At 43.6% G+C, this 57,386-nt stretch carries 56 protein-coding genes, 9 tRNA genes and 1 pseudogene (1 of these 66 running past the window's edge); 62 read left to right on the forward strand and 4 right to left on the reverse strand.

Going from position 1 to position 57,386, the window contains the following annotated elements:
• Positions 1-85: 85 nt before the first annotated feature.
• The 26 genes from FKX92_RS04900 (at position 86) to purH (ending at position 19,715) form a co-directional block, all read left to right on the forward strand.
• A tRNA-Pro gene (locus FKX92_RS04900) sits at positions 86-159 on the forward strand.
• 5 nt (positions 160-164) lie between these two features.
• Positions 165-238, forward strand: a tRNA-Met gene (locus FKX92_RS04905).
• Between the two features lie 13 nt (positions 239-251).
• Positions 252-325, forward strand: a tRNA-Ile gene (locus tag FKX92_RS04910).
• A gap of 10 nt (positions 326-335) precedes the next feature.
• Positions 336-425: transfer RNA gene (locus FKX92_RS04915), tRNA-Ser, on the forward strand.
• A 19-nt stretch (positions 426-444) separates the two neighbouring features.
• Positions 445-518, forward strand: a tRNA-Met gene (locus FKX92_RS04920).
• A 5-nt stretch (positions 519-523) separates the two neighbouring features.
• Positions 524-596, forward strand: a tRNA-Phe gene (locus FKX92_RS04925).
• Positions 597-616: 20 nt separating this feature from the next.
• Positions 617-687: transfer RNA gene (locus tag FKX92_RS04930), tRNA-Gly, on the forward strand.
• Positions 688-720: 33 nt separating this feature from the next.
• Positions 721-794, forward strand: a tRNA-Ile gene (locus FKX92_RS04935).
• A 9-nt stretch (positions 795-803) separates the two neighbouring features.
• Positions 804-891, forward strand: a tRNA-Ser gene (locus FKX92_RS04940).
• A 72-nt stretch (positions 892-963) separates the two neighbouring features.
• Complete coding sequence (gene mreC, locus FKX92_RS04945) at positions 964-1,779, forward strand: rod shape-determining protein MreC (protein ID WP_149565696.1); 816 nt, start codon at positions 964-966, stop codon at positions 1,777-1,779.
• Between the two features lies 1 nt (position 1,780).
• Positions 1,781-2,281 (forward strand): rod shape-determining protein MreD, encoded by a 501-nt coding sequence (gene mreD, locus FKX92_RS04950; protein WP_149565697.1) that lies wholly within the window; start codon positions 1,781-1,783, stop codon positions 2,279-2,281.
• A 96-nt stretch (positions 2,282-2,377) separates the two neighbouring features.
• Positions 2,378-3,592, forward strand: a complete 1,215-nt coding sequence (gene pcsB / locus FKX92_RS04955) for a peptidoglycan hydrolase PcsB (RefSeq protein WP_009660204.1) — start codon at positions 2,378-2,380, stop codon at positions 3,590-3,592.
• 124 nt (positions 3,593-3,716) lie between these two features.
• Positions 3,717-4,682, forward strand: a complete 966-nt coding sequence (locus tag FKX92_RS04960) for a ribose-phosphate diphosphokinase (RefSeq protein ID WP_002894321.1) — start codon at positions 3,717-3,719, stop codon at positions 4,680-4,682.
• A gap of 314 nt (positions 4,683-4,996) precedes the next feature.
• Positions 4,997-5,566 (forward strand): LPKTxAVK-anchored surface protein, encoded by a 570-nt coding sequence (locus FKX92_RS04965; protein WP_002905703.1) that lies wholly within the window; start codon positions 4,997-4,999, stop codon positions 5,564-5,566.
• A gap of 94 nt (positions 5,567-5,660) precedes the next feature.
• On the forward strand, positions 5,661-6,503 hold the full coding sequence (gene srtB, locus FKX92_RS04970; protein ID WP_002922803.1) for a class B sortase, LPKTxAVK-specific: 843 nt from the start codon (positions 5,661-5,663) through the stop codon (positions 6,501-6,503).
• Positions 6,504-6,682: 179 nt separating this feature from the next.
• Positions 6,683-7,855 (forward strand): pyridoxal phosphate-dependent aminotransferase, encoded by a 1,173-nt coding sequence (locus FKX92_RS04975; protein WP_149565698.1) that lies wholly within the window; start codon positions 6,683-6,685, stop codon positions 7,853-7,855.
• Positions 7,848-8,621 (forward strand): DNA repair protein RecO, encoded by a 774-nt coding sequence (recO, locus tag FKX92_RS04980; protein ID WP_125383102.1) that lies wholly within the window; start codon positions 7,848-7,850, stop codon positions 8,619-8,621. The genes FKX92_RS04975 and recO overlap by 8 nt, the downstream gene beginning before the upstream one ends.
• A 5-nt stretch (positions 8,622-8,626) precedes the next feature.
• Entirely contained in the window at positions 8,627-9,625 is a 999-nt protein-coding gene (plsX, locus tag FKX92_RS04985; protein ID WP_149565699.1) for a phosphate acyltransferase PlsX, read from the forward strand.
• A gap of 2 nt (positions 9,626-9,627) precedes the next feature.
• The gene (locus FKX92_RS04990) at positions 9,628-9,876 is read left to right on the forward strand and encodes an acyl carrier protein (RefSeq protein ID WP_002898839.1); all 249 of its coding nucleotides are present in this window, start codon (positions 9,628-9,630) and stop codon (positions 9,874-9,876) included.
• A 151-nt stretch (positions 9,877-10,027) separates the two neighbouring features.
• A complete protein-coding gene (purC, locus tag FKX92_RS04995) occupies positions 10,028-10,735 on the forward strand; it encodes a phosphoribosylaminoimidazolesuccinocarboxamide synthase (protein WP_049540796.1) in 708 nt (235 codons plus the stop codon).
• Between the two features lie 19 nt (positions 10,736-10,754).
• Positions 10,755-14,489 carry a phosphoribosylformylglycinamidine synthase gene (locus tag FKX92_RS05000; RefSeq protein WP_149565700.1) on the forward strand — a complete coding sequence of 1,245 codons (3,735 nt, stop codon included), beginning with the start codon at positions 10,755-10,757 and terminating at the stop codon, positions 14,487-14,489.
• Between the two features lie 98 nt (positions 14,490-14,587).
• Positions 14,588-16,027, forward strand: a complete 1,440-nt coding sequence (purF, locus tag FKX92_RS05005; RefSeq protein WP_149565701.1) for an amidophosphoribosyltransferase — start codon at positions 14,588-14,590, stop codon at positions 16,025-16,027.
• Between the two features lie 59 nt (positions 16,028-16,086).
• Positions 16,087-17,109 (forward strand): phosphoribosylformylglycinamidine cyclo-ligase, encoded by a 1,023-nt coding sequence (purM, locus tag FKX92_RS05010; protein ID WP_149565702.1) that lies wholly within the window; start codon positions 16,087-16,089, stop codon positions 17,107-17,109.
• The gene (purN, locus tag FKX92_RS05015; protein WP_149565703.1) at positions 17,106-17,657 is read left to right on the forward strand and encodes a phosphoribosylglycinamide formyltransferase; all 552 of its coding nucleotides are present in this window, start codon (positions 17,106-17,108) and stop codon (positions 17,655-17,657) included. Before purM ends, purN begins: the two co-directional genes overlap by 4 nt.
• A 44-nt stretch (positions 17,658-17,701) precedes the next feature.
• On the forward strand, positions 17,702-18,166 hold the full coding sequence (locus FKX92_RS05020) for a GNAT family N-acetyltransferase (RefSeq protein WP_002916802.1): 465 nt from the start codon (positions 17,702-17,704) through the stop codon (positions 18,164-18,166).
• 1 nt (position 18,167) lies between these two features.
• Positions 18,168-19,715 (forward strand): bifunctional phosphoribosylaminoimidazolecarboxamide formyltransferase/IMP cyclohydrolase, encoded by a 1,548-nt coding sequence (gene purH / locus FKX92_RS05025; protein WP_149565704.1) that lies wholly within the window; start codon positions 18,168-18,170, stop codon positions 19,713-19,715.
• 123 nt (positions 19,716-19,838) lie between these two features.
• On the opposite strand, the gene FKX92_RS05030 is transcribed toward purH, so the two are convergent.
• Positions 19,839-21,794, reverse strand: coding sequence for a GBS Bsp-like repeat-containing protein (locus FKX92_RS05030; protein WP_149565705.1), 1,956 nt, complete (start codon positions 21,792-21,794; stop codon positions 19,839-19,841).
• A gap of 323 nt (positions 21,795-22,117) precedes the next feature.
• On the opposite strand from FKX92_RS05030, the gene purD reads away from it, so the two are divergent.
• The 12 genes and pseudogenes from purD (at position 22,118) to purB (ending at position 32,739) form a co-directional block, all read left to right on the forward strand.
• Positions 22,118-23,380 carry a phosphoribosylamine--glycine ligase gene (gene purD / locus FKX92_RS05040; protein WP_149565707.1) on the forward strand — a complete coding sequence of 421 codons (1,263 nt, stop codon included), beginning with the start codon at positions 22,118-22,120 and terminating at the stop codon, positions 23,378-23,380.
• A 183-nt stretch (positions 23,381-23,563) separates the two neighbouring features.
• Positions 23,564-24,052, forward strand: a complete 489-nt coding sequence (gene purE, locus FKX92_RS05045; RefSeq protein ID WP_149565708.1) for a 5-(carboxyamino)imidazole ribonucleotide mutase — start codon at positions 23,564-23,566, stop codon at positions 24,050-24,052.
• A complete protein-coding gene (gene purK, locus FKX92_RS05050) occupies positions 24,039-25,118 on the forward strand; it encodes a 5-(carboxyamino)imidazole ribonucleotide synthase (protein ID WP_149565709.1) in 1,080 nt (359 codons plus the stop codon). The genes purE and purK overlap by 14 nt, the downstream gene beginning before the upstream one ends.
• 133 nt (positions 25,119-25,251) lie before the next feature.
• Complete coding sequence (locus FKX92_RS05055; protein ID WP_149565710.1) at positions 25,252-26,730, forward strand: HAD family hydrolase; 1,479 nt, start codon at positions 25,252-25,254, stop codon at positions 26,728-26,730.
• 20 nt (positions 26,731-26,750) lie between these two features.
• The gene (locus tag FKX92_RS05060) at positions 26,751-27,803 is read left to right on the forward strand and encodes a DNA-processing protein DprA (RefSeq protein ID WP_149565711.1); all 1,053 of its coding nucleotides are present in this window, start codon (positions 26,751-26,753) and stop codon (positions 27,801-27,803) included.
• A 265-nt stretch (positions 27,804-28,068) separates the two neighbouring features.
• Positions 28,069-28,296, forward strand: a complete 228-nt coding sequence (locus tag FKX92_RS05065; RefSeq protein WP_002894363.1) for a hypothetical protein — start codon at positions 28,069-28,071, stop codon at positions 28,294-28,296.
• Positions 28,297-28,299: 3 nt separating this feature from the next.
• A complete protein-coding gene (locus FKX92_RS05070) occupies positions 28,300-28,992 on the forward strand; it encodes an aspartate/glutamate racemase family protein (RefSeq protein ID WP_149565712.1) in 693 nt (230 codons plus the stop codon).
• Between the two features lie 2 nt (positions 28,993-28,994).
• Positions 28,995-29,090, forward strand: a pseudogene (locus tag FKX92_RS05075) (phosphoribosylaminoimidazole carboxylase); the annotation flags it as partial.
• A gap of 1 nt (position 29,091) precedes the next feature.
• Positions 29,092-29,358, forward strand: a complete 267-nt coding sequence (locus tag FKX92_RS05080) for a hypothetical protein (protein ID WP_149565899.1) — start codon at positions 29,092-29,094, stop codon at positions 29,356-29,358.
• A 19-nt stretch (positions 29,359-29,377) separates the two neighbouring features.
• The gene (locus FKX92_RS05085) at positions 29,378-29,605 is read left to right on the forward strand and encodes a phosphoribosylaminoimidazole carboxylase (RefSeq protein WP_149565714.1); all 228 of its coding nucleotides are present in this window, start codon (positions 29,378-29,380) and stop codon (positions 29,603-29,605) included.
• A 24-nt stretch (positions 29,606-29,629) separates the two neighbouring features.
• Positions 29,630-31,447, forward strand: coding sequence for an AIPR family protein (locus FKX92_RS05090; protein WP_149565715.1), 1,818 nt, complete (start codon positions 29,630-29,632; stop codon positions 31,445-31,447).
• The gene (gene purB / locus FKX92_RS05095; RefSeq protein ID WP_149565716.1) at positions 31,444-32,739 is read left to right on the forward strand and encodes an adenylosuccinate lyase; all 1,296 of its coding nucleotides are present in this window, start codon (positions 31,444-31,446) and stop codon (positions 32,737-32,739) included. The genes FKX92_RS05090 and purB overlap by 4 nt, the downstream gene beginning before the upstream one ends.
• Positions 32,740-32,783: 44 nt before the next feature.
• Here purB and FKX92_RS05100 read toward each other — a convergent pair whose 3' ends face one another.
• Both FKX92_RS05100 and FKX92_RS05105 read right to left on the reverse strand, forming a co-directional pair.
• Complete coding sequence (locus tag FKX92_RS05100) at positions 32,784-33,350, reverse strand: NAD(P)H-dependent oxidoreductase (RefSeq protein ID WP_149565717.1); 567 nt, start codon at positions 33,348-33,350, stop codon at positions 32,784-32,786.
• A complete protein-coding gene (locus tag FKX92_RS05105) occupies positions 33,347-33,943 on the reverse strand; it encodes a TetR/AcrR family transcriptional regulator (RefSeq protein WP_149565718.1) in 597 nt (198 codons plus the stop codon). Before FKX92_RS05105 ends, FKX92_RS05100 begins: the two co-directional genes overlap by 4 nt.
• A 218-nt stretch (positions 33,944-34,161) precedes the next feature.
• Here FKX92_RS05105 and dhaK point away from each other — a divergent pair, with 218 nt between their 5' ends.
• From dhaK to dhaM, 3 genes are read left to right on the forward strand one after another with little or no spacing between them, the layout of a single operon-like run.
• Positions 34,162-35,151: a dihydroxyacetone kinase subunit DhaK gene (gene dhaK, locus FKX92_RS05110; protein ID WP_011836301.1), complete on the forward strand. Its 990-nt coding sequence runs from the start codon at positions 34,162-34,164 to the stop codon at positions 35,149-35,151.
• 10 nt (positions 35,152-35,161) lie between these two features.
• Positions 35,162-35,740, forward strand: a complete 579-nt coding sequence (dhaL, locus tag FKX92_RS05115; protein ID WP_149565719.1) for a dihydroxyacetone kinase subunit DhaL — start codon at positions 35,162-35,164, stop codon at positions 35,738-35,740.
• Positions 35,740-36,114, forward strand: coding sequence for a dihydroxyacetone kinase phosphoryl donor subunit DhaM (gene dhaM, locus FKX92_RS05120; RefSeq protein ID WP_149565720.1), 375 nt, complete (start codon positions 35,740-35,742; stop codon positions 36,112-36,114). Before dhaL ends, dhaM begins: the two co-directional genes overlap by 1 nt.
• A gap of 328 nt (positions 36,115-36,442) precedes the next feature.
• On the opposite strand, the gene FKX92_RS05125 is transcribed toward dhaM, so the two are convergent.
• A complete protein-coding gene (locus tag FKX92_RS05125) occupies positions 36,443-37,159 on the reverse strand; it encodes a GntR family transcriptional regulator (RefSeq protein ID WP_002901967.1) in 717 nt (238 codons plus the stop codon).
• 106 nt (positions 37,160-37,265) lie between these two features.
• On the opposite strand from FKX92_RS05125, the gene FKX92_RS05130 reads away from it, so the two are divergent.
• The 21 genes from FKX92_RS05130 to adhE form a co-directional block, all read left to right on the forward strand.
• Entirely contained in the window at positions 37,266-39,086 is a 1,821-nt protein-coding gene (locus tag FKX92_RS05130; protein ID WP_187759390.1) for a glycoside hydrolase family 35 protein, read from the forward strand.
• Positions 39,083-39,559, forward strand: a complete 477-nt coding sequence (locus tag FKX92_RS05135; RefSeq protein ID WP_002898809.1) for a PTS system mannose/fructose/N-acetylgalactosamine-transporter subunit IIB — start codon at positions 39,083-39,085, stop codon at positions 39,557-39,559. Before FKX92_RS05130 ends, FKX92_RS05135 begins: the two co-directional genes overlap by 4 nt.
• Before the next feature lie 25 nt (positions 39,560-39,584).
• A complete protein-coding gene (locus FKX92_RS05140; protein ID WP_149565722.1) occupies positions 39,585-40,490 on the forward strand; it encodes a PTS mannose/fructose/sorbose/N-acetylgalactosamine transporter subunit IIC in 906 nt (301 codons plus the stop codon).
• Positions 40,477-41,301 (forward strand): PTS system mannose/fructose/sorbose family transporter subunit IID, encoded by an 825-nt coding sequence (locus FKX92_RS05145; RefSeq protein WP_149565723.1) that lies wholly within the window; start codon positions 40,477-40,479, stop codon positions 41,299-41,301. Before FKX92_RS05140 ends, FKX92_RS05145 begins: the two co-directional genes overlap by 14 nt.
• A gap of 11 nt (positions 41,302-41,312) precedes the next feature.
• The gene (locus FKX92_RS05150) at positions 41,313-41,717 is read left to right on the forward strand and encodes a PTS sugar transporter subunit IIA (RefSeq protein ID WP_149565724.1); all 405 of its coding nucleotides are present in this window, start codon (positions 41,313-41,315) and stop codon (positions 41,715-41,717) included.
• A gap of 309 nt (positions 41,718-42,026) precedes the next feature.
• Positions 42,027-43,205: an SIS domain-containing protein gene (locus FKX92_RS05165; RefSeq protein WP_149565725.1), complete on the forward strand. Its 1,179-nt coding sequence runs from the start codon at positions 42,027-42,029 to the stop codon at positions 43,203-43,205.
• Positions 43,206-43,219: 14 nt separating this feature from the next.
• Positions 43,220-44,257, forward strand: a complete 1,038-nt coding sequence (lacD, locus tag FKX92_RS05170; RefSeq protein ID WP_149565726.1) for a tagatose-bisphosphate aldolase — start codon at positions 43,220-43,222, stop codon at positions 44,255-44,257.
• 24 nt (positions 44,258-44,281) lie between these two features.
• On the forward strand, positions 44,282-45,328 hold the full coding sequence (locus FKX92_RS05175) for an aldose epimerase family protein (RefSeq protein ID WP_149565727.1): 1,047 nt from the start codon (positions 44,282-44,284) through the stop codon (positions 45,326-45,328).
• A 560-nt stretch (positions 45,329-45,888) separates the two neighbouring features.
• Entirely contained in the window at positions 45,889-46,887 is a 999-nt protein-coding gene (ruvB, locus tag FKX92_RS05180; RefSeq protein WP_002898800.1) for a Holliday junction branch migration DNA helicase RuvB, read from the forward strand.
• Positions 46,884-47,453, forward strand: coding sequence for a nucleotidyltransferase family protein (locus FKX92_RS05185; RefSeq protein ID WP_149565728.1), 570 nt, complete (start codon positions 46,884-46,886; stop codon positions 47,451-47,453). The genes ruvB and FKX92_RS05185 overlap by 4 nt, the downstream gene beginning before the upstream one ends.
• A gap of 275 nt (positions 47,454-47,728) precedes the next feature.
• Positions 47,729-48,151, forward strand: coding sequence for a low molecular weight protein-tyrosine-phosphatase (locus tag FKX92_RS05190; RefSeq protein ID WP_125348045.1), 423 nt, complete (start codon positions 47,729-47,731; stop codon positions 48,149-48,151).
• Entirely contained in the window at positions 48,144-48,569 is a 426-nt protein-coding gene (locus FKX92_RS05195; protein WP_185756485.1) for an MORN repeat-containing protein, read from the forward strand. Before FKX92_RS05190 ends, FKX92_RS05195 begins: the two co-directional genes overlap by 8 nt.
• Positions 48,559-50,364: an acyltransferase family protein gene (locus FKX92_RS05200; protein WP_125348217.1), complete on the forward strand. Its 1,806-nt coding sequence runs from the start codon at positions 48,559-48,561 to the stop codon at positions 50,362-50,364. The genes FKX92_RS05195 and FKX92_RS05200 overlap by 11 nt, the downstream gene beginning before the upstream one ends.
• Positions 50,365-50,385: 21 nt before the next feature.
• Positions 50,386-50,658 carry a hypothetical protein gene (locus tag FKX92_RS05205; protein ID WP_002894417.1) on the forward strand — a complete coding sequence of 91 codons (273 nt, stop codon included), beginning with the start codon at positions 50,386-50,388 and terminating at the stop codon, positions 50,656-50,658.
• A gap of 1 nt (position 50,659) precedes the next feature.
• Positions 50,660-51,019 carry a hypothetical protein gene (locus tag FKX92_RS05210; protein ID WP_048773666.1) on the forward strand — a complete coding sequence of 120 codons (360 nt, stop codon included), beginning with the start codon at positions 50,660-50,662 and terminating at the stop codon, positions 51,017-51,019.
• Positions 51,010-52,617 (forward strand): virulence protein, encoded by a 1,608-nt coding sequence (locus tag FKX92_RS05215; RefSeq protein WP_125337548.1) that lies wholly within the window; start codon positions 51,010-51,012, stop codon positions 52,615-52,617. Before FKX92_RS05210 ends, FKX92_RS05215 begins: the two co-directional genes overlap by 10 nt.
• 14 nt (positions 52,618-52,631) lie before the next feature.
• The gene (locus tag FKX92_RS05220; RefSeq protein WP_125348051.1) at positions 52,632-53,261 is read left to right on the forward strand and encodes a hypothetical protein; all 630 of its coding nucleotides are present in this window, start codon (positions 52,632-52,634) and stop codon (positions 53,259-53,261) included.
• Positions 53,258-53,884 (forward strand): hypothetical protein, encoded by a 627-nt coding sequence (locus FKX92_RS05225; protein WP_125337550.1) that lies wholly within the window; start codon positions 53,258-53,260, stop codon positions 53,882-53,884. Before FKX92_RS05220 ends, FKX92_RS05225 begins: the two co-directional genes overlap by 4 nt.
• Positions 53,881-54,498 (forward strand): hypothetical protein, encoded by a 618-nt coding sequence (locus tag FKX92_RS05230; RefSeq protein WP_149565729.1) that lies wholly within the window; start codon positions 53,881-53,883, stop codon positions 54,496-54,498. The genes FKX92_RS05225 and FKX92_RS05230 overlap by 4 nt, the downstream gene beginning before the upstream one ends.
• Positions 54,495-55,115, forward strand: coding sequence for a hypothetical protein (locus FKX92_RS05235; protein WP_149565730.1), 621 nt, complete (start codon positions 54,495-54,497; stop codon positions 55,113-55,115). Before FKX92_RS05230 ends, FKX92_RS05235 begins: the two co-directional genes overlap by 4 nt.
• A 353-nt stretch (positions 55,116-55,468) precedes the next feature.
• Positions 55,469-57,386, forward strand: the 5' portion of a protein-coding gene (gene adhE, locus FKX92_RS05240; protein WP_149565731.1) for a bifunctional acetaldehyde-CoA/alcohol dehydrogenase. The gene runs 737 nt beyond the window's last position; only the first 1,918 of its 2,655 coding nucleotides appear in the window; it begins with the start codon at positions 55,469-55,471; its stop codon lies off the right edge, out of view.

Genomic DNA, 57,386 nt, shown 5'->3' on the forward strand with positions numbered 1-57,386 from the left:
GCTCAACTGGATAGAGTACCTGACTACGAATCAGGCGGTTAGAGGTTCGACTCCTCTAGGGTGCATTAAGTGAATAACTTAAGTTCGGGAAGTAGCTCAGCTTGGTAGAGTACTTGGTTTGGGACCAAGGTGTCGCAGGTTCGAATCCTGTCTTCCCGATAGATGGCGGTGTAGCTCAGCTGGCTAGAGCGTCCGGTTCATACCCGGGAGGTCGGGGGTTCGATCCCCTTCGCCGCTATAATGATCTTGTCGGACCTTTAGCTCAGCTGGTTAGAGCTCTCGGCTCATAACCGAGTGGTCGTAGGTTCAAGTCCTACAAGGTCCATAGTTATCTTGGAGGATTACCCAAGTCCGGCTGAAGGGAACGGTCTTGAAAACCGTCAGGCGTGTAAAAGCGTGCGTGGGTTCGAATCCCACATCCTCCTTAGGGACGAATAGTATTGACGCGGGATGGAGCAGCTAGGTAGCTCGTCGGGCTCATAACCCGAAGGTCGTAGGTTCAAATCCTGCTCCCGCAATAGTTGGCTCGGTAGCTCAGTTGGTAGAGCAATGGATTGAAGCTCCATGTGTCGGCGGTTCGATTCCGTCTCGCGCCATACATTATCATAGTGGTGATGCGGGTGTAGTTTAGTGGTAAAACTACAGCCTTCCAAGCTGTTGTCGCGAGTTCGATTCTCGTCACCCGCTTTGAACGAAAGTTCATACCAAGTTTTCGAACTTGGGCGCGTAGCTCAGGTGGTTAGAGCGCACGCCTGATAAGCGTGAGGTCGGTGGTTCGAGTCCACTCGTGCCCATTAAATATTGGAGAATTACTCAAGAGGCTGAAGAGGACGGTTTGCTAAATCGTTAGGTCGGGTAACCGGCGCGGGGGTTCGAATCCCCCATTCTCCGTATAATGAGGAGTTTAGCATTTGCTATCTCCTTTTCTTATACTTTCTCGTCCTGTTTAGTGAGGTTTTTCTGATGAATCGATTTAAAAAGTCTAAGTTTCTGATTTCTTTTTTTGTATTAGTTGTTGCAATGACGATACTTATCTTATCTACTTCTTCTAGTTGGTTTGTATCAACTACTTCAAATATTATTTCATTGGTAGATAGACTTGTTGGCTCTCCTTTTTCTTTTGTAGCTGATAAAAAAGAAGAAATGTCAGATTTGATGTCTACTTATAGAGAGAATCAGCAGCTCAAGAAAAATCTTTATGAGGTTGAGGAAAAGGCTGGGAAGGCAGATTCCTTAGAAGATGAGAATGAGCAGTTACGAAAACTTCTGGAATTTAAAGAGGCTGATAAAAATCAAATACAAATTGCCAGCGAAGTGATTGCCCGTACGCCAGCATCCTGGAAAAATGAGCTGACTATTGACAAGGGGACATCTGATAATGTGACAGATGCTATGCTAGTAGTCGCTAATGGTGGTCTGGTCGGAAGTGTTTCTGAAACTAGTAGTCAGTCTAGCTTGGTTTCTCTACTGACTAACGAGGAAAACTCAACTAAAATTTCTGTTAGAATTCAAACTAAGTCTGGTCTAGTTTATGGGATTATTACGGGTTATGATGCAAAAAACTCTGCTTATATCATCAGTCAGTTAAATAGTGCTGAAGATATAAAAGAGGGAGATGAGGTGGCAACCAGTGGCTTGGGTGCTTATAATGCAGAAAATATTCCTGTCGGTAAGGTACTTTCTGTGTCTGAGGCTAAGGATCAGTTAAACAAGATTGTCCTGGTTAAGCCGGCTGCGGATTTGTCGGATATCCGTGCTGTAATGTTGGTAGGGAACTGATATGAGAGATATTAAAGAACATCTTTTGACTCCTATTATTTTATTTTTTGTTTTACTGATTGATGGGCAGATTTCGACTTTTCTGGCTAATATTCTGCCTTTGCAATGGCACCTTGTCAGTCATTTTATCTTTATTTTCATGCTTTTTGTTTCCATCAACCTCTCTAAAAACTACAATATTCTCTTATTTTGCTGTTTGGGGTTAATTTATGATGTTTACTATTTTCATACCATCGGTATTGCTCTTATTCTTTTTCCTCTTTTAAGTCTCCTGGTTTGTCAGTCTAGTTCAACTATGCTTTTAAATAAATTTACTCGCTTTTTATCTGTTTTGATTCTTGTATTTTTATTTGAATTAATCAGTTTTGCTTTTGCAGTATTTTTGAATCTTTCTAGTCTGAATTTACAAGATTTTGTCCTTAGCAGTCTGGTACCGACTATCCTTCTCAATAGCCTGATATTCCTCATTTTTCAGCCTATTTTCGAAAAAATGTATTTATGATAAACAAGAAATAAAAATGTAATAAAGGCGTAACATATGATACAGCATTTTCTGGTATACTAGTTAATGTCTTATAAGAAGGAGTGTATTATTTTTATGAAGAAAAAACTACTCACATCAATTTTATTGAGTACGGTTATCCTTTCACAAGGAGCTGCACTTGTGAGCGTTAAAGCGGAGACAACTGATGAAAAGATTGCTGCACAAGACAGCAAGATTAATAGTTTGACAGAGCAACAACAATCAGCTCAGGCACAAGTTAACGAGATTCAAGGCCAAGTATCTGCTATTCAAAAGCAACAAGAAGAGCTTAAAGCAGAAAATGAAAAATTGTCTGCTGAATCTGCAAAACTTTCTGCAGAGATTGACGAACTGTCTAAAAATATTGTTGCTCGTAATGAGTCACTTGCAAATCAAGCACGCAGTACTCAAACAAATGGAACTGCTACTAGCTACATCAATACAGTTGTAAATTCTAGCTCTATCACAGAAGCTATCTCTCGTGTAGCAGCTATGAGCGAAATTGTTTCAGCAAATAATAAAATGTTGGAACAACAAAAGAAAGATAAAGAAGTAATTGCTGAAAAGCAAGTTGCGAATAATGAAGCTATCAATACTGTAATTGCTAACCAAGAGAAGTTAGCTGATGATGAGCAAGCTTTGGCAACAAAACAAGCTGAACTGAAAGCAGCTCAGGCAAGTCTTGCAGCTGAAAAAGCAACTGCTGAAAACGAAAAGAATTCTCTTCTTGAAGAAAAAGCAGCAGCTGAAAAAGCAGCAGCTGAAGCGGCAGCTCGTGAAGCAGCTTATAAAGCAGAGCAAGAATCAAAACGTCAAGCAATTGAAGCTTCAGGAAATACTACCCTGCAAGCTCAGGTTCAAGCAGTTGTTAATTCAGCTCCAGCAGCTGAAGCAGCGGCTCCAGCAGCACCTGCAGTAACTCAATCTGTTGCCCGTGCGAATAGACCAGTTTATAGCTCATCTGCATCTTCTTATCCAGTAGGTCAATGTACTTGGGGTGCTAAGACATTAGCTCCTTGGGCTGGCGATTACTGGGGTAATGGTGGACAATGGTCTGCAAGTGCAGCAGCAGCAGGCTTCCGTGTTGGTTCACAGCCAGAAGTTGGAGCGATCGCATGTTGGACTGACGGTGGATATGGACACGTTGCAGTAGTAACAGCTGTTCAATCTACTACAAGCATCCAAGTATCAGAAGCAAACTACCTTGGACAACAATCAATCGGTAACTACCGTGGATGGTTTAATCCAACAACTGCACAAGGTACAGTTTCATATATCTATCCGAACTAATCAGTAAAAAGCGCCTCTGGCGTTTTTTATTTTTAATTGAAAAATCAATTGAAAAAAGTTACAATGGTAGTTGGGAAAAGTTGTAATTGGACAATGAAAGACGATTTAGAATCTGGAGGGAATCATGTCTTTTTCTGATTTAAAACTCTTTGCTCTTTCTTCTAATCAAGAATTAGCGCAGCGTGTTGCTCAAGAGATTGGATTGCCACTTGGAAAATCAACTGTTCGTCAGTTCTCTGATGGAGAGATTCAAGTGAATATTGAAGAATCTATTCGCGGGAAACACGTCTTTATTTTGCAGTCTACCAGCTCGCCAGTCAATGATAATTTGATGGAAATCTTGATTATGGTAGATGCTTTGAAACGAGCTAGTGCTGAATCCATCAACGTTGTCATGCCTTACTATGGCTATGCTCGGCAGGATCGCAAGGCTAGAGCTCGTGAGCCAATTACATCTAAATTAGTTGCTAATATGTTGGAAATTGCTGGTGTGGATCGGATGCTGACTATTGACTTGCACGCAGCGCAAATCCAGGGCTTCTTTGATATTCCAGTGGATCACTTGATGGGTGCACCTTTGATTGCTGATTACTTTGAGCGCCGTAATATGACAGGAGGAGACTATGTGGTAGTCAGTCCTGACCATGGTGGTGTGAGTCGGGCTCGTAAGTTAGCAGAGTTTCTGAAAACCCCGATTGCCATTATTGATAAGCGCCGCAGTGTGGACAAGATGAATAGCAGTGAAGTCATGAACATCATTGGTAAGGTAGAAGGAAAAACTTGTATCCTAATTGATGATATGATTGATACAGCAGGAACTATTTGCCATGCAGCTGACGCTCTCGCTGAAGCAGGGGCTGTAGAAGTCTATGCTAGCTGTACTCATCCAGTCTTGTCTGGTCCTGCTATGGATAATATTCAAAAATCGGCGATTAAAAAATTGGTTGTGCTAGATACGATTTATCTGCCTCAAGAGCGCTTGATTGATAAGATTGAGCAGATTTCAATTGCGCATCTTTTAGGAGAAGCCATTGTCCGTATTCATGAAAAGCGGCCACTGTCACCCTTGTTTGAAATAGGCAAAAAATAATTTGAGATATATGGCTGGGATACTTGATTTCTGGCCTCTTTTTTATTTTATTCCTACTATCTTTTTTAAAAAAAGTCCAACATTCACTTTAAAAGAAAACTCAAATTACTTGATGTTTCAAATATAAATAAATGACCATTTAAATAGTTGGTAAATTGATAATTTGTCTCATCCCTTGGTATTATTTGGTTTTAAAAATTTTTATGTAGTAAAATTCTTGACTTTTTTAAGAGTTCGAACTATACTTAGTAGTAGGTAATATTAGGTAACGGGGAGTTACAATTATTTTTGAAAAGTAACGAGGAGATGAGATAATGAAAAAGGTTTTGCTTTCAAGTGCTGTGGCCCTTTCACTTTTCGCGGCTGCTGCACCAGTATTTGCTGAGGGTACAGCCAGTCTTTGGGTTAATGACATTGATAATAATGAAGTTCCCCAAGGCAGTACGGACTCAGAATCTAATAAAGTTATGGATGAACTGCAGGCCTATAGAGATGCACAATCAGCTCTGGATCAGCAAGTTGCTGAAGCTAAGAAAGCTCCGGTTGGCAAAAGTGCTGTGATGGAGGATCAAGCTGGTAACAAAGTTCTTGTTATTGGTGAGGGAGAGTCGGCTAATGCGGATCAGCCTTCAGTGGCACCATCTACTACAGATCCATCTACACCGGCTTATTCGGCAGCACCTTACTCCACAGCCTCTTCATCAGTTCCAACTTTTCCAGCACCGTCTCAATCTTCGGCGGCATCCTCTTCAACAGCAGGTAAAAAGAAGGCTAAAAAATCAGAAAATAAAGCAAAAAAAGCTCCGGAAGCAAAAGAAGAGAATAAGGAAAATGAGGAAAATTCTGAAGAAAAGTCACTTCCTAAGACAAGTGCAGTCAAATAATTTTGTCTTTAATTTGTGCTAACGCCTAAATATCACTGAGCCTTCGTTCGGTGATATTTTTTGTAAAAAATGAAAAATAAAGGATTTTTAGATTATGCAAGAAAAAGATAGGAGTCAAGCTTCGAATAAGAAACAGCTCCTTGTTGTTGGCATCTGCCTTCTGCTGATTGTTCTGGTTATTTTTTCTGTTCTTTATGCTTTCCGTTCATCAGCATCAGGCAGTAAGCTTCGAGTTTCGCCTCCCAGTAGGATTGAAACGTCAAGCTCATCTGCATCTTCAAGTCGGACAGAAAAGGAATATTTAGCAGAACGTTTTGCTAAACTGAAGGCTGTGAATTCAGAAACGATAGGTTATGTCTATGCTCCTGGTACACAGTTGGATGAGCCAGTGGTGCAAACGAAAGATAATGCGACTTATCTGCTGAAGACTTTTGAAGGCAATCATGAGCCTTATATGGGTGCGGTCTTCATGGATAAAGATAATCATAAAGATTTCAGTGATCGTCTGACTTGGCTTTTCGGGCATGCTCGGGGCAGCAAGGCAGGAGATCATCGCATGTTTAATGATGTCAACTACTATGATCGTCAGGATTATTTTGACAAACATAGATATGTCGTGATTGAGACTCCTGAGCGTAAGTATTATTATCAAGCTATGGGACTGGTTATCGTGCCGGAAGAGACTGCTTTTTATCGGACGGAGTTTAAGGATGACGAGGACTTTACAACTCAGCTTAGAAATATCTATGAAGCTGCTCGGACAAAGGATCCTAAGATACAGATTAAGGCGAGTGACCGGTATTTGGTTCTTTCAACCTGCCGTGAGGAAGACGACACGATTCGTTCTAACCTTTATTTGCGGCAGATTCCTGATTCGGAATTGGAAGATTTTCTGACCAAGCATGGCAAGGAATTGACTTATACTCCGACTCGTTGATTGGCCAGTCACGTGAGATGGAGCTATATCCATTATCTGCCAGAGAAGAATTTTAAGGTAAGGAAAAAAGGGACTGAGTGCAATCTTAGTCCTTTTTCTGCATGGGAAATCATGTAATAGCTTTTGCTATGCTTCTGCATTTATAGTATAATAGTTCTATTGAGCGGCTGGAGGTATGTATGGATTTAAGTAAGAAATTTAATAAAAATTTAGAAAAAATAGAAATTTCGCTGATTCGTCAGTTTGACCAATCGATTTCTGCTATTCCCGGAGTTCTTCGGCTGACCTTAGGGGAGCCGGATTTTACGACACCGGATCATATCAAAGAAGCGGCCAAGGCAGCGATTGATGCTAATCAAAGTCACTACACTGGTATGAGCGGTCTCTTGGAGCTGCGTCAGGCGGCCAGCAGCTTTGTGAAAGAAAAGTATAATCTGCACTATCGCCCAGAAGATGAGGTCTTAGTCACTATTGGGGCGACAGAGGCCTTGTCAGCTACGTTGACAGCCATTCTAGAAGAAGGTGACAAGGTCTTGCTGCCAGCTCCTGCTTATCCAGGCTATGAGCCCATTGTCAATCTAGTGGGGGCAGAGATTGTCGAGATTGATACAACGGCCAATAACTTTGTCCTCACTCCAGAGATGCTGGAAGCAGCTATTTTGGAGCAGGGTGAGCAGCTAAAAGCAGTCATTCTCAATTATCCAGCCAATCCAACCGGCGTGACTTATTCGCGGGAGCAGATAAAAGCTTTGGCGGATGTCCTAGGAAAATACCAAGTCTTTGTGGTCTGTGATGAGGTCTATTCTGAGTTGACCTATACGGAGCAGGGGCATGTCTCCATCGCGGAGTATCTGCCAGACCAAACTATCGTCATCAACGGCTTGTCTAAGTCTCATGCCATGACTGGCTGGCGGTTGGGCTTTATCTTTGCTCCAGCAGTTCTCACTGCTCAGCTGATTAAGAGCCACCAGTATCTCGTAACAGCGGCTAATACCATGGCTCAGTTTGCCGGTATTGAAGCCCTGACAGTTGGGAAAGATGATGCGGAGCCAATGAAGGCTGAATATATCCAGCGCCGCGATTATATCATAGGGAAAATGGCTGAGCTAGGCTTTAAGATTATCAAACCAGACGGGGCTTTTTATATTTTTGCTAAGATACCAGATGGTTATAATCAAGATTCATTTGCTTTTCTGCAGGATTTTGCAGAGAAGAAGGCTGTGGCCTTTATCCCGGGAGCGGCTTTTGGTCAATATGGGGAAGGCTATATCCGCCTGTCCTACGCGGCTAGTATGGAGACGATTCGAGAAGCTCTGAAACGCCTCAAGGACTACATGGAGGACTATGCTTAAATCTCTAACAAGTCAAGGTCTGGTTCTCTATAACCGCAATTTCCGTGAGGATGATAAACTAGTCAAAATCTTTACGGAACAGGCTGGCAAGCGTATGTTTTTTGTCAAGCATGCTGGGAAGTCTAAGCTAGCACCCGTCATTCAACCTTTGACTGCGGCGAACTTGCTGATGAAAATCAATGATGATGGCCTTAGCTATATCGAGGACTATCAGGATGTAGTCACCTACCATCGCATCAATGAGGATTTATTCATCATGGCCTATGCCAGCTATGTGGCAGCCTTGGCAGATGCCAGTCTTCAGGACAATCAGCCGGATCCGGCGCTCTTTGCTTTTCTGCAGAAAACTCTGGAGATGATGAATAATGGTCTGGACTATGAAGTGCTGACCAATATCTTTGAGATTCAGATTTTGTCACGTTTTGGAGTTTCGTTGAACTTCCATGAATGTGCCTTTTGTCATCGGACAGGTCTGCCTTTTGACTTTTCTTTCAAATATAGCGGAGTCCTTTGCCCTGATCATTACCATCAGGATGAACGGCGCTGTTATCTAAATCCTAATCTTCCTTTTCTGCTGGACCAATTTCAGGCGGTTCGCTTTAGCGAATTGGAGACCATTTCTTTGAAGCCAGATATAAAAAAGCAGCTACGGGATTTTATTGACCTGCTCTATGATGAATATGTCGGCATCCATCTCAAATCCAAAAAATTTATAGATTCTCTGGGGGACTGGGGAAGCATTTTAAAAGATAAGAACGAGGAATAAATCGAATGAAAAAAATAGCTGTTGATGCTATGGGAGGGGACAATGCCCCTCAGGCTTTGGTGGAAGGAGTCAATCGAGCGGTACAGGAGTTTTCGGATATTGAAATTTTCCTTTATGGCGATGAAGCGAAAATCAAGCCTTATCTGACTGCTGGTGAGCGGGTCCGCATCATCCACACGGAGGAGAAGATTGACTCGGACGACGAGCCGACCAAGGCCATCCGTCAGAAGAAAGAGGCTAGTATGGTGCTGGCAGCCAAGGCTGTGAAGGCAGGGGAAGCAGATGCTATGCTATCTGCTGGAAATACTGGAGCACTTTTGGCAGCAGGATTCTTTATCGTGGGGCGTATCAAGAATATTGACCGACCGGGGCTCTTATCTACTATGCCAACGGTTGGAGGTCGGGGATTTGATATGCTGGATTTGGGAGCTAATGCTGAAAACACAGCCCATCATTTACACCAGTATGCGACTTTGGGTTCTTTCTATGCTGAAAATGTCCGAGGAATCAAGAAGCCGAGGGTGGGTCTCTTGAATAACGGAACAGAAAGTAGCAAGGGCGACCCTCTGCGCAAGGAAGCCTACGAGCTTTTAGCTGGGGATTCGACACTTAACTTTATCGGCAATGTAGAAGCGCGTGATTTGATGAATGATGTGGCGGATGTTGTCGTTGCAGATGGCTTTACTGGTAATGCTGTTCTGAAATCAATCGAAGGAACTGCTATCAGTATCATGGGTCAGCTGAAGAAGTCTATTTTAGGCGGTGGTTTCAAAGCTAAATTGGGAGCTTGGTTGCTCAAGGATAGCCTGCGAGGGCTCAAAAATAGTCTAGACTATTCTAGTGCAGGCGGTGCAGTTCTATTCGGCTTGAAAGCGCCTGTTGTCAAAACGCATGGCTCTAGCGATGCTAAGGCTGTTTATAGCACGATTTGTCAGATTCGGACCATGTTGGAAACGGATGTTGTTGGTAAATCGGTCATTGAATTTTCAGATGCAAAGGAGTAACCATGAGCGAAAAAGAAATTTATGCAAAAATTGTCGAAATCATTCAAGAACATGACAGCAGCAAGCTGCATGTCACTCCGGAATTGAATTTGAAAGAAGAACTGGGAGTGGACTCTGTTGATTTGATGGAATTTATCATCAATTTGGAAGAAGCTTTTGATATTGAGATTCCTGATGAGGATATGGATAACTTCAAAACAATTTCCGATGTGGTGGCTTATATCCATGAGAAACTGAAGAAGCAACATTAAAAATCAAAGATCGGTATCTTCCGGTCTTTTTTCGTATCTTGAAAAGGGAACTATTTTCAGCTAGACACAGAAAGTTTATACGGAATTTCTTGTAAAATATATTCAAAGATGATAAAATGAGGGTATAAAACCACGAAAGGCGAATATTAAAATGTCTAATAAGTTGTTATATTCGGGAAAAGCTAAGGATATTTTCTTTACAGATGATGAGCAAGTCATTCTGGCGCGCTACAAGGACCAGGCAACGGCCTTTAATGGAGTCAAGAAGGAGCAGATTGCTGGTAAAGGAGTGCTCAACAACCAGATTTCATCTTTTATTTTTGAGAAACTCAATGCAGCTGGTGTGGCGACGCATTTCATTGAGAAGGTTTCGGATACAGACCAGTTAAATAAAAAAGTGGAGATTATTCCTTTGGAAGTGGTGCTGCGCAATTACACAGCGGGTTCTTTTTCCAAACGTTTTGGAGTAGAAGAGGGCATTACGCTTGAAACTCCGATTGTGGAATTTTACTACAAAAATGATGATTTGGATGATCCTTTCATCAATGACGAACATGTGAAATTCTTGAAGATTGCCAGCGATCAAGAAATTGCCTTTTTGAAAGAGGAGACTCGTCGGATTAATGAACTCTTGTCAGACTGGTTCCGCCAAATCGGACTGAAATTGATTGATTTCAAGTTAGAGTTCGGCTTTGACAAAGATGGCAAAATTATTCTGGCAGACGAATTTTCACCAGATAATTGCCGTCTCTGGGATGCGGAAGGCCATCACATGGACAAGGATGTTTTCCGGCGTGGCCTTGGTGAACTGACAGATGTCTATCAGGTTGTTTGGGAAAAATTGCAGGCGATTAAGTAAGGACAGGGTGTGAAAAATCATGGACAAGCGTATTTTTGTAGAGAAGAAGAGCAACTTCGGTGTGAAGTCACAGAGCTTGGTGAGAGAGCTGACGCATAATCTTCAGTTGAAAACATTGTCAGCTCTTCGGATGATTCAAGTTTATGATGTCTTTCATCTGGCAGAAGACTTGGTTTCTCGTGCTGAAAAGCATATTTTCTCCGAGCAGGTGACTGATAGATTGCTGGCGGAAGAGGAAGTAGAGGCTGCACTTGCAGAGACAGCGTTTTTTGCCATCGAAGCGCTGCCGGGTCAGTTTGACCAGCGGGCAGCCAGCTCTCAGGAGGCCCTCTTTTTGCTCGGCGCTGGGACAGATGTTTTGGTGAGGACTGCTCAGCTTTATTTGGTCAATAAAGACATCTCAGACAGCGAGTTGGCAGCAATCAAGAAATACTTGCTGAATCCAGTTGATTCACGTTTTAAAGATATTGAGCAGCCGATCCAGCTGGAGCAATTCTCCGAGTCAGATAAGACCATTCCGGTTCTGGACTTCTTTAAGGACTATACGGAAGCGGACTTTAAGGCCTACAAGCAGGAGCATGGTCTGGCTATGGAAGTGGCAGATTTGCTCTTTATTCAGGATTATTTCAAGTCGATTGGCCGTTTCCCGACGGAGACCGAGCTCAAGGTTTTAGATACTTACTGGTCCGACCACTGTCGACATACGACCTTTGAGACGGAGTTGAAGAAGATTGATTTTTCGGCTTCTAAGTTTGAAAAGCAACTGCAGGCCACTTATGATAAATACTTGGCTATGCGCGATGAGCTGGGACGTGGGGACAAACCGCAGACTCTCATGGATATGGCGACCATTTTTGGTCGCTACGAGAGAGCCAATGGCCGTCTTGATGACATGGAAGTGTCTGATGAAATCAATGCCTGCTCCGTAGAGATTGAAGTGGATGTGGATGGTGTCAAAGAGCTTTGGCTGCTGATGTTTAAAAATGAAACCCACAACCACCCAACAGAAATAGAGCCTTTTGGTGGAGCTGCGACCTGTATCGGAGGAGCTATTCGCGATCCGCTTTCTGGCCGTTCTTATGTTTATCAGGCTATGCGGATTTCTGGTGCGGGCGATATTACTCAGCCGATTGCTGAAACGCGGGCTGGCAAGCTCCCTCAGCAGGTCATTTCAAAAACTGCAGCGCACGGCTATTCTTCTTACGGGAATCAAATTGGTCTAGCAACGACCTATGTCCGTGAGTATTTCCATCCAGGCTTTGTAGCCAAGCGGATGGAGCTTGGGGCAGTTGTTGGTGCGGCTCCTAAGGAAAATGTTGTCCGTGAAAAGCCAGTAGCAGGTGATGTGGTCATCTTGCTGGGAGGTAAGACGGGCCGTGATGGCGTCGGCGGTGCAACAGGATCGTCCAAGGTACAGACAGCTGCGTCTGTGGAGACGGCTGGTGCGGAAGTCCAAAAAGGAAATGCTATAGAGGAGCGCAAGATTCAGCGCCTCTTCCGCGATGGCAATGTAACTCGCCTGATTAAGAAATCCAATGACTTTGGGGCTGGCGGTGTCTGTGTGGCTATTGGTGAATTGGCAGATGGGCTGGAAATTGACCTTGACAAGGTACCGCTCAAATATCAAGGACTTAACGGAACAGAAATCGCGATTTCCGAGTCGCAGGAGCGAATGGCAGTAGTGGTTCGTCCAGAAGATGTGGAACAATTTATCGCTGCAGCAGCTAAGGAAAATCTGCTGGCAGTCGTTGTGGCTAAAGTGACAGAAAAGCCAAATCTAGTCATGCACTGGAACGGGGAAACTATCGTGGATATTGAGCGGAGTTTTCTGGATACCAATGGTGTGCGCGTGGTTGTGGATGCCAAGGTTGTGGATGCTCAAGAAGCAATGCCAGGGCAAACTGTGACTTCTGAAGCAAGTCTGGAGCAGGACCTCAAGAGCTTGCTCAGCGACCTCAATCATACCAGTCAAAAGGGGCTACAGACAATCTTTGACAGCTCTGTTGGCCGTTCTACTGTCAATCATCCAATTGGCGGGCGCTACCAAATCACGCCGACTGAGGCTTCTGTGCAGAAACTGCCAGTTGAGCATGGCAAGACTGAGACGGTCTCTGTGATGGCGCAGGGCTACAATCCTTTTGTGGCAGTTTGGTCGCCTTATCATGGAGCAGCTTATGCAGTGATTGAAGCCACAGCTCGCTTGGTTGCTGCTGGTTCGGATTGGTCCAAGGCTCGCTTCTCTTATCAGGAGTACTTTGAGCGGATGGACAAGCAGGCTGAGCGTTTTGGACAGCCAGTATCTGCGTTGCTTGGTTCCATTGAAGCCCAGATTCAGCTCGGTTTGCCGTCTATTGGTGGCAAGGATTCCATGAGCGGAACCTTTGAAGAATTGACCGTACCGCCGACCTTGGTAGCTTTTGGAGTGACTACTTCAATTGCTGGGCGCATTCTGTCTCCAGAGTTTAAGGCAGCAGGAGAGTCCATCTACTATCTGCCAGGACAGGTCCTGTCTCATGATATTGACTTTGACTTAATCAAGAATAACTTTGAAAATTTTGCGGCCATTCAGGCCAAGTATCAGATTACTGCCGCTGCCGCTGTTAAATACGGTGGTCTGGCAGAGAGTCTGGCCTTGATGAGCTTTGGTAATCGCATCGGCGCCCAAGTGGATATTGCTGACTTGCCTTCCGTTTTGCAGGCGCAGCTGGGCGGATTTGTCTTTACCAGTCCGGAGCAGGATATTCCAGGTGCAGTGAAGATCGGTCAGACCAAGTCAGACTTTACACTGATTGTCAATGGTGTCCAGCTTGAGGGAGCAGAGCTCTTGGCAAGCTTTGAAGGCCGACTAGAGCCTATCTACCCAACAGAATTTAAACAGGAAACAGTTATTGAAGAAGTGCCGGCTCTTGTCGCTGATACAGTTATCAAAGCCAAAGAGACAGTGGCGGAGCCGCTGGTTTACATTCCGGTCTTCCCTGGAACCAACTCAGAATACGATTCAGCCAAAGCCTTTGAAGCAGCTGGAGCCAAGGTCAATCTAGTTCCATTCGTTACTTTGGATGAAGTAGCCATTGTTCAGTCCGTTGACAGCATGGTTGACAATATTGACAAGGCAAATATCATCTTCTTTGCAGGCGGCTTCTCTGCTGCAGATGAGCCAGATGGATCCGCTAAGTTTATCGTCAACATCTTGCTAAACGAGAAGGTCAAGAAAGCCATCGATGCTTTTATCGCTCGCGGCGGTCTCATCATTGGTATCTGTAATGGATTCCAGGCTCTGGTAAAATCCGGTCTTCTTCCTTATGGAAACTTTGAAGAAGCAGGGGCTAGCAGTCCTACTCTCTTTTACAATGATGCCAACCAGCATGTGGCTAAGATGGTTGAAACCCGCATTGCCAATACCAACTCGCCTTGGCTGGCTGGTGTGCAAGTGGGAGATATCCATGCCATTCCGGTTTCACATGGTGAAGGGAAATTTGTCGTGACGGCTGAGGAATTTGCTGAGCTGCGCGATAATGGTCAGATTTGGAGTCAGTATGTAGACTTTGACGGTCAGCCGAGCATGGACAGCAAGTATAATCCAAACGGCTCTCTCTACGCTATCGAAGGGATTATGAGCAAGAACGGCCAAATCATCGGGAAGATGGGCCACTCAGAACGTTATGAAGACGGTCTTTTCCAAAATATTCCAGGTCAGAAAGACCAGAAATTGTTTGAAAGCGCCGTTCGTTATTTCCAAGCGAGTCACGAATAAAGCTGGCTTGCAAGAGCAAGCAATCAAAGAAGGAGTCTGCTTGGCCTGTTAGGCCAGGTTTTCTCCCTTTTACAAGACAAAAGAATTTAGGTAAAACAATGACATACGAAGTAAAGTCACTGAATGAAGAGTGCGGTATTTTTGGAATCTGGGGCCATCCACAGGCGGCTCAGGTCACCTATTTCGGACTTCATAGTCTGCAGCACCGCGGTCAGGAAGGAGCAGGCATCCTGTCAAACGACCATGGAAAGCTCAAACGCCACCGCGATTTGGGATTGGTTGCAGAGGTCTTTAAAAACCCAGCAGACTTGGATAATCTGACAGGAGAAGCAGCCATCGGCCATGTCCGCTATGCAACATCTGGCGGAGCCTCTATCAACAATGTCCAGCCTTTCTTCTTCAGTTTCTATGATATGCAGATGGGCTTGGCGCATAATGGCAATCTGACCAATGCCCATTCACTGAGACGGGAGTTGGAAAAGAAGGGTTCCATCTTTGCTAGCTCGTCTGATACGGAAATTCTCATACACTTGATTCGCCATAGCGAGCAGGAAAATTTCTTAGACAAGCTCAAGGAATCCTTGAGACGAGTTCAGGGGGGCTTTGCCTACCTCATCATGAGAGAGGACAAGCTCTACGCTGCGCTGGATCCTAATGGCTTTCGTCCTCTGTCCATCGGCCGCATGAAAAATGGGGCTTGGGTCGTTTCCAGTGAAACCTGTGCTTTTGAAGTGGTAGGTGCCGAATGGGTGCGCGACCTTGAGCCGGGGGAAATCGTGATTATCGATGATGAAGGCGTGACCTACGACAGCTATACGGCAGATACCCAGCTGGCTATTTGCTCAATGGAATATGTCTATTTTGCTCGGCCGGACAGCGTCATTCACGGGGTTAATGTCCATGCAGCCCGCAAGCGGATGGGCCGCAGGCTGGCTCAGGAATTCCAACATGAGGCAGATATCGTTGTCGGTGTGCCTAATTCTTCCCTGTCAGCGGCCTCTGGCTTTTCCGAAGAGTCTGGTCTGCCAAATGAAATGGGCCTGATTAAAAATCAATACATCCAACGGACCTTCATCCAGCCGACGCAGGAGTTGCGAGAGCAAGGAGTTCGTATGAAATTATCTGCTGTTTCCAGTATTGTCAAGGGCAAGCGCGTGGTCATGGTGGATGACTCTATCGTACGGGGAACAACCAGCCGACGCATCGTCCAGCTCCTACGAGATGCAGGTGCAGCTGAAGTCCATGTGGCTATCGGCAGTCCAGAACTTAAATATCCATGTTTCTATGGCATTGATATTCAGAATCGGCGCGAGCTCATCTCGGCCAATCATACGGTTGATGAGGTTTGTGAGATTATCGGAGCTGACAGCCTGACCTACCTATCGCTGGAAGGTCTCATTGAATCAGTTGGTATTGAGACGGACGCTCCGAATGGCGGCCTCTGTGTGGCTTACTTTGACGGTCAATACCCAACTCCGCTCTATGATTATGAAGAGCGCTATCTGGAAAGCCTGAAGGAAAAGACGAGTTTTTATTAAAACGAGGCCAGCGGTAGTTGTCGCAATCTTTTTCAAAAATAAGAGTAAGGAAGAAAATTATGACAAATAAAAATGCATACGCTCAATCCGGTGTGGATGTTGAAGCAGGTTATGAAGTTGTTGAACGGATTAAAAAGCACGTGGCTCGTACGGAGCGGGCTGGCGTCATGGGGGCGCTGGGTGGCTTTGGCGGCATGTTTGACCTGTCTCAGACGGGGGTCAAGGAACCAGTACTGATTTCTGGTACGGATGGGGTCGGAACCAAGCTCATGCTGGCCATTCAGTATGACAAGCACGATACCATTGGGCAGGATTGTGTAGCCATGTGTGTCAACGACATCATTGCTGCAGGAGCTGAGCCCCTTTATTTCCTGGACTATATTGCCACTGGGAAAAATGAACCAGCTAAACTCGAACAAGTTGTTGCTGGTGTAGCTGAAGGCTGCGTTCAGTCTGGGGCTGCCTTGATTGGCGGAGAAACCGCTGAAATGCCTGGCATGTACGGTGAAGATGATTATGACCTAGCTGGTTTTGCTGTCGGGGTTGCTGAAAAGTCAGAGATTATTGACGGCTCTAAAGTCGCAGAGGGCGATGTCCTTCTGGGATTGGCTTCCAGTGGAATTCACTCAAATGGTTACTCTCTCGTTCGCCAGGTTTTTGCGGACTACACTGGTGAGGAAGAACTGCCAGAATTGGAAGGTAAGAAACTCAAGGAAGTGCTGCTTGAGCCGACTCGTATCTATGTCAAGGCTTTGCTGCCGCTGATTAAGGAAAAGCTGGTTCATGGGATTGCCCATATTACTGGTGGCGGTTTTATCGAAAATGTGCCTCGCATGTTTGCTGATGACTTGGCTGCTGAGATTGAAGAAGACAAGATTCCAGTCTTGCCGATTTTTAAGGCCTTAGAAAATTATGGTCACATCAAGCACCAAGAAATGTTTGAAATCTTTAATATGGGGTTAGGGATGATTTTGGCTGTAGCGCCTGAAAATGTGAATCGTGTCAAAGAACTTCTTGACGAGCCTGTTTATGAAGTCGGCCGGATTGTCAAAAAAGAAAATGAAAGTGTCCTTATCAAATGAAAAAAATTGCCGTTTTTGCTTCGGGCAACGGGTCAAATTTCCAAGTGATTGCTGAGCAGTTTCCTGTTGAATTTGTCTTTTCAGACCATCGAGATGCCTATGTGCTCAAGCGGGCGGATAAGCTAGGTGTCAAAAGCTATGCTTTTGAGCTTAGAGAGTTTGACAGTAAGGTTGCTTATGAGCAAGCTATTGTAGATCTACTAGAAGCGCAGCAGATTGATTTGGTTTGCCTAGCAGGCTATATGAAAATTGTCGGTCCGACCTTGCTTAGTGCTTATGAAGGACGTATCATCAATATCCATCCAGCCTACCTACCGGAATTCCCAGGTGCCCACGGCATTGAGGATGCTTGGCAGGCTGGCGTCTCTGAGAGCGGTGTGACCGTTCACTGGGTGGACTCGGGTGTGGACACTGGAAAAATTATCCAGCAAGTGCGCGTACCTCGACTAGCTGATGATACGATTGAAAGTTTTGAAGAACGCATCCATGCCGCCGAGTATCAGCTCTATTCACAAGTGCTGGAGAGTTTAGGGGTGGGGAGAAAGTAAGAAGTAAATCAAGTTTTGATTGTGCAATATTGCTAGGAGAAAAAATGATTGAGCTGAAATTAGTAGATGAGAGCAGTTTTCAGGCAGTGCTGGATTTAAAAATATCTGAAGCTGATAAACGAGCACGTTTCGTGGCTCCAAATGTGCGCTCTTTAGCTGACGCATGGCTCTACCGGAAAAATGAAGATGTGTTTCCGATGGCAATCTATTGGGATAAGCAAGTGGTTGGCTTTCTCCTACTGGAAATAGACAAGGATGAAGCGGAATACTTTATCTGGCGGATAATGATTGGTCAGCAGTACCAAGGAAGAGGCTATGGTCGAAAAGCCTTGGAAGTTCTGATCAAAAAGGCTCAGATGGATAGAGCTTGTAGTCATATTATCGCAGATTATGTGGTTGGAAATGAAAAAATGAAGCGCCTGCTGACTAGTCTGGGTTTTCAGGAAACAGGATTTATAGAAGAGAATAACGAAGTCGCTATGCGCTTGGATCTAAAGAAAGAGGAATAGAATGACGAAAAAAGCCCTAATCAGTGTATCAGACAAGACAGGCATTGTAGAATTTGCGAAAGAGCTGAAAGCTCTGGGCTGGGATATCATCTCAACCGGTGGTACCAAGGTGGCCTTAGACAATGAAGGAGTGGGCACCATTGCTATTGATGATGTGACTGGCTTTCCAGAGATGATGGATGGCCGTGTCAAGACCCTCCATCCAAACATTCACGGAGGTCTCTTGGCTCGTCGGGACTTGGATAGCCACTTGCAAGCGGCCAGGGAAAATCAGATTGAGCTCATTGACCTGGTCGTGGTCAACCTCTATCCTTTTAAGGAAACCATTCTCAAGCCGGGTGTTGAGTATGCGGATGCGGTGGAAAATATTGACATCGGTGGGCCCTCTATGCTTCGTTCAGCAGCTAAAAATCATGCTAGCGTGACAGTTGTCGTAGATCCGGCTGATTATGCTCTTGTTCTGGAAGAGTTGGCAGCAAATGGCCAAACGACCTATGAAACGCGTCAACGTTTGGCAGCGAAGGTTTTCCGTCATACAGCAGCTTATGATGCTTTGATTGCGGACTATTTCACGGATCAGGTGGGCGAAAGCAAGCCTGAAAAGCTGACCTTGACCTATGAACTCAAGCAGCCCATGCGCTACGGGGAAAATCCCCAGCAGGATGCGGATTTTTATCAGACTGCTTTGCCACTGGACTATTCCATCGCTTCCGCTAAGCAGCTGAATGGAAAAGAGTTGTCTTTCAACAACATTCGCGATGCGGATGCGGCCATTCGGATTATTCGAGATTTCAAGGATCGGCCAACTGTTGTGGCGCTAAAACATATGAATCCTTGCGGTATTGGCCAGGCGGATGATATCGAGACAGCCTGGGACTATGCCTATGAGTCTGATCCAGTGTCCATTTTTGGTGGGATTGTCGTCCTCAACCGTCAGGTGGATGCTGCGACAGCTGAGAAGATGCACGGTATTTTCCTAGAAATTATCATCGCACCGAGCTACACGGCAGAAGCGCTAGCTATTTTGACTAATAAAAAGAAAAATCTGCGGATTTTGGAGTTGGCTTTTGATGCGCAGACAGTTTCTGGAGCCGAGAAGGAAGTGACAGGTGTTCTGGGTGGTCTCCTCGTGCAAAACCAAGATATTATCGAGGAAAATCCAGCTGATTGGCAGGTCGTGACCAAGCGGCAGCCGAGTGAGCAGGAGCGTGTGGCTTTGGAATTTGCTTGGAAGTCTGTCAAATATGTCAAATCCAACGGTATCATCATCACCAATGACCGTCAGGTGCTGGGAGTCGGTCCCGGTCAGACCAACCGCGTGGCTTCTGTCAAGATTGCTATTGAGCAAGCCAAAGATCGCCTTGACGGTGCTGCTCTGGCTTCTGATGCTTTCTTCCCTTTTGCGGACAATATCGAAGAAATCGCAGCAGCTGGTATCAAAGCCATCATCCAGCCAGGCGGATCTGTCCGTGACCAAGAGTCTATTGAAGCTGCTGATAAGCATGGCTTAACTATGATATTCACCGGTGTACGGCATTTTAGGCATTAAAAAATAAGAAAAATCCTCGGCTCGAGCCGAGGATTTTTGAGTAGACTTATACTCAATGAAAATCATGAACAGACTAAGCAGGAGCAGTCTGCTTAAAGTGGTTTTGAGGAGTGCGAAAGCGACTTATTTAGGATAGATATAGGTCAGGCGGCCCCAGTAGGAAGCAGTTGGGTCAAACCAGCCACGGAAGTTGCTGATGTACTGCTTGCCGAGGTAGTTAGACTCTTGGATCTGGATGCGGGTATTGGATTCGACATGAGTCACAACACCGACGTGGCCGTAGCCGCCGTCATCCCAGCAGGCGATGGCGCCAACCTCAGGCCTACTGCCGGTACGGAATCCAGCTCTTCTGGCGCTAGCCGCCCATTGACCTCCGTTGCCCCAGTAATTTCCTGCCCAAGGAGCTAGAGCCTTGGCTCCCCAAGTACATTGACCGACAGGATAAGTTGTCGCATTAGCAGCGGCATAGTTAGGCTGAATATTAGCTGATTGAACGCTTGATTTCTCAACCTGATAGCTAGTTCCAGTCAGACCAGTCAGTTGTCCCGCTTTTCTACGATAGACATGGGTGTTAAATAGACCGCTCCCCTTGTGATTCTGAGTATCTACGGTGAATTTGTAGGTTCCATTGCCGACCTTATTGGCAGTATACCATTTGATATCATCTTGCCCATTGACTTCTGACCAAGTTGGCAGAATAATATCGCCATCTCCGTAGGCATCTGTCACTGTCACCTCATAGCGATTAGCCTCAGTTTTCCTGACTGCAACCTTGGCTTGAATTTGGTCGGTAGACATTGAGATGGCATCTGCTGCGTAGCTACGCTCACTGCCGTCCTTATAGGTGACATACACATGGTTGTTATAGGTTCCAGACAAAGCCTGGTGATTACGGATATCAAAGGTTGCGCTGAAGGAGCCATCTCCGTTAGGAGTGGCTGCATACCATTTAAGATTGCTCTGATTGCTAGTGCTCCAAATGGGAACTTGGACAGACTTTATAGGTTTAGATAAAGCTGTTTCAGCGATTTTTACAGTATAGGTTCCTTGTTTGGGGTTGATATTTTCCACCGTAAAAAGCGGTTTTTGCTCCTCTTCAGAAGGCAATTTTCCACTATCAATTTGTGCAGTAGTCCCTGAGAGACCTGTTAAGTCAGGCTTAACATAACTTTCACCGTAAAGGTGGATATTGTAAATCCCTGTGTCGTAGTTATGCTTTCTGAGTTCCACCCGAGCGCTGTAGCTGCCATCTGGATTTTTGCTTGCTTCATACCATTGTAGATCATCTTGCCCATTTTTCTCAGACCAAGTTGGAAGAACAATTCTATGCATGGTGTCAGGTACGTTTTTGACAGTAATGTCCATGATACCTGTTTGAGGGAAGCTGGTCTCAACAGTAGGGTTAGGTTTTTCTAAATTGAAAGTGGTCCCGTTTAAGCCAATCATCTTACCATCTTTATTTTCATAAGTATGAATGTGATAAGTTCCATAGCCTTTGTGATTTGAAAGTTCAAATTCAGTAATATCTTGTCCTGCATTGTACCATTTGATATCATCTTGTCCATTTTCATCAGACCAAACAGCATGTAAAATATTGGAATTTATTTGGTCTTTGTTGCGATTAAAGTGAATTTGAGCGGTTTTCCCTAGGATATTAGAAGTGACATTAATGGCTGGTTTATCGAGAGTAAAGGTTGTTCCATTCAGCCCAATTAATTTTCCATAGAGATCAATATAGGTATGAACATGAAAGGTTCCGTAACCTGCATGGTTACTCATTTCAATGTCAGTGTTAGTAGTTGTTGTTGACGGTGCTTCATACCATTTGATATCATCCTGTCCGTTCTCATCAGACCAAACAGCGTGGAGAATACGATGAGGTTCTTGAGCTTGGGAACGGGTATAACTAATAGAGGCTGTACGATCGTTCACAGTCACATCGACATTGCTGGCACGATCAGTAGGGCCTAGAATTTTGACTTCAGATTCAGGCGTTTCGGTCGCATGAACTGTTGAGTGCCTCGCAAAGACACCTAGGACAGCTCCGGATAATAAAAACAGTTTTTGATATTTCTTCATAAAACTCCTTTGTAAGAATGGTTTTGGATGGGCCCACCTGTATTATTCGGAAAACTTATTTGAAAATGATAGTAAATTTGACAAGCCCTGAATATTTTCTGTCTAAAACGGGTACAATCCACTCAAAAAGGAGAAGGCTGAAGAAAACAATAATTACGGCAATCATTATAGAAGAGATATTCTTTTTCTCATTAGAATGGAATAAAACGAACGATTATGATATAATTTAGATAAATAATTCGTAAAAATGGCAATAATTTTTACGAGATGTGTTAGTTTGGTGCGTAAGCGCCTGTGATATTGGATATTGAGGTATCTTAGCTATGAAGCTTTTGGTTGTTGGTTCAGGCGGTCGTGAGCATGCGATTGCCAAGAAGTTATTGGAGTCTCAGGGTGTGGAGCAGGTGTTTGTCGCACCTGGAAATGATGGCATGACCTTGGATGGGTTGGATTTAGTAAACATTGGAATTTCCGAACATTCCAAACTAATTGAATTTACCAAGGAGAATGACATTGCTTGGTCTTTTATCGGTCCGGATGATGCGCTGGCAGCTGGAATTGTAGATGATTTTAACCAAGCTGGGCTCAAGGCTTTCGGCCCATCTCGTTTAGCAGCGGAGCTGGAGTGGTCCAAGGATTTTGCCAAGGAAATCATGGTCAAATACGGTGTGCCAACAGCAGCCTATGGCACATTTTCCGACTTTGAGGAAGCTAAAGCCTACATCGAAAAGCAGGGGGCGCCTATCGTGGTCAAGGCGGACGGCTTGGCTCTGGGCAAGGGTGTGGTCGTAGCGGAGACCGTGGAGCAGGCGGTCGAGGCTGCTCACGATATGCTCTTGGATAATAAGTTCGGCGACTCAGGTGCGCGTGTGGTCATCGAAGAGTTCCTGGACGGCGAGGAGTTCTCCCTCTTTGCCTTTGTCAATGGCGACAAGTTTTACATTATGCCGACAGCACAAGACCACAAACGGGCCTACGATGGGGACAAGGGTCCTAATACAGGCGGTATGGGAGCTTATGCGCCAGTGCCTCACCTGCCACAAAGCGTGGTGGACCAGCCAGTTGAGACGATTATCAAGCCAGTTCTCAAAGGCATGATAGCTGAGGGACGACCTTATCTGGGCGTGCTCTACGCTGGGCTGATTCTGACAGCAGATGGTCCTAAGGTCATCGAGTTTAATGCCCGATTTGGCGATCCGGAGACCCAGATTATCCTGCCACGCTTGACGTCTGACTTTGCGCAGAATATCACGGACATTTTGGACAAGAAAGAGCCTGCTATCACTTGGCTGGATGAGGGCGTGACCCTTGGCGTGGTTGTCGCATCAGAAGGCTACCCGCTGGACTATGAGAAAGGCCTGCCTCTGCCGGAGAAGACAGACGGCGACATCATCACTTACTATGCTGGGGCTAAGTTTGCGGAAAATAGCAGAGCACTGCTGTCGAATGGGGGCCGAGTGTACATGCTGGTCACCACAGCAGATACCGTCTCAGCTGCGCAGGAAAAAATCTACGACCAACTAAAAAAACAAGACACAACAAGCCTCTTTTACCGAACGGATATCGGAAGCAAGGCAAACAAATAAGAGTGTAAAAGCGACTCAGTCGCCAAACAAGATAATGGTCGCCGTGGTGAAAAGACCAGAACAGTGTATGTTCTGGCCTAGGGAAAATTTGAGACTTCGGGCTCAAATTTTAGGAATGAAACCGAAGGTTTGCTTCCGACCCACCGCCTAAGACCATTATCAAAAAGAAAAAGGATATTAACAATGAAACCAATTATTTCCATCATCATGGGCTCCAAATCCGACTGGGCTACCATGCAAAAAACTGCCCAAGTCTTAGACCGCTTCGGTGTTGTCTACGAAAAGAAAGTCGTCTCTGCCCACCGTACACCTGACCTCATGTTTCAGCATGCGGAAGAAGCTCGCAGTCGTGGCATCAAGGTCATTATTGCAGGTGCTGGTGGTGCAGCCCATTTGCCAGGAATGGTAGCGGCTAAAACCACCCTGCCTGTCATCGGCGTACCGGTCAAATCACGCGCACTCAGTGGTCTGGACTCGCTTTATTCGATTGTGCAGATGCCAGGCGGTGTGCCAGTGGCAACTATGGCCATTGGTGAAGCGGGAGCGACCAACGCTGCCCTGACTGCCCTTCGGATCTTGGCCATTGAGGACCAAGACCTAGCAGCAGCGCTAGCAGATTTTGCAGAAGAACAAGGAAAAATCGCTGAGGAGTCCGCGAATGAGCTCATCTAAAACAATCGGAATCATCGGTGGCGGTCAGCTGGGTCAGATGATGGCCATTTCTGCTATCTACATGGGGCACAAGGTCATCGCGCTGGATCCTGCGGCGGATTGCCCGGCCTCTCGTGTGGCAGAAATTATCGTGGCACCTTATAACGATGTGGACGCCCTGCGTCAGCTGGCTGAGCGTTGCGATGTCCTGACCTATGAGTTTGAAAATGTCGATGCGGACGGTTTGGATGCTGTCATCAAGGAAGGTCAGCTCCCTCAAGGAACGGATCTGCTCCGCATTTCTCAAAATCGGATCTTTGAAAAGGACTTTCTCTCAAACAAGGCCCAAGTCACCGTGGCACCCTACAAAGTCGTGACTTCTAGTCAAGACTTGGAAGACATCGACCTGTCGAAAAATTATGTCCTCAAGACTGCGACAGGTGGCTATGACGGACATGGGCAAAAGATCATTCGTTCAGAGACAGACTTGGCAGAAGCCTATTCGCTAGCTGATTCAGCGGACTGTGTCTTGGAAGAGTTTGTCAACTTTGACCTTGAAATTTCCGTCATTGTATCAGGGAATGGTAAGGATGTGACGGTTTTCCCAGTTCAGGAAAATATCCATCGCAACAACATCCTGTCTAAGACCATCGTCCCAGCTCGCATTTCAGAAAGTCTGGCTGACAAGGCCAAAGCAATGGCGGTGCGAATCGCAGAACAGCTTAACTTGTCTGGAACCCTCTGCGTGGAGATGTTTGTGACAGCTGATGATATCATCGTCAATGAGATTGCCCCACGGCCACACAACTCTGGCCACTACTCTATCGAAGCCTGCGACTTTTCTCAGTTTGACACCCATATTCTGGGCGTTCTCGGAGCACCATTGCCAGATATCCACCTGCATGCACCAGCTGTCATGCTCAATGTTCTCGGCCAGCATGTCGAGACCGCTGAAAAATATGTAACAGAAAATCCAAGCGCCCACCTCCACCTGTATGGTAAAATAGAAGCGAAGCACAACCGAAAGATGGGACATGTGACTGTGTTTAGTGATGCGCCGGATAGCGTTGATGAGTTTGGGAAGTAAGACAGGACCCCAGTTATAAGGTCCGTCTCTTACCCCTGCAAGGTTGACTAGGATTGTCGCAGACGAAACATCGGCAAGAGCAACCAGCCAACTACTGCTAGAAGGGATTGATTTTTAGGAGAAACAACTAGATATGACATTTGATAATAAAATATATGAACAGGAATTGATGAAATCATTTAATATTTCTCAGTTTGATTTTGTTGAAGAAGGTCTACCATTACCAATTTTTTATGGCTCTCTATTTAATCGAGAACAAAACATGGAATTTGAGCAGCAGAATAACTTTTATCTAGTAAAAACAAAGTATTCAATTGTTGATAAAATACTTCTTGCCGAACGTAATCAATCAAATGGGGAACAAAAATTTGACTTTAATAATAAGTTTGATTTACAAAAATTAGAAAATAAATTTAATGAGTTTGAAAAACGATTTCGAGAATTTGTAAATTTGGAATATAATAAAATATGTTATTTGGGGATTCCTAGTTCTGATTGTGGTGTCTATAATATTCCTCAAATTTTAGCCATGATGATGAATCCTATTCAAGAAATTGAGTTAATAAGAACCATAACAAAGGATAAGACTCATATAGAGAATGGGAAACGTCAAATTTTATTTGATGAGATTACAAAAGGATTAGAATTGCAAGGAGTAGCTGAATCTTGGTGGGAGAAATTTGATTTTATAGTCGTAATTGACGATGTGACAACTACAGGAAGCTCTTTTAGAATGATTGATAAATATCTTATCAATAAAGGAGTTCCAAAAGAAAAAATTGTGAATTATTCTCTTTATAAACATCAAAAGGTTGAGAAATGGAATAATATTGTTGAGAAATATGAGTCCTTTGAAAATCCTAGATTAAATTCTCAAATAGATCTGATAATTTGGGACTTTGATGAGACAATTGTTGATTCAAGAAAAAGGAATGTAGAATTTGAAAGCACAATCAACGATAAGATGAAGCTTAAGAAAGGGAACAAATATTTCAAAAATGGGGAAACTTTTTATAGAGCCTCTCCAATATATTCTATTTATCCAGGTTTGGAAGAGATATTTAAGTTTCTTGCTAATGATGGAATGATTTATGAAATTATATCAAATAGATATTATTTAATGGAAAAGCTATTTTATCAAGAGAAATTAAGAAAGAAAATTTTTCCTAAGGACGAGGGTGATGGGTGGAGTTATGTTAGTTATAAAACCAACGGTGACTATACTAACTATGAAGAATGTTGTTGGCTGGTTCGGACTTCTGAAACAAAAATTGATGATTATACAATCAAACATTTGAAACCATCACCTGAAACAATTGAATTTGGGGTGGGACTTACTCTAGATACTATAGAGCCTACACGAATTATTGGAATAGGAAATACTAAAAATGATATTATTGCATATAAAGCGGCTGGACTTGAAACAGTATTAGTTACATGGGGGATCCACTATAGATTTGGTCGGGACTATGGTGCGGATCATGTGTTTCATGATCCAAGACAATTGTTGGATTTTCTGAAAAAGAATACTTCAGGAATGTACTCGTCAAAGGATTTTGACGATATTATTTCTTTAGTTGCAGAACCTCAAGTTAATTTCGATGACAACTAATTTAAAAAAAGTAGAAAAATATGATAGAGAATTATAGCTTAAGTACTAAAATTATTGCCCTTAGTAGACTTAAAGGGATGGGAAGAAAAAGAATTGCTGATTTTCTAGAAGATGTTTTTTCTAAAAAAGGAAATTATGACTTCACTTTTGAGGATATTTATGGTAGTAAGATAAGTCAGTTAAAAAATTTAATTGAAACTGATTTGACTAAGTCAAGTTGGAATTTTCAATGTAATAAAGCGAAAGAAATTATTGATAATAGTTTAGAAAAACAAATAGTCACGATTAATTTTAGTGATGTTGAGTATCCTAAAGAGCTAGCTGTTTTATCTAAGAAACCACTAGTATTATTTGTTAAAGGGAATATAAAATTACTCACAGATACAAAAAAAGTAGCAGTAATTGGCACTAGGGAACCAGGTGTTTTTGCCCAAAAGATGACTTCAAAGATTACTGAGCAGTTATCTAATTTAGATTACACAGTGGTCAGTGGACTAGCTGTAGGGTGTGACTCCTTGGCTCATGAAATGGCAAGTATTACAAATGGTAAAACTATAGCTATTTTAGCTCATGGCTTAGATGTTCCAATATATCCTAAAGTAAACCGTACACTAGCTGATGATATTTTACGTAATGGCGGGACTTTGGTATCTGAATATCCTATTGGAACAACATTAAGGCCTAGTTATTTGGTTGAACGTGATGAATGGCAAAGTGGTATGAGTTTAGGAACAATTACTATCGAATCGTCAAATAGTGGTGGAAGTAGACATGCAACCTATAAAGCATTAGAACAAGATAGAGCATTAGCCGTTCTTGATCATACTCTCTTTAAGAATGGCAAGGGGCAGCAAGTATATTTTTCAAATGATTCCGCTATTTCTTTAAATCAACAATTGTTAGCAGAAAAAAAAGCTTTTCCTCTTTACTCGTTAGATAGCATATTTGAATTTGATAAAAAAATGCAAGTAATAAAAGAAAAAGTAAATAAAAAATATAGTCAGATTACAATCAATAATATTATTGCAAAAACCGATAAGCAAGGTAACACTATTCAGACATCTCTTTTTTAAGTTGAGCTTTTATAGATTTTTAACAGAATATTGATTTCTTTTTACATTTTACAAAGACTTTATAACTAGCAATATAGGATATTGAGTTTATTTAAATTTAACTGGAACTATTAATTGCTAATACTATTAAAAACCAGAAGGGAATGGGAACGGGTTCTCTTAATTTGAACTCAAACATCTAATCTTTGATAGAATAAAATAAACAAAAAGAAAGGAACATGGGCCGTCGTATTTGCTTAACTGAATACGGACTTGGTCAATTACTATGATTCAAATCATCGTTAATGCTTTTGTGGAAGAAGGCAAAGAAACTGCTGTTGTGGAAGTGCTCTTTGCCAGTGCCGACCATGAAAAAGTAAAAGCCAAATATCAGGAATTAAAGATTCAATATCCAGACAATTATCTGGCTATCTATGATTTGCCATTGGATACAGATCTAAGTAGCTTGCCGCACTATCCGTCGGTGGCGATAAGCAAGGAGGAGTTTGATTAGTCTATGAAAACTATCGGTCTGATTGGTGGTATGAGTTGGGAAAGCACCACATCTTACTACCAAATCATCAACGAAACCATCAAAAAAGAGCTAGGTGGTCTGCATTCTGCTAAGATTCTGCTTTACAGTGTTGATTTTGCAGAGATTGAGCATTATCAGGCAGTCGGAGACTGGGAGAAAAGCGGTCGACTTTTGGCAGATGTTGCTAAGCGCCTGGAGCAAGCAGGTGCGGATTTCATCGTTATTTGTACCAACACCATGCACAAGATTGCTCCACAGATACAGGAGCAGATTACGATTCCAATCTTACATATTGCACAGGCAACTGCGCAGGCCTTGTTGGCTGACGGTATTCAAAAAGTCGGTCTTCTAGGGACTAAGTACACCATGACCCAAGATTTTTACAAGGAGAAATTAATAGAGTCTGGGTTAGAAGTGCTGATTCCAGACCAAGCTGGTATTACAGAGGTCAATCGGATCATTTACGACGAACTCTGTCTAGGGGATATCAAAGAAAGCTCAAAGAAGATCTATCTTGCCATTATAGATGATTTGAAAAAAGCAGGCGCTGAAGCTGTTATCTTGGGTTGTACCGAGATTGGTCTTCTCGTCAAGCAATCCGACACTGACCTGCCTCTCTACGACACAACGGTAATCCATGCGGAGAAAGCAGCGGAGTGGGCGGTAAATAAATGATTATAGAAGACAAGCACAACCGTAAGGTGGGACATGTGACTTTGTTTAGTGGTGTGCCAAATAGTGCGGTTGAGTTTGGGAAAGGGATTGATTTTTAAAATGATAGAAGAATTCGATAATGTATTTGAAGATGATATTACTACTCTAACATTTACTTATGCGGATGATGTAGTCATTCCAGAAATTCCGGATGCAGAAGGTATTCATATTGTAGAGATATCAAATAATCAGCTAGTTATAGAGCATACGCGCGATGATGATGAGGTCTATGAATATATAGAGAGCTGTGGATTAACAAGTCGCCCCATAAAACTTTCGATTGAATTTTGTGTTTATGAAGATTCTGAGGAAGAAGAAAATTTCTAGAACTTAATGGAGAAAATCTATGATGCAAATCATCGTTAACGCTTTTGTTGAAAAGGATAAGACTGGAGCTGTCGTAGAAGTCTTGTATGCTAGTAACAATCACGAAAAAGTGAAGGCCAAGTATGAAGAGCTAGTTGCTCAATACCCCGAAAACTATTTAGCAATTTATGATTTGCCATTGGATACAGATCTAAGTAGCTTGCTACACTATCCGTCGGTGGCAATAGGGAAAGAGGAGTTTGAGTGATTTAAGTTTAACAAGGAGAGAATAATGAGTGATAAAAAAGAAATTAAAAATCCGATAATTAAATCATATGTTGATGATTTTGCTCAAAAGCATGAAATTTCAAAAACTCAATGTAAGAATGAACATTTATTATTTGAAAGTTATATAAATGATGCGATAGTATCAGTTTATGGAAATGATGTAAATGTTTCATATGAAGATATGGAAACAGGATCTGCATTCGGTATTGATGGTATTGCGATTTTTGTTGCTGATAAGTTAGTTCAAAGTGTAGAAGATGTAGATTATGTTATTGAAAAACTAAAGAGATTTGATGTTGAATTTTATTTTGTTCAAACAAAAACATCTGAAAAAATAGATAGACAAGAACTGAATGATTTTTTTACAGGAATTAGACGATTTTTTGATTTTGATCGAACAAATTGTGATATCCAAGAATTGGATGCATTCTGGGAAGTTGCAAAATATATTTTTACAAAAGCAAGTAAATTTAAAGACAATCCAAAATTAAATATGTTCTTTGTTAGCCTAGATCCAAACGAAGATGCTAAGTTGAGGGATGAGCATATTCAAAAGACAATTGAGATGGGCGTTAGTGATTTAAATCAATTAAGCTTATTTGGAACAGTACTCCCCCCAAAAGTACTGGGATTGAAATCAGTTATGGATTTACATCGTAAAAATCAGTCAGAGCTTGAGATAAGTATCAGTATGACTAAAACACCAGTTGCGTATCCTAAAGATAGCAGTGGTAAAATAAAAAATGGTTATTACGGATTGATTAAATTAGACGAATTTGTTAAGTTGTTAACAGATGATATTGATGAAAAAAAAGTTCTTCGTCGAGGAATTTTTGATGATAATATAAGGTATTATTTGGGAGCTGAAGAAAAAATTGAAGTAAATCATAATATGAAGGGACAGTTGACAGGTAAAGATAGTTATTTATTTGGTCTTTTAAATAATGGTATCACTATAATTGGTGATGATATTAAACTTAATTCTGAAGAATTAACATTGGTAAACTATCAAATTGTTAATGGTTGTCAAACTAGTAATGTTATTTTTGAGGCTCTAAAATCAATTTCAAGTTCTGAAGAGATATACTTACCAATCAGATTTATAGCAACAACAGATGAAGAAACAAAGAATTCAATAATAAAAGCAACTAATAGCCAAACTACTTTGAAACCAGAGCAATTAGCCGCTTTAGCACCTATTCAAAAAAATATTGAAGAATACTACCGCTCAAAAGAGAAAAACTCTAATTCGGTAGGATTATATTACGAACGTAGAACTGAACAATATCGAGATGATAATATTCCTAAAACGAAAATTATTACTATACCAATTCAGATAAAAGCAACATCTGCAATGTTTTTAGATCTTCCTCATGAGGTGTCAGGGCAATATGGAAAAGTTGAACGTAATACTCGTAATGCTTTGTTTAATGAAGAGGATTTGAAGTATATTAACATTTACTATAGTAGTGGCCTAACCTTCTATAAAGTTGAACGTTATGTTAGAACTAATTATGATAGGAAATACTTTAAAGCTAGATGGCATCTTATGATGGTTATTAAATATCTGTTAGGAGGTAAACAAGACGAGTCAGGTATAACCAAAGCAAATCATAAGATAAGCCAAAAACTAGAAGAAGTAATTGGTGATGACGCTCAGTTTAATATTTATATTGAGAAAGCGATTGCAATTTTAAATAAGTTTCTAAAGGATAACTATACTGAAGATGTTTTGAAAACAGATAGAAAACTATTTGAAAGAAAAGAGACAACTGATGAGCTTATCAAATACACAAAAGAATTAGAGGAAAAACAAAAATGATCAACCGTTACTCTCGCCCCGAAATGGCGAACATTTGGACTGAGGAAAATAAGTACAAGGCTTGGCTGGAGGTTGAGATTCTAGCTGATGAGGCCTGGGCTGAGCTGGGTGAGATTCCCAAGGAAGATGTGGCCTTGATTCGTGAGCAGGCTGGGTTTGACATCGACCGCATCTTGGAGATTGAGCAGGAGACGCGCCATGATGTGGTGGCTTTCACGCGTGCGGTTTCTGAGACGCTAGGCGAGGAGCGCAAGTGGGTGCACTATGGCCTGACTTCAACCGACGTGGTAGATACGGCCTACGGCTACCTCTACAAGCAGGCCAATGATATCATCCGTGAGGATTTGCGTCGCTTCACTGACATCATTGCAGAGCGGGCGCGGGAGCACAAGTTCACCATCATGATGGGACGGACCCACGGGGTGCATGCGGAGCCGACGACTTTTGGTCTCAAGCTCGCAACCTGGTACAGCGAAATGAAGCGCAACATCGAGCGTTTCGAGCTTGCGGCTGCGGGTGTGGAAGCCGGGAAAATCTCTGGTGCGGTTGGGAACTTTGCTAACATTCCGCCATTTGTGGAAAGTTATGTCTGTGAGAAATTGGGCATCCGTCCACAAGAGATTTCGACCCAAGTCTTGCCACGTGACCTCCATGCTGAATACTTCTCAGCTCTAGCCTTGATTGCGACATCTATCGAGCGCATGGCAACTGAGATACGCGGTCTGCAAAAGTCTGAGCAGCGCGAGGTCGAAGAGTTCTTTGCCAAGGGTCAAAAAGGATCTTCAGCTATGCCTCACAAGCGCAATCCAATCGGCTCTGAAAATATGACTGGTCTTGCGCGTGTCATTCGTGGTCACATGGTGACAGCCTTTGAGAATGTCTCTCTCTGGCATGAGCGCGACATTTCCCACTCATCAGCTGAGCGGATCATCGCTCCGGACACGACCATTCTCATCGACTATATGCTCAACCGCTTCGGTAATATCGTCAAGAACTTGACCGTCTTCCCAGAAAACATGAAGCGTAACATGAACTCAACCTTTGGTCTTATCTTTAGCCAGCGGGCTATGTTGACCTTGATTGAAAAAGGCATGACGCGGGAGCAGGCTTATGACTTGGTGCAGCCAAAGACTGCCCAGTCTTGGGACAATCAAGTGGACTTCAAGCCTTTGCTTGAAGCAGATCCAGAAGTCACTTCCCGTCTGACTCAGGAAGAGATTGATGAAATCTTTAACCCAGTTTACTATACCAAACGCGTAGATGAAATATTTAAGCGCGTGGGCTTAGATTGAACATAAAAGCAGGCACTTTCTAAGAAGCGCCTGCTTTCTTTATCTTAAATTTGACTGGCCAGTTGTCCAATTTTCTTGAGCATTTCTTGGCGTTGTTGGTCTGTTTTGCGTTCTACTCCGTTGAGCTCGGTCAGTTTGACTGGAGAAATACCACAAGGTTTCAGGATTTGATTTTTAAGTACCTTGCCGTAGTCTTGGACAAAAGGCAGGGCAAAACCTGGTGTATTATGACTGACGATAATCCAGCCGGATTTCCCTTGCAGGTGGCCTTGGAGTCCGATTTTCTTATAAGAGTAGGCAAAGTCAGCCGCAAAGACGCGATCGATAAAGCCTTTAAGAATGGCCGGCATACCGCTCCACCAGATAGGAAAAATGGAAATCAGGTGGTCTGCCCAAGTAATCAAATCCCGGTATTTTGCAATTTCGGGATCTTTGTGCAGGTCACGGCGTCTATGTTCTTGGTCAAAGCGTAAGATAGGGTCAAAATTTTCAGCATACAAGTCCAAGGTTTTCACTTCGTGCTTTTTAGAAAGATTGCTTTGAACTTCTTTGAGAATAGCAGCATTGAAGCCAGTTGGGTTGGGGTAGGTGTAAATAATCAAGGTTTTCATGAACGTTCTCCTTTGATATAAATGTCAAGCATGTGCTCGATCGTTCTTTGGATGGCTTGAGGATCCAGGTCTTGCCCGATAGGACTGTTGGTCAGAACAGCCAGACCTGTGATAAAGCTCCAAAAGTGAAAAAGGCTTTCCGCTTCGCTATTGCTAAAATTTTCCTCCTCGCGAAGCTTTAAAACAAGCTCCTTAAATTTATCAAATCCAGGCAAGTCAGACTCCAAGAGAATGGTGTCCTGTGTCACCTTCATATATTTAAAAGGAAATTTGATAAAGAGAGCTTCGAAAAAATGAGGGTAGGTCTTGGCAAAAATAATGAAATTAAAACCAAGCTTGGTCAGCTGATCACGCGCAGAACCTGTCGCATCAATACTCTGATTGATTTCCTGATTGAGAAACAGCGAAAGCTGGGTCAAAACCACCTTGAGGTAGCCTTCCTTGCTCTCAAAATGTCGGTAAGGGCTGCCGTGAGTCACACCGCAGACCTTGGCAACAGTCCTGAGCGAGAGCTGTTCAATTCCATGTTTTCCGATTTCTTCAATCCCCGTTTGAATGAGCTGTTCTTTCAGCTGGGCAGTATTGCGTTTCATGTATCTCCTCCAAAAGTATACACTGTCTACTTATCTATCTTTAGTATACACTGTATACTTTTTATTGTCAAATAATTTGATGCTTTATTCTAGTCTAAGATGTGGCAGAATTTGCTTTCGGTAAGATATAATGTTAAAATAATATCCAAATGATAGCGCTTTCTTTTTTTGGGGTGGATTGCTCGTTGTAAAGAAACGCTGAGAAACGGAGGACACCTATGAAGAAAATTATCAACGACCCAACAGCGGTTGTGGACGAGATGCTGGAAGGCTTGGCCTACATTCACAGCGATTTGGTTTATCGGGTGGAGGGCTTTGATATCATTGCCCGCAAGAGTGAGAAGACAGGCAAGGTTGGCTTGATTTCTGGTGGTGGCAGTGGTCATGAGCCTTCTCATGCTGGCTTTGTCGGTGAGGGTATGCTGTCGGCTGCTATTTGCGGAGCGGTCTTTACTTCACCAACACCTGATCAAGTCTTGCAGGCTATCAAGGAAGCAGATGAGGGAGCTGGGGTCTTCATGGTGATCAAGAATTACTCCGGTGACATCATGAACTTTGAAATGGCTCAGGAAATGGCTGAGATGGAAGGGATTGAGGTAGCTAGTGTCGTCGTAGATGACGATATCGCAGTAGAAGACAGCCTCTATACTCAAGGCCGCCGCGGAGTGGCTGGCACCATTCTTGTCCATAAGATTCTAGGGGATGCAGCGCGTGCAGGCAAATCTCTGACTGAAATCAAGGCTCTGGCTGACGAGCTGGTCAAACATATTCACACAGTTGGCTTGGCTCTGAGCGGGGCAACCGTACCGGAAGTCGGCAAGCCTGGTTTTGTTTTGGCTGATGATGAGATAGAGTTCGGTATTGGCATCCATGGTGAGCCCGGCTATCGCAAGGAAAAGATGCAGCCGTCTAAGGACTTAGCCAAGGAATTGGTCGAAAAGCTCAGTCAGTCTGTTGAGCTCAAATCTGGTAAGAAAATCGGCATTCTTATCAATGGTATGGGTGCAACACCGCTCATGGAGCAGTATGTTTTTGCGGCCGATGTAGCAAATTTTCTGGCAGAAGCTGGAGTCGAAGTTGTCTATAAAAAGCTGGGTAATTACATGACTTCCATTGATATGGCAGGGATTTCTCTGACCTTTATCCAGCTGGATCAGCCAGACTGGCTGACAGCTCTCAATAGTCCTGTCACAACAGCCGCTTGGTAAGGAGGTGCTTATGGACGCAGCAAGAGCAAAAAAATGGATGCAGTTGTTCAACGAGAAGATCCAGGATCAGAAAGACTATCTATCTGACCTTGATACCCCCATCGGTGATGGCGATCATGGCGCCAATATGGCTAGGGGAATGGCAGCAGCAGTAGAGAGTCTAGCTGCTAAGGACTTTGCCAGTGCGGCTGAGGTTTTTCAGGCTGTTTCCATGCAGCTGATTAGCAAGGTCGGCGGTGCTTCAGGCCCTCTTTATGGCTCGGCCTTCATGGGCATGGGCAAAGCTGAGAAAGACGGCAAGGACTTGTCAGAAGTTATCCAAGCTGGGCTGGACATGATTCAGAAGCGGGGCAAGGCTGTGCCTGGTGAGAAGACCATGGTGGATGTCTGGTCGGAGCTTCCTGTTTCTTTGCAGTCTGGAGACTTGACGCGTGAAAAGATAGGTTCTCTAGTGGAAGCGACCAAAGATCTGAAAGCGACCAAGGGGCGGGCTTCCTATGTCGGTGAGCGCTCTATCGGCCATATTGATCCCGGTTCGGCTTCATCTGGTCTCCTCTTTGAGGCTCTTTTAGAAACGGAGGCAGGCTGATGGCAGATACTGGCATTCTTATCGTTTCCCATTCCAAAAACCTGGCCCAAGGCTTGTTTGAGCTCATTTCGCAGGTGGCGGAAGATGTGGCCATCAGCTATGTAGGCGGGTTGGACGACGGCAGCATCGGGACCAGCTTTGAAGGGATTCAGGCAGCTTTAGATGCCAATGACAAAGACACTATTTTGGCCTTTTTCGATTTGGGATCAGCTCGCATGAATCTAGAAATGGTCGCAGACTTTTCTGACAAGGAAATCATTATCAATAATGTTCCTTTGGTAGAGGGCGCTTATACGGCTGCTGCCCTTCTTCAGGCTGGGGTAGATTTGCCTAATGTTTTGCTTCAGGTACGTGAATTAGAAATAAAGAAATAGCAGGTTTTATAGAGACTTAATAAACGACTTCATTTGCAAAATAAGGAACATTTTATATCAAAAAGCTGGGATTCAATCCCAGTTTTTTTGCTTTATCACTGTACCAATTTTCAGGGGAACAGCCAGTATTTCTTATTTTTTTCTTCTTTATATTGATTAAAAATAGGACAAATACGTAGTCTATGTTTACTTTTTGACAGAATTTACTTTTTAATGAACAAAAGTTCTTAGAATGGATTGCAAATTGGTATAGATAGACTTATAATAGATATAAGCACACAAGATGAAAGAAAAAACGACAGCCGATTAGAAGCCATCGTTTTTAATCTTAGTGGTCCCGATTGCAGGAAATGAACTTAATCTTGAAGAAGTCACCGCGTTTGTAAGTTTCGCTGTACTCTAAGATTTGTCCAGTGCTTTCCAGCTGGGTAATCTTCACCTGATGAACGGTCGGGAAGTTGGTATCAACTTCCAGTACTTTCGCAACATCTTTTGGTGTTGGGAAGACAATTTCATTGGTTTCTTCAAAATGCTCATCATTCATGTGAATGTGGTAGTCAGTTTTGAAGCGGTTGTAGATAGAGCTGTAGTAGTCCATATCTGGATAATTCGGATTGATGTACTGCTCAGGGATATAGGTTTGGTGATAGATATAGATTTTATCGCCAGTCCGTCTGACCCGGTCAATCTTATAGTAGAACTGCGTTGGTGCCAGTTCTAGCTTATCCAAGATTTTCAGGTCATTCCCACGCTTGATGGAGAGAACAGTCACCTTATCTTTTTGGATAGGGAAGGTCTCAACGTCAGAAAATTCCACCAGCTTGTGCTTTCTTGCACGTGAAACGAAGGTTCCCTTGCCTTGCTGGCGGATGATGTAACCATCGTTGGCCAGTTCATTCAAAGCGCGGACAACTGTAATGGAGCTGACATTAAACATCTGAATCAGCTCAGCCTCTGTGTAAAACTTATCGCCATTTTCAAATTTGCCAGAAATGATTTGCTGCTTGAGCTCATCTTTGATTTGTTGGTATTTTGGAATAGCCATTTTGTTCACCTCTCTTTTTTTACTTTTCTTACTTAAGATTTTAACATATTTTTAAAAAAAATGTTGACATTTATGCAAAAATTTATTATATTAATATTAATAAGAGATGAAAGCGGTTTTATACCTGAGGGAACATCAGATGGCAAGATTCAAAATTGGTCATTCCTTCTGTTTGGATGATCGGGAGTTTAAGATTTTATCGGGAGCCATTCACTATTTTCGGGTACAGCCTGAGGATTGGTATCATTCCCTTTATAATCTCAAAGCTCTGGGCTTTAATACAGTGGAGACCTATCTTCCCTGGAATATGCACGAACCCCAAAAAGGTGTCTTTGACTTCCAAGGAATTTTAGATATTGAGGCATTTTTACAGACAGCTCAGGATTTGGGACTTTATGCCATTATCCGCCCTTCGCCTTTTATCTGCGCGGAGTGGGAGTTCGGTGGTCTGCCGGCCTGGCTGCTCAATGAGAACATGCGCATCCGCTCATCAGATGAGGCCTTTCTGCAGGCTGTAGCCAGCTATTATGACGAGCTGCTGCCGCGACTGACTCCAAGGCTTCTGGACAATGGGGGAAATATCCTCATGATGCAGGTGGAAAATGAGTACGGTTCCTATGGGGAAGACAAGGCCTACCTGAGAGCAATCAGACGGCTCATGGAAGAACGAGGTGTAACCTGTCCGCTCTTTACTTCAGACGGACCTTGGCGGGCTACGCTTCAAGCTGGTACGCTGATTGATGACGATGTCTTTGTGACAGGAAATTTCGGCTCTAAGGCAGATTACAATTTTGCTCAGATGCAGGAATTCTTTGACGAACATGGCAAAAAGTGGCCGCTCATGTGTATGGAGTTCTGGGACGGCTGGTTCAATCGCTGGAAAGAGCCTATCATCAGGCGAGATCCAGACGAACTGGCTCAAGCTGTTCATGAAGTGCTCCAGCAGGGCTCAATCAATCTCTATATGTTTCATGGCGGTACTAATTTTGGCTTTATGAATGGCTGTTCGGCTAGAGGCGTCATTGACCTGCCACAGGTGACTTCCTATGACTATGATGCTCTACTCGATGAGCGTGGCAATCCGACGGACAAGTACTATGCAGTCCAGAGGATGCTGAAAGAGCATTATCCAGAGCATCCACAGATGGAGCCACTGGTGAAAGAGTCTTTTGAGCTTAGGAATATTCCGCTCAGTCAGAAAGTCAGTCTCTTTGAGACCCTGCCTGACTTGGCAGAGCCTATCGAAAGTCTCTATCCGATGAAGATGGAGGAGCTGGGGCAAAATGTCGGCTACCTGCTCTATCGGACTTGGGCTAGTTGGGATGCTGATCAGGAAAGGCTCCGTGTCATTGACGGCCGCGACCGTATGCAGCTCTATGTGGACGGTCAGCACATAGCAACCCAGTACCAGACAGAAATCGGTCAGGATATCATGGTGGACGGCCAGAAAAAGGCGGAGCACCAGCTTGACATTCTGATGGAAAATATGGGCCGGGTTAATTATGGGCACAAGCTACTGGCAGATACCCAGCAGAAGGGCATTCGTACCGGTGTCTGCAAGGATCTGCACTTCCTGATTGACTGGCAGCATTATCCGCTACCGCTGGACCATCCAGAAAAGATAGACTTTTCAAAAGGGTGGCAGGAAAATCAACCAGCTTTCTACGCTTTTGACTTTAAAATGAAAGCGCTTAAAGATACTTATCTGGATCTGTCCGACTTTGGCAAGGGCGTCGTCTTTGTCAATGGTGTCAGCATTGGCCGTTTCTGGAATGTCGGACCGACCTTATCGCTCTATATCCCGCACAGCCTGCTCAGAGAAGGTGACAATCGCATCATTATCTTTGAGACAGAAGGGATCTACAGCGAAACCATTCACTTAGTTAACCAACCTACATTTAAAACAATAAAGGGGGAAAATCTATGACAATAGTAGGTGCACGTATCGATGGACGTTTGATCCATGGACAGGTAGCCAATCTTTGGACTACCAAGCTTAACATTTCACGCATTATGGTGATTGACGATGAGGTAGCTGAAAATGCTATCGAAAAGAGCGGACTCAAGCTCGCAACGCCAGCTGGTGTGAAACTCAGTGTCTTGCCGATTGCTAAGGCAGCAGAAAATATCTTGGCCGGCAAGTATGATTCACAGCGACTCTTGATTGTCGCTCGTAAGCCAGACCGCTTCCTGCGGTTGGTCGAAGCTGGTGTTCCACTGGAAACGCTGAATGTCGGCAATATGTCTCAGTCAGATGAAACTCGCTCCATTACCCGCTCTATCAACGTGGTAGATGCAGATGTTGAAGCCTTTCACAAGCTGCACGAAAAAGGAGTCAAGCTGACCGCGCAAATGGTTCCCAACGATCCAGTTGAGGATTTCATGAAGTTATTAAAATAAGACAAAATTTTAGGAGGACATTGTTATGATACAATGGTGGCAAATTTTACTACTCACTTTGTACTCAGCTTATCAAATCTGTGATGAGTTGACCATCGTTTCTTCAGCAGGATCCCCTGTATTTGCTGGATTCATTACTGGCTTGATTATGGGTGATTTGACGACTGGTTTGTTTATCGGTGGTAGCCTGCAATTATTCGTTCTTGGTGTAGGGACATTTGGTGGGGCTTCTCGTATTGATGCAACATCAGGTGCCGTTTTGGCGACAGCCTTCTCTGTAGCACAAGGCATTAAGCCAGAGTTGGCTATTGCGACAATCGCAGTACCAGTAGCAACTTTGTTGACCTACTTCGATATCTTAGGTCGTATGACAACGACTTATTTCGCACACCGTGTGGATGCAGCAGTTGAACGCTTCGACTATAAAGGTATTGAACGCAACTATCTCTTAGGTGCACTTCCTTGGGCTCTGTCTCGTGCCCTCCCAGTCTTTCTGGCTCTGGCATTTGGTGGAGCATTTGTTCAAGCGATAGTAGATGGTGTTGCTGGTGTGAAATGGCTGGCTGCAGGTTTGACGCTGGCTGGTCGTATGCTTCCAGGACTCGGATTTGCCATCTTGCTTCGTTACCTTCCAGTTAAACGTAATCTTCACTACTTAGCTCTTGGTTTTGGCTTGACGGCTATGCTGACTGTGCTTTACTCAAACATTCAAACTTTGGGTGGGGCTGTATCTAGCATTGTTGGAACTCTTCCAAAAGATGCTGCAGTTACATTTGCCAACAATTTCAAAGGCTTGTCTATGATTGGTGTAGCTATCTTTGGTATCTTCCTTGCAGTACAGCATTTCAAATACAGCCAAAGAACAGTAGTTGCTGCTCCAGCTGCTAGCACAAACTCAGAAAGTGAGGAAATTGAAGATGACGAACTCTAATTATAAATTAACAAAAGAAGATTTTAAACAAATCAATAAACGCAGCTTGTTCACTTTCCAATTAGGCTGGAACTACGAGCGGATGCAAGGTTCTGGCTATCTCTACATGCTCTTGCCTCAGCTGCGCAAAATGTACGGTGACGGCACTCCAGAATTAAAAGAAATGATGAAATTGCATACGCAATTCTTCAATACATCACCTTTCTTCCACACCATTATTGCAGGTTTTGACCTAGCTATGGAAGAAAAAGACGGTGTTAAATCAAAAGATGCGGTCAATGGTATCAAGACAGGTCTTATGGGGCCGTTTGCTCCTCTTGGAGACTCTATTTTTGGATCTCTAGTGCCAGCCATCATGGGCTCTATCGCTGCCACCATGGCTATCGCAGGCCAACCTTGGGGAATTTTCCTTTGGATTGCTGTAGCAGTTGCTTATGACATTTTCCGTTGGAAACAGTTAGAATTTGCCTACAAAGAAGGGGTCAATCTCATCACCAACATGCAAAGTACTTTGACAGCTCTTGTTGAAGCGGCTTCTGTACTGGGTATCTTCATGGTTGGAGCTCTTGTAGCGACTATGATTAACTTTGAAGTTTCATGGGTGCTGAAGATTGGTGAAAAAGCTATTGATTTCCAAGACATGATGAATCTGATTTTCCCACGTTTGATTCCAGCAGTCTTTACAGGCTTTATCTTCTGGCTCTTGGGCAAGAAAGGAATGAACTCTACTAAGGCTATCTTCATTATCATTTTCATGGCAGTAAGCTTCTCTGCTATCGGCTACTTCCTGCTGGGACAAGTACCAGAATAATGGAGTGATTTATGAGCAAGAAATTAGTTTTAGTCAGCCATGGTCGCTTTTGTGAAGAGCTGAAAACAACTACGGAAATGATTATGGGGCCTCAGGAAGATATCCATGCAGTAGCCCTGCTTCCGGAGGAAGGCCCAGAAGACTTCGCAGCTAAATTCTTAGAGACGGTCAAAGATTTTGAGGATTACTTGGTCTTTGCGGATCTCTTGGGGGGCACTCCTTGTAATGTAGTCAGCCGCTTCATTATGGAAGGACAGGATATCGAGCTTTATGCGGGGGTCAATCTGCCCATGATCATTGAGTTTATTAACGCTTCTTTGACAGGAGCAGAAGTCAGCTATCCATCCAAGGCCGCAGAGAATATTGTTAAGGTCAATGATGTTCTAGCTGGCCTAATGGATGATGAAGATGAATAAAAGCTTGAACAATCACTTCTAGTTGGGTGAAGTCCTTGAGCTGTCAGCAGATGGGAGACTGCTGATAGGTAAGGCCAAGCCACAGTGGATGATTCAAGCATACTGGTTTAAGAGGAATTTGGGAGATGCCTCTTGGCCTAGGGAAGTGGATGGTTCAGCATTGCAAAATGCAGTCGCTGTCTGGTTTGAAAAAGCTTGTTAAAAGTATATTTCAAGTCTAGCCATCGTTGCGGGGGTGGGACAGCGAGCCGAAAATCTTTGATTTTCTGGACTCTGTCTCGCTCCCCCTTTTTCAAATGATGGAAAGGAATGAGAAAGAGAATGTTAGATTATTCACAGGAAGAATTGCAGCGTCTGGGGGCTGACATCACAACGAGAGAAATCTATCAGCAGCCTGAGGTCTGGCAGGAAGCCTTTGAACATTACAAGGCTCAAGCCGCAGACATCGCTGCTTTTCTGAAAAAAATTGAGGACAAACATGACTACATTAAGGTCATTTTTGCCGGAGCAGGCTCATCAGCCTATGTCGGAGATACTTTGACGCCTTATTTTAGGAAGATTTATGATGAGCGCAAATGGAATTTCAACGCTATTGCGACGACAGATATCGTGGCCAATCCCTTGGTGCATCTGAAGAGAGAAGTGCCGACAGTACTTGTTTCCTTTGCCCGCAGCGGAAATTCCCCAGAAAGTGTAGCGACTGTGGACTTGGCTAAGCAGTTGGTGGATGACTTGTATCAGATTACTATTACCTGTGCTGCCCAGGGCAAGCTGGCTCAGCAGGCCCAAGATGATGAAAAGAATCTTTTGCTCCTGCAGCCAGAAGCTTCTAATGATGCTGGCTTTGCCATGACCTCTAGCTTCAGCTCCATGATGCTGACAGCCCTTTTGGTCTTTGACCGGGCTGAACTAGTCCAGAAGGAAGCCAAGGTTGCGGCTCTGCTTCAGCTCAGTCAGGATGTTTTAGAACGCGTTGCAGGTGTGCAGCAGCTGGTTGATTTGGATTTCAGCAGGGTCATTTATCTGGGGGCAGGGCCTTTCTTTGGTCTGGCGCATGAAGCCCAGCTCAAGATTTTAGAGCTGACAGCCGGCCAAATTGCGACCATGTACGAAAGTCCAGTCGGTTTCCGGCATGGGCCTAAGTCGCTGATTAACCAAGACACAGTCGTTCTGGTCTTTGGTTCGACAGATGGCTATACCAAGGCTTATGATTTGGATTTGGTGCGGGAAGTTGCTGGTGACGGAATTGTCCGCAGGCTGGTGATGCTGACTGACCGGGAGGAGCAGTTGGAAGGAGTCGAGCAAGTAGTGCTGAGTACCCAAGAGCCTCTGGGAGATAGCTATCGCATCTTCCCTTACATCGTCTATGCTCAGCTCTTTGCCCTCTTGTCCTCGCTCAAGGTCAAAAACCGTCCAGATACACCATCTCCGACAGGCACGGTCAATCGTGTAGTACAGGGAGTTATCATTCACCCTTTTGGGCAGTAAGAAAAGGAAAAGTTATGGAGAAATTACAAATCAGTCACAAAAAAGTGAGCCATTTGAAAAAACTATCAAACGAGCAGGGGATTATCGGGGCTTTGGCTATTGACCAGCGTGGTTCGCTCAAGAAAATGCTGGCCAGCGGAGAAGATGCGCCATCTGGTGACCAAGCTCTGGTTCAGTTTAAAGAATTAATCTCTAGTCAGCTGACGCCCTACGCCAGCTCCATCCTGCTGGATCCAGAGTTCGGTCTGCCGGCAGCCGAGCTGCGGGATGCTTCCTGCGGTCTGATAGTGGCCTACGAGAAGACCGGCTATGATGTAACAGCTGAGGGCCGCCTGCCGGACTTGCTGCCTAACTGGTCAGCTAGTCGCATCCGAGACATGGGCGCAGATGCTGTCAAGGTCTTGATTTACTATGATGTGGACGACAAGCCAGAAATCAACGACATCAAGCAGGCTTGGGTTGAGCGCGTGGGCAGTGAATGCTTAGCTGAGGACATTCCTTATTTTCTGGAGATTCTGACCTATGATGCGAAGAGTGACAGTGTCTTGGACGCTAACTATGCTAAGCTTAAGCCGCATAAGGTCAACGAGGCAGTCAAGCTCTTTTCAGATCCCCGTTACCATGTAGACGTCTTAAAGATTGAAGTGCCGGTCAATATGAACTTTGTCGAGGGTTTCACCAAAGAAGGAGTTGAGCCAGTCTACAGCGTGACGGAAGCCCGAGCTTTCTTTAAAGAACAGTCAGATGCGACGCACTTGCCTTTCATTTTCCTCAGCGCTGGTGTCAGTGCCGAGCTTTTCCAAGAAACGCTGCGGCTAGCCCATGAAGCGGGCTCACAGTTTAACGGCGTTCTGTGTGGACGGGCTACCTGGAAGGATGCAGTCTCAGTCTTTGCCCAAGAGGGAGCTGCAGCAGCTCAAGCGTGGCTGGACGAGACGGGTCGTCAGAATATCGAGGATCTTAATCAAGTCTTGCGCCAAACAGCGGTGTCTTGGGTGGACAAGCTTGACCTGCCTTTTGAAGACAGAACTTGGCAAGTTCGTGATTTTTAACAGGATAGATAAAAGAGGTTTGGTATGAAATCTTACCGAGAATCCATTTTTGGGAAGCTGGGAGGTCAAGAGATTCTGGCTTACACTTTTGAAAACGATCAAGGCTATCGACTGACAGTCATGAACTACGGTGCGACCGTCGTCCAGTATGTCACTCCTGATAAGGATAATCACTTTGACAATATCGTTGTCGGGTTTGATCAGTTTGAGGACTATATTGGGAACAGTCCTAAGCACGGAGCCAGTATTGGTCCGGTGGCCGGACGTATTGCCGGAGCAGCTTTTAAGCTGAATGGCCAGACTTTTCAGCTAGAGGCTAATAATGGCTCAAACTGCAATCATAGTGGATCCAGCGGCTGGGACAGTGCGGTTTTTGAAGTAGAGGAAGTCAGCAATGACGGACTTACCTTTTATACAGAGCGGACTGACGGAACTGGCGGCTTCCCGGGCAATCTGAAAATCTGGGTTTCCTATACCCTGACAGAGCAGGGCGGGCTGGAAATCTCCTATCAGGTCCAGACAGATCAGGATACCTTGGTCAATCCGACCAACCACAGCTATTTCAACCTGTCTGGTCGTTTCAATCAACCGATAGATGATCATATCCTGCAGCTCAATACTGATGGTGTCTATCCTATCGCAGCTGACGGCCTTCCTGAAAAAAAGGCTGATGCAGAGCGTGACTTTGTCAAGAAGCTGGCCAAGGGCGCTGCCCTTAAAGAAATTTTCGCTGCGACTGATGAGCAAATCCAGCTGGTATCTGGCTTGGATCATCCCTTTGCGTTAAAACCAAGCCGAGACCAGGCAGGCACGCTCTATTATCCAGCATCGGGCCGTCGCCTGACCATTCAAACTCAGGCGCCCTGCCTAGTGATTTATTCAGCGAATTGCGTGGATGATTCTATTCGGTTTGACGGACAGCCTATGATTCAGCATAATGGCTTGGCTCTGGAAGCTCAGGCCCTGCCGGATGCCATTCACAGTAGCCAGCAGTCAGATGTCATTCTCAAGGCCGGTCAGATTTTTACCAGCAGGACAGTGTATTTTGCTGATGTACCAGCAACTTTATAAAGAAACAATCGCGAAAGAGCACAAAAAACGGCAGTACCTCCTTCTGCCGTTTTTCTTGGTCCAGTTTTCAGAGACTATGTTTTCATAAGTAGCTAATCTTAAGCAAGGAAAAAGGCTCCACTATCAAAAGCAAAATCTTTTTTGCTAACTGAATTTTACTTTAAGTTTTTCTTAAGCTAAGGCTGCTATACTTATTCTTATCAAATGAAGCCCCCTAACTTTGTTTGATAATCCTAAACTTTTTCATAATAATCTCCCATAAAGGCCACCCAATCCGGTGGTCTTTTTTTGCTCAAATTTTAGAATAAGACAGGATGTTTATCGGATTGTAACTCAAATGTTAAATTTTAAAGGATACGTTATACAAAGTTAAGGTTTCTTTAAGTTAGGGGCAGTATACTATGAGTATCAAATGAAGACCTCCTAACTTTATTTGATAGAAATCCTAAACTTTTTCATAATAATCTCCCATAAAGGCCACCCAATCCGGTGGTCTTTTTTTGTGTTCAGACGCGAATTAGATTTGCTTCCTCGGCTTTATTTTCTGCTATAATAGTTCTATGAGTAGAATTTTAGATAATGAATTAATGGGCGATGAGGAATTAGTGGAGCGCACCTTGCGTCCCCAGTATTTACAGGAGTATATCGGTCAGGACAAGGTCAAGGACCAGCTGAAGATTTTTATTGAAGCGGCTAAGCTGAGGGATGAGGCGCTGGATCATACCCTGCTTTTTGGCCCTCCAGGTCTTGGGAAGACGACCATGGCCTTTGTTATTGCCAATGAACTAGGCGTTAATCTCAAGCAAACTTCAGGTCCGGTGATTGAGAAATCTGGTGATTTGGTTGCGATCTTAAATGACCTTGAGCCGGGTGATGTCCTCTTTATAGATGAGATTCACCGCTTGCCAATGGCAGTAGAGGAAGTGCTGTACAGCGCTATGGAAGACTTTTACATCGACATTATGATTGGCTCAGGTGAGACCAGTCGCAGCGTCCATCTGGATTTGCCGCCTTTCACTCTGATTGGGGCGACCACTCGGGCAGGCATGCTGTCCAATCCTCTGCGGGCTCGCTTTGGGATTACCGGTCACATGGAGTATTATGAAGCTGGCGACCTGACTGAAATCGTTGAGCGCACGGCAGAGATTTTTGAGATGGATATTACTCACGAGGCTGCGAAGGAGCTGGCTCTGCGTAGCCGAGGCACACCGCGGATTGCTAACCGTTTGCTCAAGCGGGTGCGGGACTACGCGCAGATTATGGGCAATGGCCTGATTGATGATAAGATAACCGACCAGGCTCTCTCCATGCTGGATGTGGACCAGGAAGGTCTGGATTACGTGGACCAGAAGATTTTGAAGACTATGATAGAGGTCTACGGTGGCGGTCCAGTGGGACTGGGAACCCTCTCGGTCAATATTGCTGAGGAGCGTGAAACAGTGGAGGACATGTATGAGCCTTACCTAATTCAGAAAGGCTTTGTCATGCGGACACGGACTGGGCGCGTGGCTACCCGCAAAGCCTATGAGCATTTAGGATATGAGTATATGAAGGAATGATGACAGAAAAGGAGATTTTAGACCGATTAGGTCAAGATCCAGACATCCGAGCAATTTTGGAAATTATTCGCAGTCTGGAGCTCAAGGATTCTTGGTTAGCAGCTGGATGTGTGAGGAATTTTATCTGGAATATGCTGTCAGAGCGACCAGGTTTTGATTCAGAGACGGATGTAGATGTCATTTTCTTTGACCCGAGTTATGCTGAAGCAGAGACGACAGATCTGGAAGCCAAGCTCAAGGCAGACTGGCCACAGTATCGATGGGAACTGAGAAATCAAGCCTATATGCACCGCCATAGTCCTGGAACAGCACCTTATAAAAATGCTTGCGAAGCTATGAGTAAGTATCCTGAGCGTTGCACAGCTATCGGCCTGCGCTTGCTGGCAAATGACAAACTGGAACTTTTTGCTCCCTATGGTTTGGAGGATATCTCAAACTTTCAGGTTAGACCGACTCCTCATTTTCTTGACAATAAGGAGCGCCAGCGTGTCTATGCTGAGCGCTTGGCTAAGAAGAATTGGCAGAAACGCTGGCCACAGCTGGAATGTCATTGTCTTGATAAATAAGTACAAGATAAGAGTAAAATGTTTAAGTTATTTTAAGGAAGTTTTAAGAAATGGATATTATACTATAACCAAGTTAAGAAATTAACTTAACTCCTAAAACTTTTTTCTTTTTAAAAAATAATCTCCCTACAAAAAGCCACCAAACGGTGGTTTTTTGCTATTTTCAGACATGAGAGGGGCAGGGCTTGCCAGTTTTCAACGAGAATCAGGAAACTGTAAACGATTCAGGGCTAGTTTTTGCCATTATTTTGTTATAATAGATAGCGAGGTATTGTATGAAGAAAATTGTATTTGTATGTTTGGGCAATATCTGCCGTAGTCCGATGGCAGAGTTTGTCATGAAGAGTTTAACAGACCAACTGAAAATCGAGAGCCGGGCAACCTCGAGCTGGGAGCACGGCAATCCCATTCATCGGGGAACACAGGCTATTTTTAAGAAATATGCCATTGCTTATGATAGGAACAAGACTTCTCAGCAGATTTCGGCAGCGGATTTTGCGGATTTTGACTATGTCATCGGTATGGATGAAAGCAATGTCCGAGATTTGAAGCGGATGGCGCCTGAGGATTTTCAGTATAAAATTTATCAGTTTGAGGAAGAAAGTGTGCCAGATCCTTGGTACACAGGAGATTTTGACCAAACCTATGATTTGGTCTTGGCTGGCTGCAAGAAGTGGCTAGAGCGTTTGGATGGATAGGAATATGGATAAAGTAAAAGAATTTTACGAAAAATACAAGGTCTATCTGACCCGGCAGAATTTAGAACTCTTGGCTGTCACGGTCATTGTGCTGTCAGCTATTCTAGTCTTTACCTCGGGGATTCCTGGTAAGGGCGTTTTAACGCTGGATCAGGGTAAGATCAAGTATGACGGGACCTTGGTTCGCGGGAAGATGAACGGTCAGGGGACTATGACTTTTCAAAATGGGGATAGTTATAGCGGTCAATTTCGCAATGGCATCTTTGATGGAAAAGGGACCTTTACCTCGCAGGCTGGCTGGAAATATGAAGGGGACTTCAGCAAGGGTCAGGCCGACGGACAAGGAAAGCTAACGACAGAAGGCAATGTCGTTTATGAAGGAACGTTTAAACAAGGAATTTATCAAAATGCGCATTAAATGGTTTTCGCTCGTCAGAATCACGGGACTGCTTCTAGTTCTGCTTTATCATTACTTCCAGGGCGTTTTCCCTGGCGGTTTTATTGGTGTGGATATCTTCTTTACCTTTTCTGGCTTCTTGATTACCGCTCTGCTTATTGACGAGTTTGCCAAGAAGAAAGAAATCGATATCCAAGGCTTTTTCAAACGACGTTTTTATCGGATTGTACCGCCTCTGGTCTTTATGATTTTGGTCGTTATGCCCTTTACTTTCTTAATCCGTAAGGATTTTGTGGCTGGGATTGGGACGCAGATTGCGGCTGCTTTGGGCTTTGTGACCAACTTTTATGAAATGCTCTCAGGTGGCAGTTATGAGAGTCAGTTTGTGCCGCACATCTTGATTCACACTTGGAGTCTGGCTTTAGAAGTGCACTATTATGTTCTGTGGGGATTGGCCGCTTGGGGCTTGGGCAAGGTTGCCAAGTCAACGGCTCGCTATCGCGGTATGATTGCGCTGGTTTCTGCAGGTCTCTTTTTAGTCAGCTTTGTATCAATGTTTGCTGGCGCTTTAACCACTAAGAATTACTCCGATATTTATTTCTCAAGTTTGACCCATGTCTTTCCTTTCTTTGCAGGAAGCATTCTGGCTACCTTGTCTGGTGTCGGCCATGTCAGCAGTCGCTTTAAGCTGCTGGAGGAAAAGCTGGATCTCAAGCAAGTGCTAGGAATCATGGGGGGCAGCGCTGCTGTTTTGCTTTTGCTCAGTTTCCTGCTCAAGTTTGACAATCTTTGGACCTACCTGGTAGGATTCTTGATTTCAACTATCTTGGCCTGTCTGATGATTTTTGCTGCTAGGATGCTGCATGACAAGCTTCCTGATGTGAAGGAACCTAGCCTTATCAACTTTATCGCAGATACCAGCTATGGTGTTTATCTCTTCCACTGGCCATTCTATATTATCTTTACCCAGCTGATGAGTAACGGCTTGGCTGTTCTCTTGACCACGTTGCTGTCTCTTACTTTTGCAGCCTTGTCTTTCTATATCTTGGAGCCAACTCTGGCTGGTCGTCAGCCGGTTATCATGGGAACCAAGATGGATCTGTCATCTCTTACCAGACCAATCTTTTACAGCATGATTCCGCTGACTTTGATTATGTTCTTTATCTCGGTGACAGCACCAAAGGTAGGAGCTTTTGAGGAAAGTTTGATTGTTAATGCTCTGAATCAAGTGGACAATAAGATGCAGACAACTCGGAGTCAGGTTGATCAGTCCAAGGCGACTGAGTACAATGTGGCGGACGGAATTACCATGATTGGTGACTCGGTTGCCCTGCGCTCAAGCGATCAATTGCAGCAGATCTTGCCAGGAATCGAGCTAGATACTGTCGTTAGCCGCAGTCTGAGCACAGGCTTAGAGGTCTACAAGACAGATATTGCTAATAGAGTGCTGAAGAAGCAGGTTGTCCTGGCTCTCGGGACCAATTCGTCTGGTTATTCGAATGAGCTTTTGGATGAGTATGTTTCCAGCCTGCCTAAGGGGCATCAACTGATCCTCGTGACTCCTTATGACGGTCGTTCAGAGGGCGGCGTCTTGGCCCAGCAGCGGGAGTATGAGCTAGAATTAGCCAAGAAGTATGACTATGTCTTTGTGGCCGACTGGCATCAAACTGCTATCGAAAATCCGCAGATTTGGGAAGGGACAGACTATGTCCACTTTGGCTCAAACTCAGAGTCCATCATTGAAGGGGGAACTCTCTATGCCAATACCATTAAGCAAGCCATAGATGAAGCAAATTCTGGTAATGTGAAACCATAAATTCCAAAAGGAGAAGCAATAATGGGACAAATTAAATCGAGCGCTATTTCAGCTGGTTCTGCTATCAGCGAGCTAGTTGGAGTTGATACTAGCAATGCACAAAATCAACAAGTCGAATTTTCCTATACAACAGGGATTGCTGGGATGGAAGCTGGCCGTCAGGCCTGCAATCAAATGCTACAGGCTGTCAGTGACTTCAGCTCAGCTGTTCTGACTCAGGCCAATAAATTTCCAGAAATTGCTGCAAAAATTGAGAAACGCGATATAGAGGAAGCCAAGCGCTGGGAGAGTTGAGATGAAGGCAGATAAAAGCGAAAAAGAACGCCAGGCACTTTACGAAAAAATCCTCAAAGTCGACCAAAAAGAAGACGAATTTATGACGATGAAACGTCAATACGAGATTTCCCTGGCGAATTTTGCGACGGATTTCCAATACTTGACGACCCGAATGGAACATCTTCTTTATGAACACCCTCAAAGCTCTGCTGCCCTCAGTCGTGATTTATCAGAAACTCAGTATCTTAACCGACAGGTTAAGAACTATGTGGATGTTCAGATGGATGAACTTGGAAAGCTCAGTCGTCAAACAAGAAAGACTATGGAAGAAGAGCGAGACAAACTGACCAAAGAAAGGAATAGTCTGCCATGGGAGTAAAATATAGTGCAGCAGATTCAGCCCAGCTTATCCAAGCGATGACCAGCAACCTTCAAGTAGCCAATCAAGTGACCGATCGTCTATCTAGTGGCTGCGACCATCTGATTGCCTCTTTGGAGTCGGGTGAGCTGCAGGGAGCGGCTTATACAGCGGGGAAAGGCTTATTTACTGAGGTAATCATCCCTGCCATCAAGAAGTTGCAAGAGGCTATTGATGATATTCAGGGAGAGCTTGCTTCCTATAAAAGTGCTGATTCCGAGGTGGCTGGATATGGCGAATTGGACTTGGATCTACTGAAGGAACAGCTGAAAATAAAAAATGAGCAACTGGCAAAAGTAGAAAAGCAGATTGCAGATAATCAAGATTTTTTCCGTAATGCAGGAGCTCTGCTGACAGGTAAGTTGGGAGACCTTTTATCTCAGACATCTGCTTTAATGGAAGTTGAAACTCAACTAAATATCGGTATTCGAGAAATTCAAGAAAAAATAGACAAACTGGAATGGTTTGTGGATCAGGTGTCCCAGTATTTCACAGATAGTCTGCAGGTTTTGGGTTTAGCTATCCAAGGAGCGACGCAGCTTAGTCAGGTATTGGTAGACAGTGAGGGTAATTACTCTACTGATGGTATAGATATGAGTTGGTCTACTAAGATGAAGGCTCAGAAGATTCAGACTATTTCGAAGAAAAAATATCTAGAGCCTAAAGAACGATTGATTCAAGAAGCTTCTCGGAATATGATGCTATCGGATGAAGGGGATGCCTATTATCGTAGTCAACTCAAGGAAAAGTTAAAGGGGAAACCGCGTTCAGAATGGGATAAGATTGTTGATGATTATAACCATACTCTAAAAATTGACAATGAAGGCAATATAATTGATGTAATTGATTATAGTGATTATGATGGTTCTTTCTACGTTGTAAATAAGAATGGTCGTTACGATGAACAGTATACTAACCAGATCAATGAGGAATTACATAAACTAGAAGCGGAAAATGCTGAAGCTAATTTAGGAGCAGTGGCTCAGGGGCTTGTAGAAATTTTAGCTGGTATTGGTGTTTACTTTGGAGGAACAGTTGCTGAGGCTGTAGGTTTATTCTTTGGACTAGAATCTGCTGGAACTTCTGCAATTGCTGGTATAGCAGCGGCTGATTTGAGCTATGCTTTTGGCGAAAGTTTAGTACTAGATGGTGCCAGAAATATAGGTACAGCTATTGTTAAAACGAATATAGCCAATGGTAAAATCAGCCTAAATACAGCTAGCAACTATGACAGCTGGCAGGCAAATAAACCGACGAGTAAGACCATTTCTGGCAGGGGTGGTAAACTAATTGAAGCCCGAGTAGGAAATCGAAAAGTGAAACTTCGTGTAGATTGGGAGCCAACTAGTGGTTCGAATGGTGAAGGAGTATTCCAGGTTCAATCTGGAAGTGGTAAATCGGGGTATGGAGTGAATGAGCATATTGACATTAAGAATATTTACAATAAAAACTCAATATGGGATTGGATTAACACTAATGATAACTTAAAAAACCTTAATAAAACTGTTAAAGAAGAAATCTTCAATAGAATTTGGAAAACTTATCAAAATAATTACTGAAATTAGGAGGGAATATGAAACTATATATTAAAAGTGATTTTACGAAAAAAATAGACTTCACAACTAGAGAGCTTGTTTGGAAGATGTGGTTTAAGGAACGGAATGGCAAGAAAATAAGTTTCTCCAATGTTGGTGATGATGCTATGTTACAGGATGATTTTTACTTTGGTGTTCGGTTACACAAATGGTCTTCAGTTGACGAAAGATGGGATAAGGCTCCTTTTATAATTCCTAGTAATCCTTGGTTGTCTTTGGAATATGAGAGTATAACACTTGAATTTGAAAAAACTTTCATTACAGAGTGGAGAGAACGTGGAGATTATCTACGTATCGCAACATCCCATATAGATGTTTTAACAGTAGACAAACGCGCTTTATACGTTATGGCAGTCGAGGTTGCGAGAGCAATTGATGGACAACTTAGTGAGGATGACAAAGAGACCTGGGTGGATGTAGAGACTTTTAAGGAGCTACATAAGGATGTTCTTTCACTGACTTATGATGAAGCGGTTGAAATTAGTTTGGAAGAATTAAAGACAATGGTACCAGTAAGAGACCCTCTATGGGAAGAGGAAGAACGTCTTCGTGAAGAATATATACAAATCCATGGTGAACGTGTTTATGACGACGAGGAAGACGAGTGAGACTATATATTAAAAGTGATTTTAAGAAAAAAATAACCTTTACAACAAGAGAGTTGCTCTGGAAAATGTGGTTTAAGGAATGTCATGGTCATCCTATTACATACTCAAACGTCGGTGATGATGAGATGCTACAAGATGATTTCTTCTTTGGAGTTCAATTTGATAAATGGCGATTTAAGGATGAACGATGGAATCATATACCATACAACAAGAGCGACCCTTGGAATTCTTTTTCTGATGAAAATATTCAATTAGAATTTGAAAATGATTTTATTACTGATGGGAGAGAACGTGGCGAAAACCTTAGGATTGCGACCACCCATACGGACATTTTAACGATTGACAAACGTGCGATGTATGTCATGGCTGTCGAGGTTGCTGGTGCAATTGATGGGAAAATTAGTGAGGATGACAAAGAGACCTGGATTGATGTAGCGACTTTTAAGGAGTTGCACAAGGACGTATTATCACTAACCTACGATCAAGCAACTGATATCAGTGTGGAGGAACTGAAAAGTATGAAACCTGTAGAGGACCTTTTGTGGGATGAAGAGGAACGGCTTCATGAAGAATACATCAAAATCCATGGTGAACGAGTTTATGACGATGAGGAAGATGAGTGAGACTATACATTAAAGGCAACTACGAAGCTAATATCTATCAAGCTAGTATGGAATATCCTTGGAAAATGTGGTTCAAGGAACGTAAGGGAGTGAAAGTTGGTTTTTCTTACGCATGTGATGATGATTTTTATTTTAGCGTTAGTTTGGACAAATTTTCTTCAAATGATGAGCGTTGGGGAATGGCTGATTTTAGAATAGGAAAAGACTCTTGGGCGACTTTTAAGCGTGAAAATTTAAATCTAAATTTTGAAGATTCTTATGAAAGTGATGGGCGAGAAAAAGGAGACTATCTTCGAATAATCACGACTCATAAGGATATTCTAACGGTTGATAAGCGAGCTCTATATATCATGGCGATTGAAGTAGCATCTGTCATTGACGGTCAAATCAGCGAAGACGACAAAGAAACATGGCTGAGTATTGAAGAATTTAAAACGAAACATGCAGACCTGCTGAATTTGACCTACGACGAAGCAGTCGATATTAGTTTAGAAGAGATAAAGGTTATGAAAGCCATTGACGAGCCACTCTGGGAAGAATTGGATAGGAAGCGCGAGGAGTATATCCGAATTCATGGAGAGGTAGAGTTGGACGACGATGAGGAAGGCGAGTGAGAATTTATATAAAAGGCGATTACACCAAAGAAATTCCATTTGATTACTTAGAACTAGCGAAGAGAATGTGGTTTGATACTAAAGATGGTAAGCGAGTAGATTTTTCTTATTTTGGAAATACTCGCCCATTTAAAACAGACCCAACTATTCACTTAAAATTAAATAAGTGGATACATGATAATAGATGGAGTAATGTTCGGTTGAAAGAAGGGATTACCAACAAATTTGGAAGTCATGTATATGAAAACCTTGAATTAGATTTTGAAGATAATCCAGCAACAGACTATCGAGAAAAAGGAGACTGTCTACGTTTAGCTTCTACTCACCTTGATCTTCTAACTGTTGATAAACGTGCCTTCTATATTATGGCGATTGAAATTGCGACTGCTATTGATGGTCAGATTAGCGAAGATGATAAAGAGAGCTGGTTAAGTGTGGAGGAATTTAAAAAACGGCATGAAGATATCCTTTCGATGAGTTATGAACAGGCTAATGAGATGAGTCTTGGAGAAATTCCGTTTATGGATGATGTTCGAGATCCAGTTTGGGAAGAAGACGACCGCAGGAATGAAGAATACATCAAAATTCATGGTGAACGTGTTTATGATGACGATTGAGATTATTAAAAATGGGAATTAAGGTTCATCTTTTATAAGTTTATAAAGTAAAGATCAGCTCGGTTCGTCCGAGCTTTTTATATTTAAATAAAGAAAGCGCTTTCATATATTATGTGAAAGTAAAAGTATGTGAAATTTTTAAAATGTAAAAAATTTTTTCACAATAACTAAAAGAATAGACTGTAAAATAAGCGAATTTGTTATATAATTCACAAATTAATAGAAAAAAGTTTGTGAATGTTAAGTGAAAGTGTTTACAAAAGGTATTAAATAAGTTATAATTGAATTGTGAAATATTTAACAAAGGTTAGAGTTCTTCGTCTAACCTAAGGCAAAACCATTGGAGGAATAGAATGGCTGAAAAGAAGAAAACGGTAGAACAAGAAGACAAGGCTTTGGCAGCGCAAAAGCATGTCGATGAATTGGTGCAAAAAGGTCTGGTTGCACTAGAGGAAATGAGAAAGCTGAATCAGGAACAGGTGGACTACATTGTAGCCAAGGCCTCTGTAGCAGCTTTGGATGCTCACGGTGAGTTGGCTCTGCACGCTTATGAAGAAACAGGCCGCGGAGTTTTTGAAGACAAGGCAACTAAAAACCTTTTCGCCTGTGAGCACGTTGTGAATAATATGCGCCATACGAAGACTGTTGGCGTTATTGAAGAAGATGATGTAACTGGTTTGACCCTGATTGCGGAGCCAGTGGGTGTTGTCTGCGGAATTACTCCAACAACTAACCCAACTTCAACAGCTATTTTTAAGGCTTTGATTTCCTTAAAAACGCGTAATCCGATTATCTTTGCTTTCCACCCATCTGCTCAAGAATCTTCTGCCCATGCAGCACAAATCGTTCGTGATGCAGCGATTGCAGCAGGTGCGCCTGAAAACTGTGTGCAATGGATTACACAACCATCTATGGAAGCAACTTCTGCACTTATGAACCATGAAGGGATTGCAACAATCCTTGCGACAGGTGGTAATGCAATGGTGAAGGCAGCTTACTCATGTGGTAAGCCAGCTCTTGGGGTTGGTGCCGGAAACGTACCAGCTTATGTGGAAAAATCAGCTAATATCCGTCAAGCAGCGCACGATATCGTTATGTCTAAATCCTTTGACAATGGTATGGTCTGTGCTTCTGAGCAAGCCGTTATCATTGACAAGGAAGTTTATGATGAGTTTGTAGAAGAGTTCAAATCTTACCATACTTACTTTGTAAATAAGAAAGAAAAAGCTCTGTTGGAAGAATTCTGCTTCGGCGCTAAGGCAAACAGCAAGAACTGTGCTGGTGCTAAGCTCAATCCGGATATCGTTGGTAAGCCAGCTACTTGGATTGCAGAGCAAGCAGGCTTCAGCGTACCAGAAGATACGAATATCTTGGCCGCAGAGTGTAAAGAAGTTGGTGAAAAAGAGCCATTGACACGTGAAAAACTGTCACCTGTCATCGCTGTTCTCAAGTCTGAATCCCGTGAAGACGGTGTTGAAAAGGCTCGTCAAATGGTAGAATTCCATGGTCTTGGTCACTCAGCTGCTATCCATACAGCGGATGAAGAGTTGACCAAGGAATTTGGTAAGGCTGTTCGTGCCATCCGTGTTATTTGCAACTCACCTTCTACTTTCGGTGGTATCGGGGATGTTTATAATGCCTTCCTGCCATCACTGACTCTGGGCTGTGGATCTTATGGTCGCAACTCAGTTGGTGATAACGTTAGTGCTGTGAATCTCTTGAACATCAAAAAAGTAGGAAGACGTAGAAATAATATGCAATGGATGAAACTCCCTTCAAAAACTTACTTCGAGCGTGACTCTATCCAATACCTGCAAAAATGTCGTGATGTGGAACGTGTCATGATCGTTACAGACCATGCTATGGTAGAGCTTGGTTTCCTAGATCGTATCATCGAACAACTCGATCTTCGTCGGAATAAGGTTGTTTACCAAATCTTTGCGGACGTAGAGCCAGATCCAGATATCACAACCGTTGAACGTGGTACAGAGATTATGCGTACCTTCAAACCTGATACAATCATCGCGCTTGGTGGTGGTTCGCCAATGGACGCAGCTAAAGTAATGTGGCTCTTCTATGAGCAACCAGAAGTGGATTTCCGTGACCTTGTGCAAAAATTCATGGATATCCGTAAACGTGCCTTCAAATTCCCGTTGCTTGGTAAGAAGACTAAGTTTATCGCAATCCCTACAACATCTGGTACAGGTTCAGAAGTAACACCGTTTGCCGTTATCTCTGACAAGGCTAATAATCGCAAGTACCCAATCGCTG

This window comes from Streptococcus sanguinis, from assembly GCF_008329445.1.
Taxonomy (GTDB): Bacteria; Bacillota; Bacilli; order Lactobacillales; family Streptococcaceae; genus Streptococcus; species Streptococcus sanguinis_O.

Excerpts from the sequence above, each read along its gene's own strand:
- mreC (WP_149565696.1), top strand. The coding sequence starts at position 964 with ATGAATCGATTTAAAAAGTCTAAGTTTCTGATTTCTTTTTTTGTATTA.
- mreD (WP_149565697.1), top strand. The coding sequence starts at position 1,781 with ATGAGAGATATTAAAGAACATCTTTTGACTCCTATTATTTTATTTTTT.
- pcsB (WP_009660204.1), top strand. The coding sequence starts at position 2,378 with ATGAAGAAAAAACTACTCACATCAATTTTATTGAGTACGGTTATCCTT.
- FKX92_RS04960 (WP_002894321.1), top strand. The coding sequence starts at position 3,717 with ATGTCTTTTTCTGATTTAAAACTCTTTGCTCTTTCTTCTAATCAAGAA.
- FKX92_RS04965 (WP_002905703.1), top strand. The coding sequence starts at position 4,997 with ATGAAAAAGGTTTTGCTTTCAAGTGCTGTGGCCCTTTCACTTTTCGCG.
- srtB (WP_002922803.1), top strand. The coding sequence starts at position 5,661 with ATGCAAGAAAAAGATAGGAGTCAAGCTTCGAATAAGAAACAGCTCCTT.
- FKX92_RS04975 (WP_149565698.1), top strand. The coding sequence starts at position 6,683 with ATGGATTTAAGTAAGAAATTTAATAAAAATTTAGAAAAAATAGAAATT.
- recO (WP_125383102.1), top strand. The coding sequence starts at position 7,848 with ATGCTTAAATCTCTAACAAGTCAAGGTCTGGTTCTCTATAACCGCAAT.
- plsX (WP_149565699.1), top strand. The coding sequence starts at position 8,627 with ATGAAAAAAATAGCTGTTGATGCTATGGGAGGGGACAATGCCCCTCAG.
- FKX92_RS04990 (WP_002898839.1), top strand. The coding sequence starts at position 9,628 with ATGAGCGAAAAAGAAATTTATGCAAAAATTGTCGAAATCATTCAAGAA.
- purC (WP_049540796.1), top strand. The coding sequence starts at position 10,028 with ATGTCTAATAAGTTGTTATATTCGGGAAAAGCTAAGGATATTTTCTTT.
- FKX92_RS05000 (WP_149565700.1), top strand. The coding sequence starts at position 10,755 with ATGGACAAGCGTATTTTTGTAGAGAAGAAGAGCAACTTCGGTGTGAAG.
- purF (WP_149565701.1), top strand. The coding sequence starts at position 14,588 with ATGACATACGAAGTAAAGTCACTGAATGAAGAGTGCGGTATTTTTGGA.
- purM (WP_149565702.1), top strand. The coding sequence starts at position 16,087 with ATGACAAATAAAAATGCATACGCTCAATCCGGTGTGGATGTTGAAGCA.
- purN (WP_149565703.1), top strand. The coding sequence starts at position 17,106 with ATGAAAAAAATTGCCGTTTTTGCTTCGGGCAACGGGTCAAATTTCCAA.
- FKX92_RS05020 (WP_002916802.1), top strand. The coding sequence starts at position 17,702 with ATGATTGAGCTGAAATTAGTAGATGAGAGCAGTTTTCAGGCAGTGCTG.
- purH (WP_149565704.1), top strand. The coding sequence starts at position 18,168 with ATGACGAAAAAAGCCCTAATCAGTGTATCAGACAAGACAGGCATTGTA.
- FKX92_RS05030 (WP_149565705.1), bottom strand. The coding sequence starts at position 21,794 with ATGAAGAAATATCAAAAACTGTTTTTATTATCCGGAGCTGTCCTAGGT.
- purD (WP_149565707.1), top strand. The coding sequence starts at position 22,118 with ATGAAGCTTTTGGTTGTTGGTTCAGGCGGTCGTGAGCATGCGATTGCC.
- purE (WP_149565708.1), top strand. The coding sequence starts at position 23,564 with ATGAAACCAATTATTTCCATCATCATGGGCTCCAAATCCGACTGGGCT.
- purK (WP_149565709.1), top strand. The coding sequence starts at position 24,039 with ATGAGCTCATCTAAAACAATCGGAATCATCGGTGGCGGTCAGCTGGGT.
- FKX92_RS05055 (WP_149565710.1), top strand. The coding sequence starts at position 25,252 with ATGACATTTGATAATAAAATATATGAACAGGAATTGATGAAATCATTT.
- FKX92_RS05060 (WP_149565711.1), top strand. The coding sequence starts at position 26,751 with ATGATAGAGAATTATAGCTTAAGTACTAAAATTATTGCCCTTAGTAGA.
- FKX92_RS05065 (WP_002894363.1), top strand. The coding sequence starts at position 28,069 with ATGATTCAAATCATCGTTAATGCTTTTGTGGAAGAAGGCAAAGAAACT.
- FKX92_RS05070 (WP_149565712.1), top strand. The coding sequence starts at position 28,300 with ATGAAAACTATCGGTCTGATTGGTGGTATGAGTTGGGAAAGCACCACA.
- FKX92_RS05080 (WP_149565899.1), top strand. The coding sequence starts at position 29,092 with ATGATAGAAGAATTCGATAATGTATTTGAAGATGATATTACTACTCTA.
- FKX92_RS05085 (WP_149565714.1), top strand. The coding sequence starts at position 29,378 with ATGATGCAAATCATCGTTAACGCTTTTGTTGAAAAGGATAAGACTGGA.
- FKX92_RS05090 (WP_149565715.1), top strand. The coding sequence starts at position 29,630 with ATGAGTGATAAAAAAGAAATTAAAAATCCGATAATTAAATCATATGTT.
- purB (WP_149565716.1), top strand. The coding sequence starts at position 31,444 with ATGATCAACCGTTACTCTCGCCCCGAAATGGCGAACATTTGGACTGAG.
- FKX92_RS05100 (WP_149565717.1), bottom strand. The coding sequence starts at position 33,350 with ATGAAAACCTTGATTATTTACACCTACCCCAACCCAACTGGCTTCAAT.
- FKX92_RS05105 (WP_149565718.1), bottom strand. The coding sequence starts at position 33,943 with ATGAAACGCAATACTGCCCAGCTGAAAGAACAGCTCATTCAAACGGGG.
- dhaK (WP_011836301.1), top strand. The coding sequence starts at position 34,162 with ATGAAGAAAATTATCAACGACCCAACAGCGGTTGTGGACGAGATGCTG.
- dhaL (WP_149565719.1), top strand. The coding sequence starts at position 35,162 with ATGGACGCAGCAAGAGCAAAAAAATGGATGCAGTTGTTCAACGAGAAG.
- dhaM (WP_149565720.1), top strand. The coding sequence starts at position 35,740 with ATGGCAGATACTGGCATTCTTATCGTTTCCCATTCCAAAAACCTGGCC.
- FKX92_RS05125 (WP_002901967.1), bottom strand. The coding sequence starts at position 37,159 with ATGGCTATTCCAAAATACCAACAAATCAAAGATGAGCTCAAGCAGCAA.
- FKX92_RS05130 (WP_187759390.1), top strand. The coding sequence starts at position 37,266 with ATGAAAGCGGTTTTATACCTGAGGGAACATCAGATGGCAAGATTCAAA.
- FKX92_RS05135 (WP_002898809.1), top strand. The coding sequence starts at position 39,083 with ATGACAATAGTAGGTGCACGTATCGATGGACGTTTGATCCATGGACAG.
- FKX92_RS05140 (WP_149565722.1), top strand. The coding sequence starts at position 39,585 with ATGATACAATGGTGGCAAATTTTACTACTCACTTTGTACTCAGCTTAT.
- FKX92_RS05145 (WP_149565723.1), top strand. The coding sequence starts at position 40,477 with ATGACGAACTCTAATTATAAATTAACAAAAGAAGATTTTAAACAAATC.
- FKX92_RS05150 (WP_149565724.1), top strand. The coding sequence starts at position 41,313 with ATGAGCAAGAAATTAGTTTTAGTCAGCCATGGTCGCTTTTGTGAAGAG.
- FKX92_RS05165 (WP_149565725.1), top strand. The coding sequence starts at position 42,027 with ATGAGAAAGAGAATGTTAGATTATTCACAGGAAGAATTGCAGCGTCTG.
- lacD (WP_149565726.1), top strand. The coding sequence starts at position 43,220 with ATGGAGAAATTACAAATCAGTCACAAAAAAGTGAGCCATTTGAAAAAA.
- FKX92_RS05175 (WP_149565727.1), top strand. The coding sequence starts at position 44,282 with ATGAAATCTTACCGAGAATCCATTTTTGGGAAGCTGGGAGGTCAAGAG.
- ruvB (WP_002898800.1), top strand. The coding sequence starts at position 45,889 with ATGAGTAGAATTTTAGATAATGAATTAATGGGCGATGAGGAATTAGTG.
- FKX92_RS05185 (WP_149565728.1), top strand. The coding sequence starts at position 46,884 with ATGATGACAGAAAAGGAGATTTTAGACCGATTAGGTCAAGATCCAGAC.
- FKX92_RS05190 (WP_125348045.1), top strand. The coding sequence starts at position 47,729 with ATGAAGAAAATTGTATTTGTATGTTTGGGCAATATCTGCCGTAGTCCG.
- FKX92_RS05195 (WP_185756485.1), top strand. The coding sequence starts at position 48,144 with ATGGATAGGAATATGGATAAAGTAAAAGAATTTTACGAAAAATACAAG.
- FKX92_RS05200 (WP_125348217.1), top strand. The coding sequence starts at position 48,559 with ATGCGCATTAAATGGTTTTCGCTCGTCAGAATCACGGGACTGCTTCTA.
- FKX92_RS05205 (WP_002894417.1), top strand. The coding sequence starts at position 50,386 with ATGGGACAAATTAAATCGAGCGCTATTTCAGCTGGTTCTGCTATCAGC.
- FKX92_RS05210 (WP_048773666.1), top strand. The coding sequence starts at position 50,660 with ATGAAGGCAGATAAAAGCGAAAAAGAACGCCAGGCACTTTACGAAAAA.
- FKX92_RS05215 (WP_125337548.1), top strand. The coding sequence starts at position 51,010 with ATGGGAGTAAAATATAGTGCAGCAGATTCAGCCCAGCTTATCCAAGCG.
- FKX92_RS05220 (WP_125348051.1), top strand. The coding sequence starts at position 52,632 with ATGAAACTATATATTAAAAGTGATTTTACGAAAAAAATAGACTTCACA.